Source organism: Limnofasciculus baicalensis BBK-W-15, assembly GCF_024178385.1.
Lineage (GTDB): Bacteria > Cyanobacteriota > Cyanobacteriia > Cyanobacteriales > Coleofasciculaceae > Limnofasciculus > Limnofasciculus baicalensis.
In genome coordinates, this window is record NZ_JAMZMM010000008.1 from 1 (window position 1) to 42,985 (window position 42,985).

38 protein-coding genes and 1 pseudogene are annotated in these 42,985 nt (G+C 41.1%); 20 read left to right on the forward strand and 19 right to left on the reverse strand.

The window, feature by feature from the left end; all coding sequences use genetic code 11:
* Positions 1–123: 123 nt before the first annotated feature.
* The 13 genes from NJ959_RS01545 to NJ959_RS30385 all read right to left on the reverse strand — a co-directional run bounded on the left by NJ959_RS01545 (position 124) and on the right by NJ959_RS30385 (position 19,845).
* A complete protein-coding gene (locus tag NJ959_RS01545; protein WP_254009978.1) occupies positions 124–672 on the reverse strand; it encodes a hypothetical protein in 549 nt (182 codons plus the stop codon).
* 47 nt (positions 673–719) lie between these two features.
* The gene (locus NJ959_RS01550; RefSeq protein WP_254009979.1) at positions 720–2,735 is read right to left on the reverse strand and encodes an iron uptake porin; all 2,016 of its coding nucleotides are present in this window, start codon (positions 2,733–2,735) and stop codon (positions 720–722) included.
* Between the two features lie 182 nt (positions 2,736–2,917).
* Positions 2,918–3,931: a substrate-binding domain-containing protein gene (locus NJ959_RS01555; RefSeq protein ID WP_254009980.1), complete on the reverse strand. Its 1,014-nt coding sequence runs from the start codon at positions 3,929–3,931 to the stop codon at positions 2,918–2,920.
* Positions 3,932–4,076: 145 nt separating this feature from the next.
* Positions 4,077–5,120 carry a cysteine hydrolase family protein gene (locus tag NJ959_RS01560; RefSeq protein WP_254009981.1) on the reverse strand — a complete coding sequence of 348 codons (1,044 nt, stop codon included), beginning with the start codon at positions 5,118–5,120 and terminating at the stop codon, positions 4,077–4,079.
* Positions 5,121–5,276: 156 nt separating this feature from the next.
* Positions 5,277–6,149, reverse strand: coding sequence for a hypothetical protein (locus NJ959_RS01565; RefSeq protein WP_254009982.1), 873 nt, complete (start codon positions 6,147–6,149; stop codon positions 5,277–5,279).
* A gap of 52 nt (positions 6,150–6,201) precedes the next feature.
* Positions 6,202–7,770 carry a mechanosensitive ion channel family protein gene (locus NJ959_RS01570; protein ID WP_254009983.1) on the reverse strand — a complete coding sequence of 523 codons (1,569 nt, stop codon included), beginning with the start codon at positions 7,768–7,770 and terminating at the stop codon, positions 6,202–6,204.
* Positions 7,771–7,790: 20 nt separating this feature from the next.
* Positions 7,791–9,941, reverse strand: coding sequence for an adenylate/guanylate cyclase domain-containing protein (locus NJ959_RS01575; RefSeq protein ID WP_254009984.1), 2,151 nt, complete (start codon positions 9,939–9,941; stop codon positions 7,791–7,793).
* Positions 9,942–10,116: 175 nt separating this feature from the next.
* Positions 10,117–12,297 carry an adenylate/guanylate cyclase domain-containing protein gene (locus tag NJ959_RS01580; protein WP_254009985.1) on the reverse strand — a complete coding sequence of 727 codons (2,181 nt, stop codon included), beginning with the start codon at positions 12,295–12,297 and terminating at the stop codon, positions 10,117–10,119.
* 445 nt (positions 12,298–12,742) lie between these two features.
* Positions 12,743–15,121, reverse strand: coding sequence for an adenylate/guanylate cyclase domain-containing protein (locus tag NJ959_RS01585; protein WP_254009986.1), 2,379 nt, complete (start codon positions 15,119–15,121; stop codon positions 12,743–12,745).
* A gap of 233 nt (positions 15,122–15,354) precedes the next feature.
* On the reverse strand, positions 15,355–16,044 hold the full coding sequence (locus tag NJ959_RS01590; protein WP_254009987.1) for a Uma2 family endonuclease: 690 nt from the start codon (positions 16,042–16,044) through the stop codon (positions 15,355–15,357).
* A gap of 85 nt (positions 16,045–16,129) precedes the next feature.
* Entirely contained in the window at positions 16,130–17,278 is a 1,149-nt protein-coding gene (locus tag NJ959_RS01595; protein ID WP_254009988.1) for an AAA family ATPase, read from the reverse strand.
* Between the two features lie 151 nt (positions 17,279–17,429).
* The gene (locus NJ959_RS01600; RefSeq protein WP_254009989.1) at positions 17,430–18,218 is read right to left on the reverse strand and encodes an RNA ligase family protein; all 789 of its coding nucleotides are present in this window, start codon (positions 18,216–18,218) and stop codon (positions 17,430–17,432) included.
* 193 nt (positions 18,219–18,411) lie between these two features.
* Complete coding sequence (locus tag NJ959_RS30385) at positions 18,412–19,845, reverse strand: TIGR03985 family CRISPR-associated protein (RefSeq protein WP_254009990.1); 1,434 nt, start codon at positions 19,843–19,845, stop codon at positions 18,412–18,414.
* Between the two features lie 75 nt (positions 19,846–19,920).
* Here NJ959_RS30385 and NJ959_RS01610 point away from each other — a divergent pair, with 75 nt between their 5' ends.
* From NJ959_RS01610 to NJ959_RS01665, 12 genes and pseudogenes are all read left to right on the forward strand, one after another.
* The gene (locus tag NJ959_RS01610) at positions 19,921–21,258 is read left to right on the forward strand and encodes a Card1-like endonuclease domain-containing protein (RefSeq protein WP_254009991.1); all 1,338 of its coding nucleotides are present in this window, start codon (positions 19,921–19,923) and stop codon (positions 21,256–21,258) included.
* Positions 21,255–22,922, forward strand: coding sequence for a Cas10/Cmr2 second palm domain-containing protein (locus NJ959_RS01615; RefSeq protein WP_254009992.1), 1,668 nt, complete (start codon positions 21,255–21,257; stop codon positions 22,920–22,922). Before NJ959_RS01610 ends, NJ959_RS01615 begins: the two co-directional genes overlap by 4 nt.
* Entirely contained in the window at positions 22,885–23,553 is a 669-nt protein-coding gene (locus NJ959_RS01620) for an RAMP superfamily CRISPR-associated protein (RefSeq protein WP_254009993.1), read from the forward strand. Before NJ959_RS01615 ends, NJ959_RS01620 begins: the two co-directional genes overlap by 38 nt.
* Positions 23,550–25,112 (forward strand): CRISPR-associated protein Csx10, encoded by a 1,563-nt coding sequence (locus tag NJ959_RS01625; protein ID WP_254009994.1) that lies wholly within the window; start codon positions 23,550–23,552, stop codon positions 25,110–25,112. Before NJ959_RS01620 ends, NJ959_RS01625 begins: the two co-directional genes overlap by 4 nt.
* Complete coding sequence (locus NJ959_RS01630) at positions 25,109–26,641, forward strand: RAMP superfamily CRISPR-associated protein (RefSeq protein WP_254009995.1); 1,533 nt, start codon at positions 25,109–25,111, stop codon at positions 26,639–26,641. Before NJ959_RS01625 ends, NJ959_RS01630 begins: the two co-directional genes overlap by 4 nt.
* The gene (csx19, locus tag NJ959_RS01635; protein WP_254009996.1) at positions 26,638–27,237 is read left to right on the forward strand and encodes a type III-D CRISPR-associated protein Csx19; all 600 of its coding nucleotides are present in this window, start codon (positions 26,638–26,640) and stop codon (positions 27,235–27,237) included. Before NJ959_RS01630 ends, csx19 begins: the two co-directional genes overlap by 4 nt.
* On the forward strand, positions 27,237–29,540 hold the full coding sequence (locus NJ959_RS01640; RefSeq protein ID WP_254009997.1) for a TIGR03986 family type III CRISPR-associated RAMP protein: 2,304 nt from the start codon (positions 27,237–27,239) through the stop codon (positions 29,538–29,540). The genes csx19 and NJ959_RS01640 overlap by 1 nt, the downstream gene beginning before the upstream one ends.
* A gap of 163 nt (positions 29,541–29,703) precedes the next feature.
* Positions 29,704–30,291: a Uma2 family endonuclease gene (locus NJ959_RS01645; RefSeq protein WP_254009998.1), complete on the forward strand. Its 588-nt coding sequence runs from the start codon at positions 29,704–29,706 to the stop codon at positions 30,289–30,291.
* A gap of 106 nt (positions 30,292–30,397) precedes the next feature.
* A complete protein-coding gene (locus tag NJ959_RS01650; RefSeq protein WP_254009999.1) occupies positions 30,398–31,024 on the forward strand; it encodes a hypothetical protein in 627 nt (208 codons plus the stop codon).
* Positions 31,025–31,093: 69 nt separating this feature from the next.
* Positions 31,094–31,480 carry a helix-turn-helix domain-containing protein gene (locus NJ959_RS01655; RefSeq protein ID WP_254010000.1) on the forward strand — a complete coding sequence of 129 codons (387 nt, stop codon included), beginning with the start codon at positions 31,094–31,096 and terminating at the stop codon, positions 31,478–31,480.
* Positions 31,481–31,654: 174 nt separating this feature from the next.
* Entirely contained in the window at positions 31,655–32,281 is a 627-nt protein-coding gene (locus tag NJ959_RS01660) for a hypothetical protein (protein ID WP_254010001.1), read from the forward strand.
* 69 nt (positions 32,282–32,350) lie between these two features.
* A pseudogene (locus NJ959_RS01665) lies at positions 32,351–32,605 on the forward strand (hypothetical protein); the annotation flags it as partial.
* Positions 32,606–32,898: 293 nt separating this feature from the next.
* Here NJ959_RS01665 and argJ read toward each other — a convergent pair.
* A complete protein-coding gene (argJ, locus tag NJ959_RS01670; protein WP_254010002.1) occupies positions 32,899–34,140 on the reverse strand; it encodes a bifunctional ornithine acetyltransferase/N-acetylglutamate synthase in 1,242 nt (413 codons plus the stop codon).
* Positions 34,141–34,523: 383 nt separating this feature from the next.
* The gene (locus NJ959_RS01675; RefSeq protein WP_254010003.1) at positions 34,524–35,072 is read right to left on the reverse strand and encodes an Npun_F5560 family protein; all 549 of its coding nucleotides are present in this window, start codon (positions 35,070–35,072) and stop codon (positions 34,524–34,526) included.
* Between the two features lie 543 nt (positions 35,073–35,615).
* Here NJ959_RS01675 and NJ959_RS01680 point away from each other — a divergent pair.
* The 4 genes from NJ959_RS01680 to NJ959_RS01695 all read left to right on the forward strand — a co-directional run bounded on the left by NJ959_RS01680 (position 35,616) and on the right by NJ959_RS01695 (position 37,908).
* Positions 35,616–35,795: a hypothetical protein gene (locus NJ959_RS01680; RefSeq protein WP_254010004.1), complete on the forward strand. Its 180-nt coding sequence runs from the start codon at positions 35,616–35,618 to the stop codon at positions 35,793–35,795.
* A 5-nt stretch (positions 35,796–35,800) separates the two neighbouring features.
* Complete coding sequence (locus NJ959_RS01685; RefSeq protein WP_254010005.1) at positions 35,801–37,234, forward strand: phosphoglucomutase/phosphomannomutase family protein; 1,434 nt, start codon at positions 35,801–35,803, stop codon at positions 37,232–37,234.
* Between the two features lie 256 nt (positions 37,235–37,490).
* Positions 37,491–37,649 carry a hypothetical protein gene (locus tag NJ959_RS01690; RefSeq protein WP_254010006.1) on the forward strand — a complete coding sequence of 53 codons (159 nt, stop codon included), beginning with the start codon at positions 37,491–37,493 and terminating at the stop codon, positions 37,647–37,649.
* Positions 37,650–37,659: 10 nt separating this feature from the next.
* Positions 37,660–37,908 (forward strand): LapA family protein, encoded by a 249-nt coding sequence (locus tag NJ959_RS01695; protein WP_254010007.1) that lies wholly within the window; start codon positions 37,660–37,662, stop codon positions 37,906–37,908.
* A 99-nt stretch (positions 37,909–38,007) separates the two neighbouring features.
* On the opposite strand, the gene tsaE is transcribed toward NJ959_RS01695, so the two are convergent.
* Positions 38,008–38,469, reverse strand: coding sequence for a tRNA (adenosine(37)-N6)-threonylcarbamoyltransferase complex ATPase subunit type 1 TsaE (tsaE, locus tag NJ959_RS01700; protein ID WP_254010008.1), 462 nt, complete (start codon positions 38,467–38,469; stop codon positions 38,008–38,010).
* 138 nt (positions 38,470–38,607) lie between these two features.
* Here tsaE and NJ959_RS30550 point away from each other — a divergent pair, with 138 nt between their 5' ends.
* The gene (locus NJ959_RS30550; RefSeq protein WP_373693583.1) at positions 38,608–38,973 is read left to right on the forward strand and encodes a hypothetical protein; all 366 of its coding nucleotides are present in this window, start codon (positions 38,608–38,610) and stop codon (positions 38,971–38,973) included.
* Between the two features lie 493 nt (positions 38,974–39,466).
* A complete protein-coding gene (locus NJ959_RS01710; protein WP_254010009.1) occupies positions 39,467–40,096 on the forward strand; it encodes a PEP-CTERM sorting domain-containing protein in 630 nt (209 codons plus the stop codon).
* A 123-nt stretch (positions 40,097–40,219) separates the two neighbouring features.
* Here NJ959_RS01710 and NJ959_RS01715 read toward each other — a convergent pair whose 3' ends face one another.
* Entirely contained in the window at positions 40,220–40,858 is a 639-nt protein-coding gene (locus NJ959_RS01715; RefSeq protein WP_254010010.1) for a peroxiredoxin, read from the reverse strand.
* A gap of 166 nt (positions 40,859–41,024) precedes the next feature.
* Between NJ959_RS01715 and psbU the strand changes: the two genes are divergently transcribed.
* Positions 41,025–41,462: a photosystem II complex extrinsic protein PsbU gene (psbU, locus tag NJ959_RS01720; RefSeq protein ID WP_254010011.1), complete on the forward strand. Its 438-nt coding sequence runs from the start codon at positions 41,025–41,027 to the stop codon at positions 41,460–41,462.
* Positions 41,463–41,646: 184 nt separating this feature from the next.
* Here psbU and NJ959_RS01725 read toward each other — a convergent pair whose 3' ends face one another.
* Positions 41,647–41,892, reverse strand: coding sequence for a hypothetical protein (locus tag NJ959_RS01725; protein ID WP_254010012.1), 246 nt, complete (start codon positions 41,890–41,892; stop codon positions 41,647–41,649).
* 428 nt (positions 41,893–42,320) lie between these two features.
* A complete protein-coding gene (locus NJ959_RS01730) occupies positions 42,321–42,506 on the reverse strand; it encodes a hypothetical protein (RefSeq protein ID WP_254010013.1) in 186 nt (61 codons plus the stop codon).
* A gap of 62 nt (positions 42,507–42,568) precedes the next feature.
* Between NJ959_RS01730 and NJ959_RS01735 the strand changes: the two genes are divergently transcribed.
* Positions 42,569–42,985: hypothetical protein (locus NJ959_RS01735; protein ID WP_254010014.1), on the forward strand; the 417-nt coding region annotated here is incomplete at its 3' end.

The window sequence follows — 42,985 nt, forward strand, 5'->3', positions numbered from 1 at the left end:
AGGTTTTGAGCTAGATAGGGTAAGGGTTTGAAATTATATTTTGGAGATGTCTAATGGAATGGAGTTCACAGGCAAGATGCCTGTGCTACGGATAAAAGATTTATACAAACAATTAATAACAAGTTAAAACTCAATCTCTTCTACTCCATCATCAGTAATTTCATAGCCCCACTCAGGATGTCGGATAATAGCATTTTCCATCTCTTGTCGCAGGATTGGATCTGCCATAAACTGATTAACAGTAGCAAGATCTGGTATGGTTGAGATTAAACTCAAATTGCGCCGAAGTTTAGGATGGTTTGGTTGGCGGGGACGATTGAAATTACTCTTCACCATTTGACATAATTGTCGGTAATTCTCTATTCTTTCCTCCTGATTATGTCCCGTATTAAAATCAGCAGCAGTTAATAGAGGTGAGAAGGGGGCTTCGGCATTGTTTCGGGGTTTCCATCCGTTTTTTAATGCTTTGATTAGGTACCGATCGGGTTTCTCAAGTTGTCCCTTTGCTGAATACTCGATAAATGCTTGAATCCCACTTTCTAAATTGTAGGAATAGGCGATAATAGTTTCTTTTAGGTATTCGTCATCGAGATTAACTCCTAGCTTTTCTAGTTGAGGTTGGTATTTATAAATAATTTCAATTTCACTGGAGTCAAGTTCAAATAAGTCCATAGTAAAAAAAAGAACAAACAACCAATAACAAACAACCAATAACTAAATTAGAATATGAAACTGGTGCGGAGGGATACAATCCAGATGTCGTTATTATTGTTATTGTGTTCTGGATTGGTAATCAGCAAAAGACTGGGCGTGATGAAAATGCGATCGCTATATCGGTAGCGATAAAATGCTTCGATATGATATGAGGTGTCTTGATCTTCACGACTGGAAAAGTCATTGTCCGTTGATTTAGGTGGCATCCCAAATACGAATCCTAACTGACTACCCCGTTTACCTACATCTTGGAATGCAGCAGTAATTGCCCAATTCCAACTTTCAGCTTCATCACCTTTTGTGCCAATCGCACTATTGACGCTGTAGGAAGATTCTGCTTTGGCGTGAATATATTCTACCCAAGCCCCCATACTGAAACTAGTAGCAAACCGAAATTGACTTTGCAAACTAAAAGCATTTGCTGAGGTAGGTGCATTATTACCAAATGGAGTTTGGGCGAATTGGCTGCCAGTGAACCCAGTGAGATTCGGGCTTTTAGAATAATAACGGGCATAATTCAAGGCGATACCCAAGTTAGTAGATGGGGTAAATGTGACTTGAGTAAATGCACCATATTGACCATTAAAAAGTCCACTTAATGGATTAGCAATGCTACCCGTATCTCCTCCATACTTGAATCCAGCAGCCAACTTTTCTGAGAAGCGATAGTTCATCGCTATACCACCCCCGCCAGCAAGTCCATAGATGGGGCTGCTTCCTCCAAAAGCGGATATTGAGATTACGGGATTAAGAGAGGGCATCACACTCCCCGCTGATACTCCTGATGTACCAACTTGGACTACACCTTTATCCCCTAGGGGAAAGCGATAGAATATGCCGCCTTCAAAAATATCATTGTCATTATCCAGTCCAAATGCCAGTGCAGTCATGTCAGTGCCTGTAACTGGGCTGCCAAATCCGTTAACCCCTCCTGCTGCCTTGGTAACATTCAACAAGTCTCGACCTGTAAAACTAGTGTTAAAACTGATAAAAGACAGACCAGCCAAAACGGTATTCAATTCCAAATCTTGGCTGGGACTTTGACCTGAAGGTACTGCTTTTTGATCGCCAAAACCACCGATTAAACTCATCTCAACTAATCCAGATAGAGTTGTGGTGGTGGAGAATTGATGGTTTTCCTGAAAAGCAATACGTTCTTCTAAACTATCTGTTTTAGCTTGCAGAGTACTTAGTTCAGTTGTAAACTCAGCTTGCAATTTGCGCAGGGTATCTAAATCTCCTGTATTTACGCCACTGCCTGTGCTGCCTGCAATTATTTCGCTGATGCGATTCAAACAAGCATTCAAACCTGCGGCAAATTCGTAGCGAGTCATAGCGCGGTTACCACGATAGGTTCCGTCGGGATAACCTGCAATACAACCGTAACGCTGCACTAGAGTAGCCAGTGCTTGATATGCCCAATCTGTTGGTCTAACATCAGATAATTGAGAAACAGAGGTGATTTGTTCCATTCCCGGCTCAATTAATCCATCCTCTGCATCTATTTCTTTTTCTAGAGATGAATCTAGATTTTGACTGTTAGTCTCAGTTGGTTTAACATCTGATAATTGTAATTCAGAAACAGGAGTTACCTGATTTATTGGCAGGGGAGGAGATCCATTTTCTACATCTAAAGCTATGGATGAATTCAATTCGCTAAAAGTCTCTTGAGAAGTAGAAAAAGAAGCAGTAGACGAGAGATTGCTTGTTACCAAAGCGGGGCTATGTTCAGAAGTCTCCATGCCCCATTTGCCATTCTTCTGCTTATCTCCGCTGTCTCCATTTCCCATTGCCACTTTTTCTGAAGCAACAGAAGGTGTTTGAGTCTCTTTTGCTACTTCAGTTTCGCCTTTTGTTACCAATGGCGCTGCGCCATCGTTGATTATTTCTGTAGCTGGAAATGGAATCTCGTTTGCTGGCATGTTTTGTGCGATTGCATTCCCTTGTCCTCCAGAAGCTATCGCTAAGTTCACACCCAATATTATCCAGTTCAGTGGTGATGCACAATTAATTTTTTTCACGATTCTCCTCACAAAATAGTCATTGGTTATTTGTTTTTGGTTATTTGTTTTTGGTTATTTGTTTTTGGATTATTTTCTAAAAACAAATAACTTAGCGATTTGTCATCCGTTGTTATTTTCTAAAAACAAACAACAAACAACAAACAACTAATTAACTAACAACAAATAACTAATTCATTTGGCTATGGTCTAATAGTCTTATTGGCTACTTGAATTGCTCTTTGAGTAACATCTTCGGGAATTTTGGCGTACTTAAACTCTTCGTTAAATGTCTGACCCTTCGTCAGAATCCAAGTCGTCATGTCTTTCATCCTTTGAGCTATTTCTACACTAGAGTATTGCTTATGAAGTAGTAGAAAAAGGATATTGGCTAATGGATATCCCTCTGGTGCTTCTTCGTCATTTGGGTAAAAGTTTTCGTCGAACCTCTCACTAGTTAGCCCTTTACTCACCTGAGATGATCTTGGCAAAAGGTACTCGCCTTTCTTATTTTCTATTTTGGCTATGGGCAGGCTATTCTGTCTGGCCAAAATCGCTGCGATGTAGCCAATTGCGCCATCAGTCCGCCGCACTTCTCCAGTTACCTGGCTAGATTCCGGAACACTAGCAAAAACATCGAATCCCCAATCTGGTAATGCCTTAGCTTCTATTTTCCCATTGGTAATAGACTGCAAGTAGTTAGTTAACGTATAGTTAATACCACTTCTATCGGAGCGGACAACAACTTTTATGTCAGTATTAGGCAAGTTGGGGTCAATCTGGTTCCAACTACTAACTTTTCCCGTGAAAATTTTGACGAGATTCTTGCGAGACAAACTGACTGGAGAAGATACCTGTCGCAGATTGTAAATTATTGCTACAGGTGATGCACCTGTCGGTAGCATAACTAGCCCCTGCTGCTTTTCTAGATTATCTCTCTCTTCTCTCGTTGGCCGGATGTCGCTAGCAGCGAAATCAACTGAACCTTCAATAAATCTGTTGATCCCTTCAACACGGCCAGTTGCGCTGTATTGAATCTCAGTTCCTGTTTCTTTCTGGTATTCAGTGGAGTAGCGTTGGAAAAGAGGACCAGCTAATATGGAACCTGCACCAACTATAGGATTCGCGGGTACTGCTCTCAGAGAAATCAATACGATCGCAAATGTTACAAGTGAAGCAATTATACTTCTACGCAGAGTTTTGGCTTTAAAAATCATCTTGTCTTCTCCCCTGAAATGAGGCTCAAAATGCACCGATCATTAGGATTTTGGTATAATACCACAAGAATATTGTTTATGGATGCTAATTGATCGTCGATCTTTGGTTGACTTTTGCTGGATGGATAGATTATCATTACCCTACTTACAAGTTCAGTAAATCCGCGATCGCGTCTGTCGATCTCACTACATTCATTCCGGCATTAGCAAAGCGCTGGAATGCGGCGTTGGCTTGTTCAGTGAAATCAATCTCTTGACTGATAACTACAGGAGATGTACAATCCTCCAACAAATATACTTTTTCAGCTAGGTTGGGATCGACGATCGTAATTTCCGTCAATAAATCGTCAATTGTCCAAGCTACACAATGGCTTTTCGCTTGACCTGCAATAATAACCGCATCAAAATTCAATAACCGTTCCATCAGCAAACTATTTTTCTGAGCAATAGCCTTGCCATGATTATCTTCTAATACTTCAGGACGCAATACAGAATAATTTTCAGTTAAAGGATGATCGCCTTTCAGTTGAAAATGCGTCTGACTATTTCTAGCTATAGCATGAAAAAATATTGCTTCTTCCACCGCAGAAACAAGAGCATGACCAATTCCGCCCAGCATAGAATGATAAGGCCATATAATCAGGGGAAACTTGCCAGCATCGCTTAGTTTCTTCACGTAATGGAGAGCATGTTGTTCCAGAGCTAAATTATCGCCTTCAGCAATAGTGTAAGCAACCTCTGGATTAACTTTCCATCTTCCTTCCTCCACATCTTCCAGACTGATGATAGTCGTTCCTGGAGTAGGATGTTCTCCAGCTCGATTAATCCAGAAAATAGGGTGAAAAATTTGCATAGCCCGATGAGTATCCATTGTCGGGATAATTTCGGTAATAACGTGCAAATTGCGGTAGATAAATTCACATATCCGCACGTTATCTTCCACAGCCCCTAAACCAGATTTTCCCCCAACAAATAGCTCAAATCCTGGAATACAAAAAGTATTTTGGACATCAATAAGTAGTAGGCAAATGCGATGGCAATCTGCTACTACTGACTGAATTTGATATTCTTTTGCCCACGCCTTCGCCTGAGACGCTCTTGTTTGGTAGGGGACGCGCCAAACTTCCCCTACTTTTTGGGAATCGAAAAAATTAGGAATGGGGAGTTGTGGGATAGTTTTAGTAGTCATATATAATTACCCAAGTTGCTAATTGTTAATTGCTAATTCTTAAGCTAATGCGCAGTTAAATTGAATATTTACTCTTGCTCCTCACCTCTTACCTCTTACCTCTTACCTGTCATTACTATCCAATATAGATGGACAACAGCTTGCTTAATAAAGTAGTTAAAAACCAAACAAGCCAGCTTCAGTAAATGCTCGATCTAAATCATTAGCAATATTAAGTATTTCAGCCCAATGCCATAAATAATCAAAGTCAAGTTGAGAGTCTTGTACTTTAATGATTCCCAAGACATCAGTCCATTGTTTCATTGACTGAGATTGTTGCCGCCAGAGGAGTTTTGCCAATACTACATCTTCAGGAGAAGCAATCCAAAACTGTTCTACTCCAGCCACATCTAGCGCTTCTAGTCGTCGCCGTGCCATTTTGGATCTGTCAAAGTCAGTATCGGTATTCAAGATAAGATCAGCGTTAAGCACTTTGGTGATATGAGTTACGCTTAATACCCTACTTCTGGCAACCCGAATATCTGCAACAGATCCCGGTGGACAGTAAAAATCAGCCGCTTCTAGTAACTCTACCAATCTAGATATATTTTTCCGATCTAATTCAATCACTAAATCTAAATCCCGTGTGGTTCTGGGGTCCCCATAAGCAGTTGCAGCAACGCCGCCTGTAATGTAGTAAGGGATACCCATAGTTTCCAAAATTGGGTGCAACAATCTAGCAATTTCGCTGGGATCTTGAGTCCACATAGAAGGATCGCTGGTAGGGGTTAAAATGGGCAACCACTTACTACCTAATATTGATTGGGCAAATCGCTTTGAGTATGCCAGAGGATTAGCTTTTCTCATTCCCCGTAGCGATACAATCTTTGCCCAACGAGTTAATGAAGCACCCAATTGTAACCGTTGAGAATTAGTAAGTTGGCGCAGTCGGTAAAAATCAACAGCGTCAGCTAAGGGTGTCTTGTCTTCTGACTGGGGACGATATCCAGATTTAATATCAAAGTGGGGTATGGTTTGGATCGTAGCCATCGCACTTTTAAGAGATAAATCTCAGCTTAATTTTATTTAAGAAAAGGAAGAGTTATTTAGCCACAACACCCTGCTTTGCCACACTGATAGCTTTGCGGCGGAGTTCCATAATTTGCCCAATTTCACGAGCAAGAGTCGGTTGTCTTTCGATCATCATATAGGCAACCTCAGAATAGATTAAAATCACCTCCATATCTTCCAAAGCCGTGACTGTAATACTTGCTAGTTCCCCAGTAAACAAAGCCATTTCACCAAAAAATTCACCACGAGAGAGGATGTAGACTTCTTGTTCTTTTCCTTTCTTGTCGGTAACAGTAACAGATGCTTTACCTGCGACGATAACGTGTAGAGCATTGATGCGATCCCCTTCTCTAATTATTTTTTCTCCAGCAGCAAAGTTGTGGAGCATAGATCCCTTAGCTAAATCTGCCAAGGAGTCGCCTTCCATCCGCACTAAAGCAGGTACAGATTGAATACCTTCGTTAAACTTAGTAGTTGCTTGTTCTTGATGAGTAGGTTTATCGGATTGATAGATTTCCCGCACAGGTACAGGAATTTTCAAATTGTATCGCTTGGCGGCATACCAAAGTCGGGTTCTCAACTCGTCGCGGATATCACCACGATCGCCAAATTCGCTAATCTGAATTACTAACTTATATAAAATACCAGATTCTTCATAATCTGCTGTTTGTACAATTGGTTCTGGATCAGTTAATACTCCGGGTGTAGATAGTGCTGTAGCTTTAAGAACCTGTTTGACGAAGTTAGGGGGATGTTCGTAGGAAAAGCGGAGTTCAATTTCGTCTTCGTGCTGTATTAATGGTCTACTGTAATTCCGTACTATTTCTTGGCTGACGATTGTGTGAGGAATTACAATCTCATGCTGCTCTTCTGTGAGGATGCGAATACCGCGCCAATTGATATCAACTACTTTCCCCTCAACCTCTCCTATCTGCAGCCAATCTCCCTCTTTAAAGGGACGTTCAAACAACAGAGCAATTCCCGCAAAAATGCTGCCTAATGTGTCTTGCAATGCCAAACCGAGAACAATAGAACCCACACCAAGGGCAGCAGCTAAACCCGCGAGGTCTATTTTCCATACGAATGATAGTACTAGGGCACTCCCGGCTGAGATCAAAACTGCCTGAGATAAATCGCGGAAGAGTTTAGGAACTTTCGCCCCCAATGATTTTTCACCTCTGTCAGCGAATATTATCCCATTAATTGTAGAAAGAGTTGCGTAGATGGCGCAAATCCAAAACAAAGTAGCGACTAGCTTAACCGGATTACTGTCATTTTTGAGCTGCCAAACGTACTGCATGAACAGCAGAATCGCCAAGGCAGGGAGAACTAAATTCTGAATAAATCTGAGAGTACCTGTGACGCTGCTACCCCGTCGTTTTAGATTGTGAATAACTTCGAGCAGGATAATTTGTAATAGCGGGAACCCTATTCCTAAGATTACCGCCCAGATTAATAACTCATTTTGTGCTGTCAATTGCATTTCTTTTCTCCCATTGAGGATTATCCTATTTAAAGAAAGCTGAAGGCTGAAGGCTGAAGGCTGAAGGCTGAAGTAAAAAATAATTTGACTCTTCCTCCCCTGCTCCCCTGCTCCCATGCTCCCCTGCTCCCTGATCCCTAGTCCCTAGCCCCTTTAATTATCCACAAATTTCCCCGGAAGTCGTTATCTTCAACTGGCTCAAATTGGTATAAATCTTCCAGGGATTCGTGTACATTTTGGGAAACCAGAATTGAACCGGGTATCTTCTCCGCCGCTGATAAGATAGCACTGGTGATTGAAACTGTTCTGCCCCAAACATCGTAGGTTAACTTTTTCTTCCCCACAATTCCAGCAAAGACATCTCCGGAATGGATAGCGATACAAATATCGAGATTCAATCCTCTTTCTAGATTAAATTGGCGGATAATCTTGCGCATTTCCATGGCAAAACTAATGGCGCGTTGGCTGCGATCCGGACTTGAAGTAGTAATCCCAACCGCCGCGATATAATTATCCCCAATGGTTTTAATTTTATCCACCCCATATTCTGGGAGTGCCCGATCGAATAAACCGACTAGATCGTTAATCGTACTCAATACTTCCTCAACAGTCATTGATTGATACAGCTTGCCAAATCCGATCGTATCTGCGAATAAAACTGTCACGTTGTCAATATGATCTGCGATGATTTCATCTTTATTTTTCAGGCGTTCCGTTACTGAGGAGGGAAAGACACTTAAGAGTAAGTCCTCGTTTTCTTGATTTTTCTTTTCGATTAGTTTGGTTTGGGTTTGCAGAGATTGAACCATGGTATTAAAGGATTCGGCTAACTCTCCGAATTCGTCGCGGGATGCTATGTCAACTACGGCATCAATATCCCCGCTGCCAATCTTGCGGGCACTAGCAATGATCGCCTGAATCGGTTTAATAAAGACAGAGGAAATCACCACCGCAACTATGGTGACTATTACTGCTAAAATTGCGCCCCAAAGCAGAACAAATGCACTAAATTCGTGAACAGGTTTGTAAGCTTCCTCCAGATCGATCTCCGCCACAATTGCCCAACCCAAGCCGCCAACTTCTAAGGGGGAATATGAACTGAGAACGCTCATATTGCGATTATCTGTCAGAATTTGCGTGCCTTTTTTCCCGGATAAGGCGTTAGTCGCTGCCTCTGAATCGATTTTCAAAAGCAGAATTGTTGTCTGATACCTCTCAATCGCATTAACGAGGCTTTCGTCAACGTCTGCTGATTTCAGGTTGTCCAAAAACTTTTTCTGGTCTTCGAGAAGGAAACGGGATATCGATCGCATGGTAGAATCTGCTCCTACCAGATAGGTTTGTCCGGTTTTTCCCAGCCCATCCTTTTCCCAATTTTTGTCTCCCGTCATGATCTTATTCAGATCAGCGTCTGGGATTTGAAGTACTAATACTCCGATCAATTCTGATTTATCAAAAATTGGGGCGGCGATGAAAGTTGTTGGTGCGCCAAAGGATGCGGCATATTGTTTGTAATCGACGAGTTTACTGTAGTTTTTGGCTTTTCCTTGGATCGCAGCATTTACAGCTTCTGCTAAGTTAGTATCCTTGAATTCTCCAGTGGTTAAGTCTCTGGCAAAGTCAATTTGTTTGGCATAGGTGTAGATCGTAGTATTCGTTTCCGCATCCACTAACATGATATCGACATAGTGAAATCTTTCTTGGATTTCTCTAAAGAGAGAATGGTAGCGGGAATGTACTTGAGTATACTCGCTCCCGTCCCCCGGATCCTCTAGCAAATAGTGATTGTCGTAATCATTTGCGTTGGTGACGAGGTAGTGGTATTCCAGATAGCGATTTCCGGATTGGGTAGGCGGGGCGGTTTGGATGAGGGGCTTCCCTTCAGGCGTTTTCGGCATGTTGGGGATAATCTGTTCGTTATAATATTTCTCTAGCTTCTTATCCCAATAACTCGGCATTGGTATTTTTTCAATTTTCTTGTAGGCTGCCTTAAAATCCTTCATGGCATTAATCACCATCCAGTCTTCACTGAGTGTCTCAACCTGAGTGCGCAATCCGTCAAAATAGGTGCTAACTTGTGCTGCTCTAGCGGATCGCAAACTGGTTAACTGTTCCAATATTCGTTCGCTCAAATTCTCTTTACCGCTGTTATAGCTCAATGCCATGAGGGTAAACATACAGGCTAAACTAACTGCTAGTAACATAAATACTAGCTGTGTCCGGATTCCGGTTTTGATCTTGAAGCCGGACATTAATTTAGTGACTTGTCCAATTTTCTTATATTTCATTACCATGGAGGGAAACTCCTTATAATTGTTATTTGTTGTTAGTTCTTGGTTGTTTGTTGTTTGTTATGTGAATTTTAACAATTAATAACCAATAAACAGCAACTAACAACCAACAACTAACAAGCAATAACCAATAACCAACAACTAACAACCAACAACTAACAACCAAACTAGTTTATATAGCTGATGTTGGATCGGTTTGCCGTCTCACTGTACTTTGTAATAGCCAGAGATCCAGATTCTCGTTGCCACCAACTTCTATACTACCAACGCGATCGAATTCGTATATATCTTCCACAGCATTGTAGACGGTTTGGGTGACTAAAATTGAACCAGGCATACTCAAAGGATTGTTTAAGATCCGGTTGGCGGTTGTCACGGTGTCACCCCAAACATCATAAGTAAACTTTTCAGTTCCGATGATTCCCGTCAAGACATCCCCAGAGTTAATTGCGATCGCAATATCCAGATTCAATCCCCGATCCTGACTAAATCGGCGGACAATACCGCGCATTTCTAGGGCAAAATCGATCGCTCGTTTTCCGTGATCTAGTGTTGGTCTTGCTAGTCCGCAAGCTGCCATATAGTTATCGCCAATGGTTTTAATTTTATCCACTCCATATCGATCGTTGGCTTCATCAAAGCTATTCACGAGGTCATTCAATGTAGAGACTATCTCATCAATTGTCATGGATTCATACAGCTTGCCGAAGCCGATGATATCACTGAATAATACACTGACATTAGAAATCCGTTCAGTGATACCTCGTTCTCCTTTTTTGAGGCGTTGGGCGATGGAATCTGGAAATACTTTCAGCAGAATTTCATCATTTTCTCGATTCTTTTCTTCAATCAGTTCTGTTTGGTTTTTCAGAGAGCTAACCATGTTGTTAAAAGAGTCTGCTAATTCTCCAAATTCATTTTTGGCAGGCAACTTGACCACTGTATTCATATCGCCATTGGCAATTTTTTTTGCCTTGTAAATTAACAGATTAATTGGTTTGATAAACAGATAGGATAAAACCAGCGCCACTATGGTGACGACTAATACGAGGAGAGAACCCCAGAGCAGAATAATCCGTTGAAACCCGTAAATAGGCTGATAAGCTTCAGTCAGATCGATCTCCGCCACGATTGCCCACTGTAATCCTTCCACTTCTAACGGCGCGTAGGAACTGAGAACAGCCTTCCCGCGAGCATCTCTGACAATTTTGGTTTTGCTCTTTCCCTCCAATGCTTCCTCTACTGCGGTTGACTCTACTTTTACGAGGAGAATGGTGGTGTTGAAATCCTTAATTTTTTCCAGGATATCTTCACTTACATTACTCTCTCGCAGATCTTTGAAATAATTATTGGGGTTTTCAATTAAGAAACGAGATATATTCCGCATGGTATAGTCTGGTCCGACTAAATCAGTTTTTCCAGTCTTTCCTAACCCATCTCCTTTCCAATTTTTATTCCCAGTCATAATCCGATCGATCTGACTAGCAGGAAGCTGTAAAACTAAAACCCCAATTAATTCCGATTGGTCAAAAATTGGTGCCCCCACGAAGGCAGTCGGTGCGCCAAAGGAGGGAGCGTATTGCTCGAAATCCACAAACTTAACGTAGTTTTTCGCCCTAGTTGCCAGTACTGCTCTAACTGCATCGGCTTCATTGCTTTGCTTGTATGCTCCCGTCAATATACTTCTGGCAAAGTCAACTTGTTTGGAATAGCTGTAGACAGTGATGCCCGTTTTTGCATCAATTAGGATGATATCTTCATAATGAAATCTTTGTTGCAACTCTCTCAAGAGAGGGTGGTAGCGATTGTGAACGTTACTGTAGGCGCTGCCGTCTCCCGCATCGTCTAGGAGATAGCGCTCGTTGGGAGGATTGGGGTTGTTGGCAATGTACTGGTACTGTAGATAGCGACCAGATACTGTTGCTGGTTTATAAAGTTCGAGTACGGGTTCACCATCGCTAATTTTGGCGATTCCCGGTAGATATTGTTTTTCATAGTATTCTGTTATTTTGGCTTCCATTTCACTGGGTACGGTTACCTTTGCATCCGATGGCAATTCTTTGGTCTTTTCTGTTTCTGGCTTTTTGGTAGCAACCGGGCTGCTATTTCCCTGGGCTTTAGTCACCTCGCTGGTATCCAACTTAACTGGATCGAGCTGTTTTGATAGCTGATCGTAGGCTGCGTTAAAATCTTTCATGGCATTGAGTACCATCCAGTTTTGACTCAAAGCCTGAGCCTGAGTGTGCAAGTCTTGAAAGTACCCACTAATTTGAGAGCTTCTGGCGGATCGTAAGCTGGTTAACTGATCAAAGATGCGATCGCTGAGATTCTCTTTACCGTTTTCATAACTCATATACGCGATTGTCCACATGGAACAGAAGCTCACCACTAGGACCATGATCACCAACTGTGTTCTAATACTCGCTTTCAAACTGAAGCGGGACATTAGTTTTGCCAGTGGACTGATTTTGTTATACACCATTCTCATCGGAGGAACCTCATGGAGCATTTCAATTTAGTAGTTCGACTATTAATTTCTTTGAAGCTTTTCACTTCCCTGGGATATCAGATCTGCTGATTATACCACATATATTAGGACTTACGCAGCCACATTATTAGTAGTGTGAGTGGTCCGCTCTTCAGAGCGTAACTACGGATAGAGTCTTTGCGTAAGTCCTGTATATGAAGGATGAAGTATAAAGTCTGAAGTCTGAAAAAAAATTCTACTTCATCCTAACTTAACAAATCAGTCCTTTTGACACTTCAACCTTCATACTTCAACCTTCATCCTTCAACTTTCATACTTTGACTGTCAATATTTGACTGGTTACTGTAGTTTGTAAAAGCCAAAGTCCCAATTTTTTATTATTGCTTGTTTCCAAATAGCTAACTAACTCGAATTCATAGATATCTGCCACAGATTCGTAGACATTTTGGGAAACTAAGATTGAACCGGGTATACTTGCTGGACTTCCTAAGCTACGATTGGCAATACTAACAGGTTCACCCCAAACATCATAGGTTACCTTTTCCCTGCCAATGATACCTTGCATCACTTCTCCAGAGTGAATCCCGATACAAATATCTAGGTTAAGTCCTTTTTCTAGATTAAAGCGGCGGATGATACTCCGCATTTCCAAAGCAAAATCAACAATCCGTTTACTGCGATCCAGCTTGGGATTTGAGAGTCCGCAAGCGGCAACGTAATTATCACCTAGGGTTTTAATTTTATCGATTCCATATTGTTCAGCAGCTTGATCGAAGGCATTGACAATATCATTGAGAATAGTCACCACTTCATCAATAGACATAGTTTGATATAGTTCAGAGAATCCTTCAATATCAGAAAATAAGACAGTGACGTTGGAGATGAGATCGCCAATATTTTGTTCTTTATTTTTCAGCCGTTTAATCAAGGAATCTGGAAATATTTTCAGGATAATTTCCTCGTTATCCTGACTTTTTTCATCAATTAGTTCCCTTTGACTTTGGAGAACGTCTACCATATTATTAAATGAATTGGCTAACTCACCAAATTCGTTTTTGACGTTCAATTTCGCCAGATTATCTGTGTCCCCATTGCTAATTTTACTGGCATTACCAATGAGAATATTAACAGGTTTGATAAAGATATAAGAAAGGATAATTGCTCCCCCCGTAACTATTATCACCAACAACGAACTCCAAAGGAGGATGACTCCTTGAAAACCGTAAATTGGGGCGTATGCTTCCTTAAGATCAATTTCCGCTATAATTGCCCAATTCAAGTCACGGATTTGCAAGGGGGAATATGAACTGAGAACAGTGACTTCCCGATTATCTTTGATAATCTGCGTCCCCTCTTTTCCAGCAAAAGCTTCTTTTGTCGCTGTTGTTTTTACTTCTGTGAGGAGAATTGTTGTACCATATTCCTTGATTTTGTTAATGATGCTGTTACTTACATTTGCTGCCCGGAGATTCTTTAAATAATTTTCCTTGTCTTCAATTAAGAATCGAGATATAGATCGCATTTTATAATCCGATCCTACCAACTCGGTTTTGCCAGACTTCCCTAAACCATCTTTTTCCCAATTTTGGTTATTAGTCATAATTTGCTTAATCGGATCAACTGGGATTTGCACGGCTAAAATCCCAATCAATTCTGATTTATCAAAAATTGGGGTAGCAATGAAAGCCGCAGGTGCGCCAAATGAAGGGTAATAGGATTGGAAATCAACGATTTTAGTGTAACCTTTTGCCTTAACTTGCATAATCGTCTTTGCCGCCTCTGCCAAGTTTGTCTGGTTATAGGGACCTTTTAATAGGCTAGTAGCAAAGTCTGTTTCTTTGGAAGCTGTGTAGATAATATCCCCAGTTTCCGGATCGATCAAGAATATATCATAGTAAGCAAATCGTTTGAGAATTCGTCTGAAAATCGGGTGGTAGATATCGTGAATGCGACTGTATTCGCTACCATCCTTGGCATTATCTAGTAAATCTTTCTTCCCCACAGGATTGGGATTGGCCGCAATATAGTGGTATTGTAAATAGCGAGCTGCTGGATTTCTCGGTTTATAGAGTTCTAGGATTGGCTTACCTTCTGTTATTTTGGTCAGTTTGGGCAAATATTCTTGTTCGTAGTAGGTGTTCAGTTTGGCATCTAAATCGCTGGGTATGGCGATCTTGTTCCGTAAATTACTTGGACTCGTTATATTTATGTCTGAATTACTGGGTGTTGGCGTTTTTTCGGCTAAATTACTTGAACTTATTTCCTGAGTATCTGAGTTACTCTGTCTGGTCTTTTTTTCTTGTAAATTAGTGGTATTATTTGGCTCGATCTCGGAATTAGTCGGTGTTGTCTCCTGTTCGAGATCCCGGTAAGCTGCCTTAAAATCTTTCATGGCGTTAATCACTCGCCAGTCTTGATTTAAGCTTTGAATTTGGGTAGTTAGGTTATCAAAGTAGGTGGTAATTTGGTTGCTTCTAACTGAGCGCAAGGTATTTAATTGGTCAAATATTCTTTCCCTGAGATTCGCTTTCCCGTTTTCATAACTTATATACCCAATTGCCCCCATCGAACCAATGCTAACTCCTAACACCATCAGTACTAGTTTTGTCCTAATACTGGTGTTCACCTTTAATTTAGGGATTCGTTGAGCAATATCCCCGATCTTTTTATATGTCTTATAACTGTTCATTTTCAATTTCACCGCCTGGTAGGTTTTATCTAATCTATTAGTTAATACCGATTGATATTGTCATGTCTGATATCAATTTAGTATCACTTGAATAAAAGTCAATCCCGTCTGTTAATTCTCGGTTACTCTGTATTATACTAGGAATTATGCCGCCACACTATTAGTGGCTTGGCTGGTGCGTTAGCAGAGCGTAACGCACCCTACAAATAGATTATTTGCGTAAGTACTGAAATTCATCCTTCGGAAGACAACTGCTGCACAAACTTATGATGTTCAGAAGTAGCTAATCCCTGGCGCAAACCCGCCAAAACACTAGCTAAATCTCCCGCTAATAAAGAAGATTTGTCTAACCATAATCCTGGAAATACGATTGAACAAATCATCCCATCAGGATTGGGTTCAAACTGAACATAATCCCCATCCTTTAAGTGAAACCAATCAAATTGATGTTCGTCAACTCGCCAAACTAAATATTCTTGCACCTGATTGCGACAATACACCTTCTGTTTGGAGTGCAAATCACTAGAATCACTACTTCTGGTAATTTCTACAATTAACTCTGGCGCACCTTCAACATAATCATCTTCACTAATATGGGATTTTCCTCCAACTTCAATCCTCAAAATTGCCTCTGGTTGCAATTCGTTATCCCCATCTAAACGGATTGTGGCATTATCGCTTAATTCAACTCCTAGTGTAGCCGCCTCGTATCTGCCCAACCAATCCATAATGTAAGTATGGGGTTTACCATAACTTCTGAATTTTAAAGCAGATTCGATATAAACTACTCCTTCGATTAGTTCAGCTTTTTTCACTTTGGGCATAGTATTATAGCGATGCTCAAATTCACTACGAGTAAGTCTAGCGCCATTTTCTAGAGGTAGGATAGTCAGGGGAGGAGCAAGCAAGCTTGGGTGTGTCATCGTTTTGGTGCTAATAGCTAATTGCTATTACCAAGTCCTAAATATATAACTAGCAACTTAGGCTATTATATGCTGCAATTTGGTATTAAGCATCGACAATCCAATCCACTTGATAGGCTTCAGTAATATCTGGAATGTCTAAGCGCTCGCGCATTCGCTCTATTACGGCTTCTGGTACCATTGTAGAACGAGAACGATTCCGTTGTAATAATTCTTGCCAATCTACTTCCAAATAAACAATGCGAATTCTGCCGTGGTAAGCTGAAAATAGGTTAACTAGAGAACAACGTAATTGCCGAGAAATATTGCTTGCATTCCATACAAAAGATTTTCCAGCTCTCATGTACTCCTTTGCTGTTGCTTTGGCTCTATCCACTACTGGCGCTTGATCGTCTGTAGGTGAAACTTTCATGACTTTTCGCAATTCATCTAAAGATATTACTGTCCAATTCGGTAGATTTTTCTCAATCCAATAGTCTTTGCCAGATGCGGGTAATCCTGACATCATAATAACTTCAAATTTGGTATCGTCAAATGCCAGATAATTGGGATCGCCATTCTCTTTTTGGAAATAGATAAATCGACTAAGATTCGAGGGAAACTGCCAGGGACTATTTAAGCAATTATTCTCTTGACAAAATTCAACAAAATACTCAATTCGTTCCAATAATTGTCCTCGATCTTCACATTCACGCCCGCGCACATCAGCTTCTGCGAGTATTGCCAATAAATCGCATCGGATTAATTGACTGGCTTTAATTACAGCACGTTGAGGATTAGGTTTGTCCCAAAACCAAAGGGGTAAACTGCCATATTGTACCAAGGAAACTATTGCCTCTCGGTGTTGAAATGGTACATTCATTTCCCATGAAATTTGCCGCGCCATTTTTGCCCCCTGACGCACATGCCCTTTTGAGGTAATTCTGCCATCTGTTTCGATTTCAGTGGCAGCAGGTTTGGCGATATCGTGTAATAATGCGGCAGCAAATAGTATCGATCTTTCAGTAGGAGGTAATTCTTGCCAAGCGGGTAATGAAATTAATGCTTCACAGACTAAACGGGTATGGGTTAAAACATCTCCTTCAGCATGATAAAGGGGATCTTGGGGACAATTGGCAAGGGATTGTAGCCAATAAAATTTAGATTGAAGTGATGCCCAATCTAATGTCCAATTGGGAGGAGTTGGAGAGTAGGGAAATAACCAGGGTAGGGATTGAGAAATAGAGTAAGTCATGATATTGAAAATGGAGAATGGAACAGCGGATGCCGTATCGGGCGGTGGGGAATGGAACAGCGGATGCCGTAGAAACCCGGTTTCTATCTACTTCACTAACCTAAAAAGCTTTGTCCATTTCTGTTTCTTGTTCCTAACTTATACAATAATTCTACTGAAATAAATCGACATCCGGACGAAGGAGATTAGGAATAATTGGACGATTTAGCCAATGCCCATCGGATTGTTTGATTGTAGTTAAAAAGCTGGCACGGACATATTTATAACGTTCTTTGACTATTCCCTCCTCTTCTACTTTAATATATAAACCTTCCATTAGTGAACTAGAATCAGTTTGGCTGAGACTTCGCTCTACATCTAATCCTCTTTCCTCACAAACTTGGCGGAATCTTTCTAAATGTCCGGATTGAATGTAATGAGACTGAGTGAGTAATTGAGTGAGTTGTTTGTAGGAGTTAAGCTTACCTGAGAATAGTACGGGGACAGAAAGTAGGGGCAATCCGGCTAATAACTCGTTGCGACGTTGGGTACTGAGAAACTGTTTCTGTTCCCAATCTAACAAATCGTATTCTAGAAAATAGTGGGGCAAGTAATCGTAGAATACAGTATGTTTAGCGTAGAGCCATTCTCCATATAAAATATAGCGACTACCCAAAACATCCCAAAAGGTTACGCTATGACTATATGCCCACTGTTTAAATAAATTAAAGTGCTTTTCTCTCTCTCCTCCAGTTAAATAATGACCGCGACTTTGCAAGCGCATTTGTCCATCGGTACTGAAACTAATAGCTGTGTTAGCACCATCTATTTTTTCTTCAACTACTAAATATTTAGAGGCGATATTGCTAAAGGGGATGCTTTCTAAGTCTTCATCTCCTGGCTGCAATCGGGAGCCTTGAATATGAGGGGTGCGAGGGTATTTGTAAATTTGTTCCATCATCTGTAGCCAAAGTTAAAAGTTAAAAGATTACCCCCCTCACTCCCCCCTTATTAAGGGGGGAAGTAGGAATAAGGGGGGAAGTAGGATTTTTCCGACTCCCTCCCCTTAGTAAGGGGAGGGTTGGGGAGGGGTTTTATTTCTTTCGCAAGAGGTCTATTGTTTAATATTAGCCCCATCATCATCTAATATGCCTTTAACTTCGATATGGGAATTTGTATTGATACCAAGTATTTTGACTATCTAGAGCGATTTCCTCTCGCAACTGGCAAGGTAACATAACTTCTACTTTTGCACCCAATGCTCGTAACCATCTAACTACATAATAGTCTGTAATTCGGTAATAGAGTTGGTAGTAGATATCGGTAGTGGGGCGATGGTGGAGAATTTGTAAAAGAGTATGTCGTTGTTGGGGATTAGGGGTGTATTGTTTGATTAATAGGGCGGCGCGATCGCAGTCTATAATGGTAAAGGTATGGTGGATAGCGATCCCCTCCATATAACTTTGATGAAAATCGCGATCGAATCGCAATATCATCAGCCCTATTTCTTTATAAAAATCACAGCCCCAAGCTTGTTTTAACATAGTGTTGACGACTTTGGGAGTGGGTAAGCGATTTGCTAGATATTTTTCTCTTAATAATTGGGGAACGCGAGTATCTTGCCAATCCAGAGATTCTAGACGTTTAGAAATAATACGATCCAGGCGATATTTATACCAGTTGATTTCACCTCTAGGCGTGCTGCCATAGGCACAGAGATATTTAGCATGTTCCATAAAGTAAATGCAAACGGGATAAACCACACACTCCTTAATTAGATTTTGATGAGCGCTGCGATAGGTTAGTAATAGAGGGCGAATTTCTCCGGAATCCCAAATTTCTTGCAATTCGCTTTGAATTTGATCCACCGTATCTTGGAGCGGACTAGATTCTGGGACAACATAATCCACGTACAAAAAGACGCGATTATTGTCTTCATCTAGTTCCTCTTCTGAAATTTGTTCGGCTAATACTGGAAAACTAGGATCGAGAAAACTAAACCTACCCAAGGCACTAGCTACATAAGCTTGTGCTTTAGGAGTTAAATTGGTATCAAGGCTATGGTTATTTGATTCGCTAACAATTGGCAAGATATTCGCACGGTGATACTGTTTACTCCTACCAGTCACATTGGTTAGCCGTTGCAGCCAATTGCGACTGATTAATAAATCAAAATCGCTCTGAAGCGATTTGCGAACCTGAGCAAATAGTCGTTCTTCTAAAAGCTGTTCTATGTCAGAATTAGGAATAGGAACTTGTTTTTGTAAAGAATGTTGCCACTGGGCAATATCCACTTCATAATCCGATAACCATTGCTTAGTTTTTTTATTACAAGCACAATTGGAGTCTTGATGATTTTCGATATCTTCCTGCTTTTCATCCTGATGATTTTCAGTAAAGAAAGCTTTGCGCCAATCTGTATAGGTAAAGGAATTGGGCAGAGCAAGATATCCATCATCGCTGTAAAGCCAACGTAATAATACCCAGAGTCGCACCGCACGGGTAAGATTCTGGCTTTGCTCTAGTGCGCCCTTAGCGAGTTTTTGTAGTAGCGCTGGTTTTGGAGGGGTGTGAAAGGTTATATCCACTGTCGGTTTAGGAATTTATCGTGTGGTTTCTAGGGTAGCAAGTATCGGAAGGGGGGTATTCCGATAGGTGTAATAATGGGGGAGACAGTTGAGAAGGATGGACAAACTAGCTTTATGAGTACATCTGAGTTTGATAAGTACAAAGTTGATCATCTGTTTTTGCTGATTGGCGAGAATCCTTTGCCAAATTATGTGGCGGCTAGGCTTTTGTTAAATAACGGCGGTACGCCCTATCTTGTGTATACAAGCGGTACAGACAAGTCAGCAAAACGTCTGCAAACAATATTGAAGAATGAGCCAATTGGGTTAAAGGAGGCTCAACTTGTAGCACTTAATGATTACGAATCCGATGCTTATCACATTCAAAAAGAAATTCGTGACAAGTTAAACACTATAACCAATGGAACCATTGGATTAAATTATACTGGTGGTACGAAAGCGATGGCTGTACACGCTTACAGAACAGTTTTCAGTGAGTGTCCCGACACTGTTTTTAGTTATCTCGATCCGCGTAGATTGGAGATGTGTATTGATCGAGAAAATGCCCCCCGTATTCCTATTAAAGTTAAACCTGCATTAGTGCCAGTAAAACTTGCTAAAATTTTCCAGATACATGGATGGATGTGGAAAGACAAGTCAGAGCCTATTGATAAGCCAGAATTACCTGAAGCCGCCAAAGCTTTTGCTGCGTTTCATAACAACGGTGAGTTAGTAAATTTATGGCGTGATTGGTGTAATGAAGTTTTGCGAAAAGTAGCCCGAGATGAAAAAGATAAAAACAAATGGAAAAAGGAAACTAAGCTAACAGAGCTTTCTACTTTGAGCATAGAGAAGCTGAAGTCGAAGGAAGGGATCATGAGTAACTTGATTCATTTAGGAGTTGTGGGTGAGGATTTATCACTTCAGGCTATCAAAGAGAAAGGACTCCAAAGCTTAGAAGCTGCCTGTAAATGGTTAGACGGCGAATGGTTAGAGCATTATGTTTTACAGCAAGTGCAAGAAATTCCTGAAGACTTATCTATTCACGATAGCGCTACTTCATTTTGGATTCGGAATCCAATCGATCCTAAAAATACTAAATTTCAGTTTGATGTTGCCTTCATGCGAGGATATCAACTCTTTGCGATCTCTTGTACAACTATCGCCCGCAAATCTGATTGCAAATTGAAGCTATTTGAAGCTTACATCAGAGCGCGACAACTGGGTGGAGACGAAGCGCGAGTTGCACTAGTCTGTTGTGCTAGCGAGAAAGATGTGAATGCCCTTGAAACAGAAATTGTAAATGTTTTTAATCCTGCTCCAGAAAGTGGAAAAAGAGATCGCAAAATAGCCGTATTTGGACGGGAGGATCTCATCGATTTATCGAGCAAGATTGAAGCATGGGTTAAGCAAAACGATAAGGATGCAAGATGAAAAAGTTTACTGTCACTGTACTAGACACCACTGGAATTCAACCCTACATTTTTGGAAGTAACCGTCTGCGCGAAAATATTGGTGCATCCTACCTAGTCTCTCAAGCAACGGACAACTGGGCGAGAAATGCTTTAGATACATTGAAAGCAAAGATAAAGCAAAAAATTTACGCTTTCGCTCCTGAAAAACATCAACCAGATGCCAAACCGCGCATCGAAGATGATGAATTAGCTGCTGAATTAGTTTATGCGGGTGGTGGCAATACAATCTTGCTATTTTCAGACAAGCAATATGCGGTGGAATTTACTCAAATTTTGAGCAAGCGAATCTTAGAAGAAGCACCAGGAATTAATCTTGTAGCTGTTCATCAAGAGTTTGATTGGAATACTGAATCTCTCTATAAGGTGGTTCAGAATTTGATGAAAAATGACTTGGATGCAAAAAAGCGAAGTCGGATACCCTCTGCACCATTGCTAGGTTTGGGTGTGACTGCAACTTGTCGATCGACTCAGTTAGTCGCTGTAGGTGAAAGTGAAAAATTTGAAGATGATGAACCCTATCTTATTTCAACAGAGATTGATGCAAAACTCAAAGTGGTTCGTCAAGCTAACGATCACCTGCAAAAAATGTTTGCCACTTCTTTAGGTTCGTATGAATTCCCTCTAAGAACAGATAAGATGGGTCGTTCAGAAGGGGATTCCAGCTATGTTGCTGTTATTCATGCTGATGGTAATGGTATGGGAAAACGCTTTCAAAAATTTGGCGAAAAGCTGTCTAACCGCAACTACATTATCGCCATGCGTCAACTTTCCCACAGCGTTAATCAGGCTGGTATCAATGCACTAAAAAAAGTAGTAGAGATACTGGTTAATTCCATTAAGGTAGATACCGATGGGAAAAGAAAGGTAAAGGGACATTTTGAAATCAAAGATAATTACTTACCATTCCGTCCTCTAGTTTATGGTGGTGATGATGTCACCTTTGTTTGTGATGGACGCTTGGGACTAGAACTGGCGGCTATTTATCTTGAAGAACTTGCAAAACCAATTGCAGATGGTAAGGATATTAAAGCTTGTGCGGGAATTTGTGTTGTCAAAACTCACTATCCCTTTGCACGGGCTTATCAATTGAGTGAAGACTTATGTCGAAAAGCTAAAAGCTTTGTTAAAGATGAGAAAAAATTGGGCAAAGAAGATTTTTCGGCTTTAGACTGGCATTTGGCAGCTAGTGGCTTAATTGGTTCAATTTCGGAAATTCGCGATCGCGAATTTCAAGTACCCGCAGGTAGTTTATCAATGCGACCTATCAGTTTAAAAAAAGAAATCGATAGCGATTGGCGTACTTGGCAAGGTTTTACCAAAGTAGTCAAGCACTTAAATGAAGATGAAGATTGGAAAGGTCGTCGTAATAAGGTGATTGCCTTACGAGATGTACTGCGTCAAGGAATTGAAGCAACTCAGAAGTTTCTCAAAAACTACAGAATAAAGGATGAGCAACTGCCAACTTTCCCAGAATTTAGCGGTCAAAGTAAAAGTTTAGCTGAGAAAGGTTGGTTGAATGGAGTTTGTGGTTATTTTGATGCCATTGAAGCGATGGACTTTTATATCTCATTGAGGGAAGAATCAGATGCCGATTTACAGACTGAAAATAAAACTACTGAGTGATACAACATTTGGACGGGGAGATGGAGTCGCAGGTTTAATTGACCAAGAAGTCGAACACGATCCTTTTGGTTTTCCGTACTTGCGGGGACGTACTCTCAAGGGATTGCTGAGTGAAGAATGCGATAACTTAATTGCAATCTTGACTAATCATAAACAGGATTGGGAAAGAGTTGCTTGCAAGCTATTTGGGACTTTGGGGAGTACCATAGGGACAATGGGAGCAGTTCATGTTGGTGACGCTTGTTTGCCAGAAGATTTACGTCAAGCTGTTGCTTTCCAAATTGAGGACAAAACTTTAACAAAAACAGAGGTACTTGATTCCCTAACAACTATCCGCCGTCAAACTTCTATCAACTCACAATCCGGTACATCGGATGAGGGGAGTTTGCGTTCATTTCGTGTAGTTTTGCGCGACATTTGTTTCACTGCTGACTTAATTTTTGAGAAGATACCAAGTGATGAAATGCTATCACTTGTAGCTGTGGGTTCGCTAGCACTTCGGCACTTGGGTAGCGGACGCAATCGAGGTCGCGGTCATGTTCAATGTACCCTATACGACTCGGAAGGTAATGACGTTACCCATCAATATGCTAACTATTTTGGTCAGGAAATCAAGGAGAAAGTTGGATGAAAGCAATTACTTTAACATTGGAAACTCAGCAACCAATTCTCGCTACTTCATTTCAAGGCGATCCCAATAGCGATGTATCTTACTCTTACATTCCTGGCAGCATGATTCGCGGTGCAATTATTGGGCGTTACATGAGGCAGCATCATTTCTCAGAACTTGACTTAACTAATTATAAAGTGAAGCGATTGTTCTTCGATGCCAAGAGTCCGCGCTACTTAAATGCTTATCTTTTGAGTCATGAAAAGAAACGCACTCTTCCTCTACCTTTATCTTGGTTCAAGGATAAGGATGAAGAACTTAAGGAGAATTCATCTATAACTGTCTATGATTTCAGTATTGATCGAGGAGATGAGCCAGAAACTCCTAAATCTGTGGGTGAATACTTTTGGACTAAGAAAGGTGGAGTAGTTAATTTATACAAAGACAAGCGGCGGATTAATATTCATAATTTTCGCGATCGCCAAAAAGGACGTTCTACAGATAACCAAGGTGAACTCTTCCGCTACGATGCCCTAGATGCGGGACAAACATTTCAATCAGTCATCCTCTGCGAAGATGGAGACGCGATCGCAATTCAGATGTTATTAGTAACCGAACCAAACCTCTGGTTAGGCGGTTCTCAAAGCGCCGGATACGGACATACCAAGATTATCGACTTAAAAATTATTAATGATTGGGATGAAATTGGAGATCCAGCAGAAAACCGTGAAAATGATGAAAATTTAAGCATTACACTTTTGAGTGATACACTTTTAAGGAATGAATGCGGTCAGCCTGTAGCCGATCCAATGTTAATTAAACAAGCTGTTGAGGAAGTGTTAAATATCTCATTACCTGAAACTAGCAATATTTTTGCTGGTAGCACTTTAATTGGTGGATTTAACCGTAAATGGGGATTGCCTTTACCTCAAGTGCCAGCATTAGCAGCAGGAACTACGCTCGTTTTTGAAGGTATTGAGATTAATGAATCACAAATTAAACAACTTGAAGCTTATGGAATTGGAGAGAGAAGAGAAGATGGTTTTGGACGAGTTGCTGTAAATTGGCTACAAGATGAATTTTTTTCAGCTAGCTTACCAAATTCATCTGATACATCTAGTCTGCCTACCTTGGAAGATAAAGCATCTCGTCTTTTAGCTGAGAAGATGGCACAAAGGTTGCTAGAACAAAAGCTAGAACAATATCTTCAAACAAAGGTGGGATATTTAAAATTGGATGAAGGCATCACTAACAGCCAACTGTCACGACTACAATCTGTTGCACGACAAGGGCTTCCCAATGGCGATTGTAGTTTAGTTATCTCGCTGCTAAATAACTTACCATCGAATGCTAAGAGTCAGTTCGATCGCACAAAAATCGGCGATAAATCATTCAGACTACAGCTAGATGAGTGGCTGGGAAATCCGACAGATTGGATTAATAGTATAGAAGTAAAAATTGCTGATGTAGAGCGAAAATTTGATGACAATATCGCTCGACAAGATAAGCTAGCAGAAAAGTACACGCTGCGGCTGATTATGGCGGTAGCGAAGAAGGCAACTAAGGAGAAAAAACAATGAGTAAAGAACGCCTAAACCGCAATCAGCATCCGATCGCGAAACGCATCATTGTACGGGGTATCTTAATTTTAGATACGCCGACTTGCTTGGGAAGCGGTGACGCAGATAGTCCAACGGATTTAGCATTGTTACGAGATAGTGTTAGTGACTGTGCGCTTTTAACTGGTGCATCAATTGCAGGTGCTTTGCGGAACTACTTGCGCGAGTATGAACAGGGATATGGTGTAGAGGAACAAAATAGCGATCGCGCCACAACCCTATTCGGTGGAACTCGTCGCGATCCTGATGGAGAGCAAAGTCCATTAATTATCAATGATGCGATTAGCACTAAATTACCCGTAGTTGAAATCCGCGATGGAGTGAAAATTGATGGCGCAACTGGTACAGCAGATGATGGAGCAAAGTATGACTTGGAATTACTAGAAGCTGGAACACAATTTCCTCTTTGTTTTGAACTATTGGTGGAAAAAGAGACTGATGAATCCGAATTGAAAAAAGCGCTGGCTATAGCTTTAAGAGGTTTAGAAAAAGGTGAAATCAGCCTTGGGATGAAAAAGCGGCGGGGTTTTGGTCGCTGCAAGGTAGAGAAGTGGCAAGTTTGGGAGTTTGATTTACGCAAGGATAAAGACCGAATAGAGTGGTTAAAGTTTGACCACTGGAATAGAGAATTATCAAATAAAAGAAAGTTGTTTGAATCGATTGTAGTAGCACTTGGAGGAATATCGCTTAAGCAACAGATTGATCGGCGCGATCGCCTGTTTATTCATGCCAAATTTAAACTAGCAAGTCCCTTACTTATCCGTTCTAGTCAAGACTTAACTAAAAGATCGGCGAATGATAACAACTCAAAACTATCTCTGCCTGATGTTGTACATCTGCGATCGCAAAGACAGGGAAAACCTAAGCCAATTGTTTCTGGAACAAGTCTAGCAGGTGTGTTATGGCATCGAGCAGAGCGAATTGTAAATACACTAGGCAAAGACTTAAAGATTGTTTATGACCTGTTTGGTAAAGTTGATGAACAGACTAAAGAAGCTAAAGCAAGTCGCTTAGTTATTGATGAAAGCGTAATAGAAAGTACAGACGATCTAGTCCAAAGTCGAATTGCTATTGACCGCTTCACAGGTGGCGCTTATCACGGAGTATTGTTTAGCGAACAGCCTATTTTTGGCATTGAAACAGCTGAGGAACAGAAGAAAAGTAAAAAAGGGAAAGAAAAGTCTAAACCTACTCAAAAAAATAAACATATTGAACTTAAGCTAGAACTTCGTCAACCAAAAGAATATGAAATTGGTTTGCTGCTGTTGCTACTCAAAGACTTGTGGACAGGTGACTTACCTATAGGCGGTACGAGTAGCATTGGACGAGGACGGTTCCAGGGAGTAGAAGCAACTCTAACTTGGCAACAACCAGAAAAAATAGAGCAAAAATGGATAATATCTCAAAACAATGGGAAGCTCGAATTTACTGGAGAGGATAAACAAAAACTGGAAAATTTTGTTAGCATTTTTGTGGAGAAAACAGCATGAATCAGGAATTATGTCAGACATCAGTTGAAAACCTTAGCGAAGAGTCGCTTAAGGATTGGCTCAAGCAGCAGGCGCAGAATTATCAATTACCCTATCTGTTAGCTCATGCCGAAGATGGAGTTATCTGGGGACATTTTGATATTGATAGTGGGACGTTAACAACCGCTAGAGAGATATTTATTGAATGTAATTTTCCTAAATTGTGCTTGAATACGCTGCAACAATGCCGAGTGTTTGGAGAAGCAGGTGAAGTGTTACTATGGAATAGTAATGGAGAATGGCGATCGCGCCCAGTTTTGCAAAGTAAAGTTTCAGAGTTAATTGCTCAAGACAAAATAGGTTTAATTCCAGAAACACAAATTCTCTGGGGTACGCAGGGAAAAACGAATGGTAACTTTACCTTACTGTCAGATGGTTCTCAAGGACTCAAACACGCTGTTCCGATCCCCGTAGAAGAAAGTTACTTTAGAAAAGATAAAAATGAACTGTATCGTCCAGTGCGACTAGAAGTAAACCACTATTTTTGCTACAACTCAGATGGAGTAGCAAGAATTTTTCTGAGCCGTCTAGTATCTCTCAAAAAGGAGAAAATCTAATGAATCTAAGACATTTAAAGCAAGTACCTGACGATCGAAAAGCGATCGCTCCCTATAATTTTGTCGAACTTCCTAATAAAGTTGTCCCAGCCCAAGTTGAATGTAATGGTAAACTGCGAGATAACGATCGTTATTATAGCGATCGCCACACTGGTAAAATTATCTGTACGCTCAAGACAGAATCACCTCTCTACATTCGTTGTGGTCTAAATCCTGTTGATTTCGCAACTTTTGGCGATACTTCCAATGAAGATTTGACACCAGAACAGCGTAAAAAGAAAGCTGAATTTTTCCTGCATCCTGCAAATAATCTACATCCTGTTCTTCCAGGTAGCAGTTTACGTGGAATGCTGCGAACTTTGGTAGAAATTATCAGTTTTGGTAAGATTGAGCGAGTGTCAGACCAACAAAAATTCTTCTTCCGTGCTGTTGCGGCTGAAAGTGACGATCCTCTCAGTAAACTTTACAAAGATCGACTCAAAAATGTCAAAGCTGGTTATTTAGTTGAAACTAAGGAAGGTTGGTTTATCCGTCCAGTTTCTCAAACTGTTAATGGTAAGACATTGACATTTGTTTTGGTTCAGGAAGATCGAGGTGAAAAAAGAGAACCTGGCGAACAAGATATCAAAACAATCGCCACCCATTTCGCTCCTATATTTATCACTTTTAACCAGACTGGTTATGTCCCGCAGTATCAAGAAGTTAGTTTTGAAACTACTTATACGAAAAATGGACGTATTTTTGCCAAGAATATCAGTGCCGATCGAGAACAGTTTAAATATAAGGGTGTAATTGTCACCAGCGGTAATATGAAGCATGAAGGCAATACTACTGCATCACCTCGTCAAAATCACTGCATAGTCTTGGAAGTAAAGGATACTAATTTTAGCCGAAGTTTAAACACAGACATAAAAATCGATATTGAAGCTGTCAGGTATTATCGCAACTCGCTAACTGATTTTCAAAAGCAAATACCATTTAATGAGAAAATGGGAATGTTGCATAAAGGAAGACCTGTTTTTTACTGCGAAGCAGAAGTAGACACACCAGTAACTTTATTTGGTCAGAGTCCTAACTTTCGTGTCCCATACTCTCCCAAAAATGATGGTCAAGCAGCTTCAGCGGCTGATTTTATTCCTAAAGAAGTTGGAGAATCCGATCTAATTGATTTGGCTGATGCAATTTTTGGCTTTGTCAGGGGGAAAAAAGACAAAACAGAAGCAGATACTACTGAAAATAGCAAAGAGAAGCGAGAAAAATCTCGTGCTGGACGTATCTTTGTCAGCGATGCTAAATATAAAACTGATGAGGATGGAATCTGGCTGACTGATGACACAATTACACCGCAAATTCTGGCTAGTCCTAAACCAACAACATTTCAGCACTATTTAGTGCAACCGGAAGATACTCAAGCTGCAAAAATCAAGCTCAAACACTATGGCAAGCCAATTACAGAAACAGTAATTAGAGGGCATAAACTTTACTGGCATAAAGGCAATGTTAGTCAGGAGAGAATTAAAGCAGACGCTACGGAAGCAGAGATCGAACAGAAGCAATCTCAGTACACTGAAATTAAGCCAATCAAAGCTGGTGTTGATTTCGAGTTCAAGATTCACTTTGAAAATTTAAGTGATGTAGAATTGGGCGCATTGCTATGGATATTGACTTTGGCAGGAGACGATACTGAAAAACTCAAGATGATAAACCTTGATGGTAAGGAAAAATATCGTCTTTCTCTTGGTATGGGTAAGCCTTTAGGAATGGGTGCTGTGGTAATAGAATATAAACTTGTCCTAAACGAACGCTACAAAAATGATCCTGAACAGCGATATACTAAGCTCTTTGATGGAGATAAGTGGCTCACGGGCGACAATTGTAAGGATACTACTGACAAACAAAAACACTGTTTCGATAAGTTTGAACAATATATCGTCAACAATATCAGCATCAAAGATTGTCCCCAAGGCTTTCTCAATACAGAAAACCGCGACAACCTAAATTTAAAAGATATACCGCGTATCCGAATGCTTTTAGCTATGTTGAGTTGGAACTTCCCACCATTAAGTGAAACGCGATACATGGAAATCGAACGCACCCAACAACCCCGCTTAGGAGATGATGAAAATGAATATAAAGAGCGTCGAGTTTTACCAACTCCATTTCAGCTCATGAATCGACTTAATGAGGATAATCGGCAATTGCACCACTCCCCAGCACCTTCTAATCCATCATCACAAAATCAAGGGAATGGGGGAAATCGCAATGCAGCAACTCAAAGACCTCCGAAACCACCAAAACGTTAATGCGATCGCCCTTTCCACTCCCCATCTCATCAAGGGCGATCGCCTATCTTATGCACTTGCAAAAAACCGCTACTCTTACAATAAATTAACTGATTTTTCCAATATCTGATTATAACTAACATATTCAGTTAAAATAGAAATAGATTGCATCAAGGAGCAAATTATGATTGCTAATCGTGAAGACTATCAAAAAATGACGGCTGAAGAATACTTAGAATGGGAAGCCAAGCAAGAATTTCGCCATGAATACATTGACGGCGAAATTTTGGCTATGACAGGCGGTACTCTTCCTCATAACAGTATTGCGTTAAACTTCTATACAGCACTAAGACCTCACCTACGTCAGAGAGGCTGTGCAGGTTATGTGTCAGATGCCAAAGTTCAGGCTCGTAAAAACAGTCGTTACTTCTATCCCGATCTAGTTGTCACTTGTGACGCTGATGACTTGAAAGCCCGCGACTTTATTCAACACCCTAAAATCATTGTTGAGGTTCTTTCTCCGGGTACAGAAAATTACGATCGCACAAAAAAGCTCAAATATTATCGCCAGATTCCGAGTTTACAAGAATACGTGTTAGTGGATTCAGAAGAAATAACCGTTGAAGTTTATCGTCGAGGTGAAGGTAAAATGTGGCTTTATTATGTGTATGAAGCTGGAGAGGCGATCGCTTTAGACAGTATTGGGTTTGAATCTGCGATCGACCTGCTGTATGAAGGTGTTAACTTTGAACAAAAGTTAGAGGCTCAGTAGAGATTAAGTTAATTCATTGAATTATAAGGAGATGTATAATGAATCCTAGAGAAGCGATGCTAAAATCAACTCCATAAAATACCCAACCTAAATTTACGAGTTTATTATGCCTTTCAGCGCTTATAAAACTATCGATGCCGTTGTCAAAGAATTTCAGATTACCTACACCAAATCTAACTTTATTATTGAAACAGAATTTCCTATCCCCGACTACTTTCGAGAAGATTTGGAAATCGTCATCCAGGATGGTGCAGCAGACTGTTCGGAATATGCCATTTGCGAAAATATGATTTATCCAGTTTTAAAGGAAATTTGGAAGCAATATCGTCGAAAATTTATCTTGTGGAGTCATAAATCCTTAACCTACGATCAAAATCTATCAGGATTTCCAGAGTATATATTAGCGAAAAAGTCTCCCTTGGGAAATGTTGTATTTGACAAGCCTTACTTTTTGTTAGTTGAGGCTAAACAAGATAATTTTGAAAATGGATGGGCGCAATGTTTAGCTGAAATGATTGCCGCACAGCGACTTAATGACAATCCCGAGCAAGAAGTATTTGGAATTGTATCCAATGGCGATATCTGGCAGTTGGGCAAACTCAAATCTAATGTTTTTACTCGCAATCAAATCTTTTATACAATTCAAGCATTAGATAAACTTTTTGCGGCGATCAATTACGTGTTTCAACAGTGTGAATTGCTCCTGGATGCTGAAGCCAAAAGCCAAAATTGAACAGCAGAAGTCATCCAAGCCGCGCGGAATGGACGACAAGTGTTAGTATAATTTAATATAGGTAAAAAAATGACGAAAATTGATGGCAAAGTCAGCGATTTATTGGCGGCAATCCTAGCCGAATCAGAAGCAATGGTAGATACAAATCCTCCTGAAACTCTCAATCCGACTACTGTAGAGGAATTACAACAAAAATTGGAATATTTTCTCATTTTAGATAGTTTGGGAGAACTTCTGCAAAAAATTCGCAGCGATCGCGGATTGACTGTTAGAGAAATGGCGCGTGAAGTGCAAAAAAGTCCTGGCAGGATATCTCAAATTGAAGGAACACGCGATCGCATAGAGTTGAAAACTCTGGCGCAATATGCCAATGAGTTAGGCTATGATGTCCAAATTGCTCTCGTTCCGCGAAACGATCGCGAACCAGCTCTTTTTGCTCCCATTCCACTGTCGTAAACAATAACAACGCTTAACTCGTAACTTGAATTAGAGGCGATAGCGAAGCCCGCCGCAGGCATCGCTCTTTTCCCTACAAGCGATCGCGCAGCTTACCCTTCGCGGAGCGTCTCGTAGAGAAGCGATGCTAAAATCAGCTCAATAAAATACCCAACCTAAATTTAGGAGGTTATTATGCCATTCAGGGCTTACAAAACCATCAGTTTAGTCCTCAAAGAATTTCAAATTACCTACACCGAATCTAATTTCATAGTAGAAACCGAGTTTCCTATCTCTGACTATTTCCGAGAAGATTTAGAATTTACAATGCGAGAAGGAGTGGTTGATAATTCTGAATTTGCCGTTTGCGAAAATTTGATTCATCCAATTCTCAAAGAAGTTTGGAAGCGCTACTATAGTAATTTTGTTCTATGGAGCCATCAATCTCTCACTTACGATCAATATCTTTCAGGATTTCCTGAATATATTTTGGCTAAACGTTCCTCATTAGGAAAAGTTGTTTTTGAACAACCTTATTTTTTGTTAGTTGAAGCGAAACAAGATAACTTTGAAAATGGATGGGCACAATGTTTGGCGGAAATGATTGCGGCACAGCGACTGAATGAAAATCCAGAGCAAGATGTCTTTGGGATTGTATCAAATGGGGATCGGTGGCAATTTGCCAAACTAAAATCTAATGTTTTTACTCGCAATCAAACGTTTTATACAATTCAAGAATTAGACAAACTTTTTGCGGCGATCAATTACGTGTTTCAACAGTGCGAATTGCTGCTGAATGCTGAAATTAGCGATCGCACTTAAAGACGATCGCCCTTTCCCCATCCTCAAATCATCTCAATAAAATACCTGACTTAAATTGGAGAATTTATTATGCCATTCAGCGCTTATAAAACTATCGATGCCGTTGTCAAAGAATTTCAGATTACCTACACCAAATCTAACTTTATTATTGAAACAGAATTTCCTATCCCCGACTACTTTCGAGAAGATTTGGAAATCGTCATCCAGGATGGTGCAGCAGACTGTTCGGAATATGCCATTTGCGAAAATATGATTTATCCAGTTTTAAAGGAAATTTGGAAGCAATATCGTCGAAAATTTATCTTGTGGAGTCATAAATCCTTGTAGCTGCGGTTTTAACCGCTAACGCCAAATCAACAGGATTGAAACCCGCGCAGGCGGGTTTTGTCTGTGTAGCTGCGGTTTTAACCGCCAGTTGAGAATGGTGCAAGTTATCAATTTTAACGGACTTAAGCTATTAGACAGTGCCTGATAGCCACTGGCGGTTTTTGCCACTGGTGCAAGATCTGAGTATGAAGGGGTTACATTTGGCGATGAATAAGAGTTACTGATTCTCCTAGCTGACGGGGTGACAAGCCGCCCCGTCAGGTTTAGATCCGTAACAGCTTATCGCTACCTCAAGTAGTATATTCGGCGTTAATCTTCACGTAGTCATAGCTCAAGTCACAACCCCAAGCAATGCCTTTACCATTACCATTACCAACACTTACGGAGATTAAAACTGTATCATCCTTCAGATAAGCGCCTCCTGCGGCTTGCTTCATATAAGCACTCGCGGCACTACGATCGAATGGTAAGGGTTGACCATTTTCCATCATCAGGAAATCGCCTAACTGAATCCGCAAATTGGCTTGATCGAATTGTACACCAGCACGTCCTGCTGCTCCAGCAATTCTACCCCAATTAGGATCGCGACCAAATATGGCAGATTTGACTAAAGATGAACCAACAATAGTTTTCGCAATTTGACGCGCTCCCTTATCATCAGGTGCGCCTGTAACTTGCACTTCAAGTAAACAAGTTGCCCCTTCCCCATCCCGTGCGATCGCTTTGGCTAAATGCTGGCAAACTGCTGTTAGCATTGCCTCTAACTTTTCGGCATTTGCGCCCATTTCCGTAATCGCTGAGGTGCGAGACTGACCATTAGCCAGAGCAATTAGAGTATCGTTAGTACTAGTATCGCCATCTACAGTAATTTGATTAAAACTTTTATCTGCTGCCCGACTCAACATCTCTTGCCATAAAGAAGTCGAGACAACCGCATCGCAGGTAACAAAAGATAGCATCGTTGCCATATTAGGATGAATCATCCCCGATCCCTTAGCAATACCACCCACTCGCACCGGGCGATCGTCAATAATAGTTTCCAGAGCAATAGATTTGGTAACTAAATCCGTAGTCACAATCGCTTGCGCCGCAAGATCCGAACCAGTTTCCGATGCCGATTCTACCAATTTAGGAATACCCGCCAACAAAGGCTCCATCAGAATGCGGCGACCGATTACACCAGTGGAAGCAAGTAAAATAGAGTCTGGGGAAATTTGCAATGCTTCAGCCAAAGCCTTCGCACTAGTCAAAGCATCTTGCCAACCTTGTTCGCCTGTCGCCGCATTAGCTTGCCCAGCATTCACCAGAATCGCACGGGCACTAGCTTTCTTTTGCAACCGTTCTCGGCAATAATCTACACAAGCAGCACGAACGTAACTAGTTGTAAAGACACCAGCCGCGATCGCATCCACATCTGAGACAATCAAAGCTAAATCCGGAAGTCCTGAAGGCTTCAATCCAGCGGTAATTCCTGCTGCTCGATATCCTTTAGGAGCGGTAACGCCACCTGTAATTTCCCGCCAATCTGACATTATTCCTCCCTTGACACTCCCCGGTCTCAAGACAAGGGGAGTCTTATATTATCACGGCTGCAATTCATTCTGCAACTGCCAGTGGCTCAAGCCAAGCTCCGCTAATATCCCCAGAGTAAAGTCATGGGGTTTTTAGACTATTTTGTACACCGCGCAATTAAATACCTTGTTAGATTCTCCACAGATCTACTCAATTACTGCCTGAGTATCCTTGTTTGCGTGGCTTAAAACTTCCTGGCAGCCAAACAATAAAATCACCTCCTTTAATGTCAGCTATTATACCATTGATATGGGGTTTTTAAACCTCACTGGTTTCCATCCCCCGGATGCGATCGCGGGGGCTTTCAACCTCGTCTCTTGTAAGTTCTTAACTCCTCAAAACTCTAGACATTGCCAAATGTCGGAATCACACTAATGCTAGGGCGAGCAAAACTGGGCAATTCAATGCGAGTGATATTGCGGTTTCTCACAGCAAGTCGATAGCTGACACTTTGCAACTCGGCGTGGAGTTGGCGATTTTCCCGCTGTAACATTGCCACTTTCTCGCGGACAGGTGCCATCCGTTCGGCAAATTTCTGACGGTAAATCTGAGGTAGTTCCTGGACTACTTGCTCTAACATACGGGAACGGTCAGTTAATTCCTGAACCGATTGCCGCAATTGATAAATTTCCTGATCCCGACTAGCAATCTGGTCTTGGTAAAACTTGACCTGTTGCTCAACATCTTGCAATTGTTCTCGCAAGAGTCGCATCTGAGCCTGGTGACGCTCAGAAACCTCTGGTGGAGGAGTAAAGTTGGCATTCCCCTTAACCAAGCGAAATAGTTCTTGAGAGAGCTGCTGCACGAGCTGATCTCTCAGATGCAAATCTTCTCGCAGACGGGAAACTTCAGTTTGTAGGGTTTTTAAGGTTGGGGCTTCACTCTGGCTCACGATCGCTTACAGCTCCGAATATATAGTATGTATTGGATTTCCAATGGCACAAGACGAGGGGCAGGGTTAATCTCATCACATTGCCAGGGGGTATGGATTACACTACTATATCTTCTCCTCTGGGAATCGTACTGGCAACTTTTGTCATCTGTGGCTTAATTCGATCCGACTGCTCAATTACAGATCTACATAAATTGACTTTTTTGTCAATTATCCTTATCGATCGTCAGCTAAAAATTAGTTGTTTGAAGTATAACTTGTAGTACGCCAATCTTTTGCCCCCTGCTACTTGAACCTAAGCCTAGACTGGCTTTCAATTCGGTGATTGGCAATTTTTTAAAAATGGTCATAAAAAACCAGTTTATAAATATTTTTCTAATTTGGAGATCGTACTACGTTCCTGCCACAACGTCAATACTATGGTTAGAGGTGCTTAACGTTAATTAACATTGTCAGGAAATCGAGATGTACTTGAATAATTTAAAAGCCAAACTCGGAAATACGAAATTTTACTTATATATATAGGAGGAAACTCCCATCCCGTTGGAGTGGAGTCTGGTAATGGTAGGTGAAGTGCCAGAGAAACCAGATAAACTGGAGAAACCAGGTTTCTTTGGGAAACCCAGTTTCTTTTGGGTACTCGATCGAGATGAAAACGGCTATAGCTCCTCAGTGCGATCGCGATTTCAACTAAAATTAAGGGAAATTGAGATCCAGAAATAGCCTAAATGAGTTCAGTAAAGAGTGGAACCCAGATTAAATTCGGTACAGATGGCTGGCGGGGAATTATCGCCGATGACTTTACCTTTGCCAACGTCTGTAAAGTCACCCGTGCGATCGCAAGTTACCTAGAAACCGCCTACAGCAAAGATCGCCCTGTCCTAATTGGCTACGATCCTCGCTTCCTGGCAGATCAATTTGCCCAAACTGCTGCCCAAATCCTGGCAGACTTAGGCTGGACAGTAAAAATCGTAGACCGAGATTGCCCCACCCCCGTTATCGCCTATAACGCCCGTTTGCTTAACTCAGCCGGGGCGCTGATGTTTACCGCATCTCACAATCCTGCCCCCTATTGCGGAATTAAATATATCCCCGATTACGCCGGACCTGCTACTCCAGAAATTACTGATACCATTGTCGCTAATATCGAAGGAGCCAGTAACGAACCACCAACGGGGAAAAATAAGGATAAAATTTCTACCTTTGACCCTAAACCAGAATATCTGAAATTCATTTACACCTTATTAGATGTAGAAAGGATTCGCAGTGCCCATCTAAAAGTGAAATACGATGCTCTCTATTCCACCTCTCGCGGCTATTTAGATGTAGTTCTCGATTATTGCGGTTGCCAAACGGAAACCTTTAATGCCACTCGCGATGTTCTCTTTGGTGGGGGAATGCCCGAACCCAAAGCAGAACAATTAGTAGGATTAGTTGCAGCAGTCAAAAACGATCGCGCGGATATCGGTTTAGCCACTGATGGCGATGCGGATCGTTTCGGTGTAGTAGACGAACAAGGAAATGTCCTCACTCCCAATACTATACTTCTATTACTAGCCCGTCACCTAATTAAAAATAAAGGTAAAACAGGTGCAATTGTCCGAACAGTAGCCACTACTCACTTATTAGATAACTTTGCCAATAAATACGGTTTGGAAATCTACGAAACTGCCGTCGGATTTAAGTATATCGGCGAGAAAATGCGGGAAATAGATGTCCTGATTGGCGGTGAAGAATCTGGCGGATTGAGCATTATCGGACATATTCCCGAAAAAGATGGGATTTTAGCCGATATGCTGGTGGCTGAAGCCATTGCCTACGAAGGGAAACCTTTGAGTCAATTAGTGGAAGAAGCGATCGCAGAAGCTGATGGTCCACTGTATAATCAGCGTCTGGACTTACATCTGGACGATCCTCATAAAGCTGCTGTTCTCGATTTCTGTACTAAAACTCCCCCTACTGAGGTAGCCGGAATTAAAGTCAAAGAAGTTGGTCGCAAAGATGGCATTAAACTCTATTTAGAAGAAGGTAGTTGGGTTTTACTTCGTCCATCAGGTACTGAGCCTCTGATGCGCGTATACCTGGAAACTAATTCTATTGAAAAGCAAGGAAAAATTGCGACAGCAATGGAAACAATGATTGCTAAGATGGAACCAGTTTAATTGAGATTTTGGTTGTTGGTTATTTGTTGTTGGTTGTTTGCTAGAAATAGCCAACAACAATCTTGCCATCTGCTCTATAGAAATCCTAAATAGGTTGTCATATTTTCAAGTTCAGAAGTTTTGCTGTGAAAAATGCTAACCACGGCTGGTATCCAGATATTGTTGGTCTTGGAAAACATTATCGTATCTGGACTTGTGACGAGGTTATTGATGTTGTTAGTTGTACAGAACCAATTATTGAACTTCTAAAATAGAAATGGTACAGGATAATGGAGGAAGAATAACTAAAATTTTATGTCAGTTGCCCAAGCCAGGAGACTATCAAGTTATTATGTTCAGTATAGAAGAGAAAAATAACCATCTTCGTCAGGAAAAGATTCCGATTGGTCAAATTAGATTTCATTATGGGCAGTAGCAGATTATCTATGAAAGTATTTACTAATTTATTGAGTGCAATAATTGTGGCAGGGTGGATTTCTGCGATCGCAATTCTCTCTGTACAAAACTATACCGCAGTCTCAGTAAAGTTTCTGAGCTTTGAGTCCATTGAAATGCCTGTGGGGATTGTTTTGGGGTTTGCTGTGGGGGTAGGATTGATAGGCGGTGCGATCGCTCCTTTATTATGGCAAGTTACAGGACTTGAGGGAGAGTCTTATGATGAAGAGGAGGATTAGGCTATTCTTTGTTTATTCCCTTCGTTTTCATAAACCACTAAGACACTAAGACACCAAGAAGGGGAAGAAATAGATAATCTTTTAGGCAAAGGAATGTTATTATTTTGGTAGCGCGATCGCATTTAAATCAAAATTGCCAAATGGTGTAAGCTGGGCATAACGTCCACTATCATTTGAGTGGGTGAGTTCTAGATTTAGATAGCTCGGTGGTAAATAGGGCAAACGTTCCGCCCATTCGATTGCGACTATTCCTAGTGGGGTTTCTATTCCTTCCCAGTAGGTTTCTACGTTTAATCCTTCTACTTCTCCTGATTCCAGACGATACAAGTCTAAGTGATAAAGGGGGATTCGTCCTTCTGGATACTCGTTAATTAATGTAAAGGTGGGACTAACTATTGGCTCTATGATTCCCAATCCCTCTCCAATTCCTTGTACTAGGGTGGTTTTGCCAGTACCCAAATCTCCTGAAAGTAGGATAGTGCTTCCAGGAGGAAGGAATTCTCCCAGCTTTACACCTAGGGATTTCGTTGCTTCGGCGTTGGGAAGAAAGATTTTGGTCATTACTCGAAAAGATTAAGAAAATATAAATTATAACTGATTAATAACATTCGTTAAGTATCTTGTCCAAAATGAGAAAATTAAACAGTAATGCGCTTAGAATGATCCCAAAGATAAAATTCTGCGATACAGGAGGGAGCCATGGTTTCCTACGCGGTAAATAGAAGACATCTGACGGTCAATCCAGGTGACATCATTGCCAAACAACCTCAAACTATTGAGGAAAAAGCCAAGCAGATTGCAGTAGATGCACCTGATATTACAGGCGATCGTATTAAAGTTCCAACTTATTTCGTTGTCGAATACCCAAATGGTGAAACGAAAGCTTTGCACCATGTCAGGGATGCTAAACAAATTTCCGATGTGATTCGCCAAATGCACTTTGAGGAAGAAGAAGAAGTAACTTCAGGTGCGCGAGAAATACAACATGAGTTAAACCTGACAGGTTTGATCTTCATCTTGGCATGTTTCTTAATCACAAGTATCGTACTAGTTGGGATTTTTTAGATTCCTTAGTACACCCCAGAAACCCGGTTTCTTTGAGAAACCGGGTTTCTCTGTACCTCACATACCTGAAAATTGCTGTAACTAAGTCCAGAAGAAGGGGGATTCCTGACGTTGTTACCCGCGCTGCTTCCTCCTCGCGTTGGACTAACACATAGCTCTCGAAGGGCGCGATCGCATAACGTGCCCTATCCATTCACTTTTCGGAGCAAGTACCTGACAGAGCGATGCTTCCAGAGATAAGGATATTAAATTACAACGTATCATTTAGACATACAAGCGACACGATAACTCCGTGTTATCAACAGCTATTTACCAGCTTTTATAAAGTTTCTGTGAAGTTAAACCCCTTTTCAGCCAACATTCGATGAAGATTTGATGAAGTTTATAAAAACCCCTAGACAGACTATTTATGTAGCGGTTATTGTTTACTCATGGGAATAAATTAAAGATTCAACTATCACACAGCTCCAACTATCACAAGGAATATTTCATCATGGCTCTTAAATCTACATTCGCTATTCTCGGATTAGTTGCTGGCAGCACTCTAGCTTTGTCTGCTATACCCGCTCAAGCTGCTAACTTGTTTGGCAATAGCGGTATCAAGTTTGACGAGACTACCACAGTCGATTTTTGGTTCGTGCAGTCTAAAGGTGCATTCAAATCAACCTTATCTGTCGTAGAAAAGGCAGCGCCGACGACTTCACTAGGAGTGCTGTTTAAAGAAAACGTGGCATCTTTAGGATCAGCTAATGATTTCCTCGGAACTTGCCCTGAAACAGTTACTTCTCCTACCGGAGAGTGCCACAACTGGTTCACCTTTACGGGTGGCGTAGAGTACAGCTTGCTGCTAGACTCTGGTAACAACGGAAATGTATGGTCAACAGATACTCTAAATACTCCTGTTAAGCCGCAGGCATTGTTCTCCTTCGTAGCTACCCCCGAGCCTGGCAAGTATACAATTCGGTTCGATGATAAAGGAGCAGGTGACGATGCAGACTTCAACGACTTCACAATCATGGCTCAGATTAAACCTGTACCGGAGCCAACAGCATTGGCTGGTTTAGGTGTAGTCGCTGGGGCATTAGCATTCTCTCGTCGTCGGAAGAGCGATCGCAAATCCTAAGCTCTTGAGTTAGGCTGTAAACTAGTTTAATATTTTTGTAGCAGACAATTGCCAGTAAGTATCTATCTTGACTGGCAATTTGTTTGCTTTTGTTTTAGATAAAGTATCTAAAATCAAAGTATCTTACTTATTCGGTTGCGGTGTCATCCGCAGGTAGGGTTTGATGACAGTGTACCCTTTAGGAAACCGTTCCTTCAACTCTTCTGGATCTTTAATAGTGGGGACAATTACACAGTCATCACCATCTTTCCAGTTGACGGGGGTAGCCACCTTATAGTTATCGGTTAACTGCAAAGAGTCAATTACCCGCAAAATCTCATCGAAGTTGCGACCAGTACTGGGAGGATAGGTAATGGTGAGTCGTAATTTCTTCTGAGGATCGATGACAAAGACAGTCCGTACCGTGACGCTAGCATTAGCGTTGGGATGGATCATATCATAAAGATCGGACACCTTTTTATCCGCGTCCGCCAAAATCGGGTAGTTGACTGTGGTATTCTGAGTTTCGTTAATATCGCAAATCCAGCCGCCGTGGGATTCAACACCGTCAACACTCAAGGCGATGACTTTAACATTGCGCCCATCGAATTCGGGTTTTAGCTTTGCGACTTCACCTAACTCAGTAGTGCAAACAGGAGTGTAGTCGGCGGGGTGGGAGAAGAGTACAACCCAGCTATCCCCTGCCCAGTCGTAAAAGTTGATCTCCCCTTCGCTAGATGCTTGGGTAAAGTTGGGGACTGTATCGCCTAATCTTAGAGTCATATCTAATTTTCTGTATCAGGACAGACAATGTTTAATCGGTCTTGAATTATAGCGTGCAATAAGATGAGATGATAGAAAACAAAAATTAAACAAACCAAAGAGGGGTACTTCTCTCTTGAGTTTCGTTTGTCTGTTGTTCGTTTTTCCGTTGTAAGGAGGAGAGTTTATGAAAAGCTTGGTTCGTCTAGTAGTTCTATTGGGATTGTTAGTAGGCAGCTTAGGCTGGTTCGGAATGTCTCAAAGTGCCATGGCAGCGCCGATGGATTGGACTCAGGTAACTGGCCAATCATCCCCTGTCTTGATTGCTGAGGCTGAGTATCGCAACTCTGCTGACGACAAGTTAGGGACTGAGTTTGGTAAGAAAGTCGATTTGAATAATAGTGACGTGCGAGACTTTCTTCAGTTTTCGGGCATGTATCCCACTCTAGCTGGCTTGATTATTCAGAATGCCACATACGAAACTGTAGAGGACGTTCTCAATATACCCGGACTCACCGATCATCAGAAGGAATTGCTCCAAGCTAACCTTGACAGTTTTACCGTCACTGAAATTTCTGACACTTTTACTGAGGGCGGAGACCGCTACAATGCTGGTGTCTACTAAAAACTGATTAACTGCAAGTCTGAAGACTGAGTAAGGTCAATAAATTGCTACAGAAACCCGGTTTCTTTAAGAAACCGGGTTTCTATTGTCAGTTGTCAGAAGAGATAGATACCTGACTATGTAAAAATGACTACAGACAGATGAAAGGTAACGATCGCTATTTACTTAACCTAAAAGACACGCCCTAACGGGTTCCAGCACTCCGAGATATTCTCGGTCCGCCTTTGTCAGGAGGCTGGAATGCGATCGCGTACCCATCGATTGACTCGATGGCTTTTGAAATATTTATATTTTTACCTACCAAGGATTGCTCTGATGAAGTAGTACCGGGCAGATTGATTTGGATACTGGCATCAACTAGCTTGTGTCCCAACAAGTGTAAGCCGAGCAATAAAGTAGCGATACTAGTGAGGCAAAGATAATTCTCCATACTTTCAACTCATGTCTCTGAGATTCCTTAATTTATTATATTCATCTCAGTAGATATTCGTAAGTATCTTCATCCAATCTTTGAAAGCCACAAGTCCCTTCACGCAAGCTTTATTGAGTTATTTACTAAACCTTTATATATCTATTCGTAGGGAATAAACTACATCAAAAAATTACATTTATCTCCGAGAAAATCATCAAATTAAAATATAACGGTCAAATTATTTACTTTTTTTTTATCTTTGATATGGTATAATGATGGGTTTGATGTAAAAATGACCCAATCGAGCGAAAGGCCAAAGATGTAACTTTTGAGACGATGCTCTGGGTGAAGTAGTCTTAGTCTTCCCCTGGCATCAGCGCAAGATAGCCCTAGGGGTAGCACAGCTTGCCAAGACAAAAATAGCTCTATCGTAGAATAGAGGAAATTTAGCTCGGCATCCTGCCTGTGATGAAACGAACAGGCAAGATGCCTGTTCTACGTCCTAAGATGGAACGGAGCAAAGATTCCTGTATTTCCACCAGATCCAACTTTATCATCACCCATTCAGTCCACATCTGCTGATAGTCAGGTACAGGATAATTCCCAACAACAATCTGAAATATTACAGCCATCTGAAGAGTTAGCAGAAAACGAGGAAATATCCACTGAAGCAGAAAATATTCAGAGAGATGATTTGGGAGAAGGAGTTTCTGACGATGAAGAGAAAGAATCCGATTCGGAGCAACTGACAGAATTAGAATCGACAGATAATCCTGAAACTCAATCCCAAGAAAAACTAGATTTACAGGCTAAATTTTCCAAGTTAGAGCAATTTGGTTACAATGGGGCAAAGATTCCTGTATTTCCACCTAATCCAGATTCAAAAGCAGCAATTCAGCCCAAGTCTGGTGTTAGTCAGGTAGAGAATAATTATCAAGAGAAACCTCAAGGATTACAGTCAGATGAGGTAGAAAAGGAGAATGATAAAATATCGACTGAAGGGGAAAAGATTCAGTTTGGTGGAGGGGTTTCTGGTGATGAGGATAATCATAAACTAATTCAGCCTCAAGTAGTGGCTGGGGAATCATTAGCTCAGGCTCAAGTAGCTGAA

What these genes read in the sequence shown, in the direction of transcription:
- NJ959_RS01625 (WP_254009994.1), top strand. Translation starts at nt 23,550, where the DNA reads ATGAAAGCAATTACTTTAACATTGGAAACTCAGCAACCAATTCTCGCT.
- NJ959_RS01710 (WP_254010009.1), top strand. Translation starts at nt 39,467, where the DNA reads ATGGCTCTTAAATCTACATTCGCTATTCTCGGATTAGTTGCTGGCAGC.
- NJ959_RS01610 (WP_254009991.1), top strand. Translation starts at nt 19,921, where the DNA reads ATGGGGGAGACAGTTGAGAAGGATGGACAAACTAGCTTTATGAGTACA.
- NJ959_RS01690 (WP_254010006.1), top strand. Translation starts at nt 37,491, where the DNA reads ATGGTACAGGATAATGGAGGAAGAATAACTAAAATTTTATGTCAGTTG.
- NJ959_RS01645 (WP_254009998.1), top strand. Translation starts at nt 29,704, where the DNA reads ATGATTGCTAATCGTGAAGACTATCAAAAAATGACGGCTGAAGAATAC.
- csx19 (WP_254009996.1), top strand. Translation starts at nt 26,638, where the DNA reads ATGAATCAGGAATTATGTCAGACATCAGTTGAAAACCTTAGCGAAGAG.
- NJ959_RS01585 (WP_254009986.1), bottom strand. Translation starts at nt 15,121, where the DNA reads ATGAACAGTTATAAGACATATAAAAAGATCGGGGATATTGCTCAACGA.
- NJ959_RS01725 (WP_254010012.1), bottom strand. Translation starts at nt 41,892, where the DNA reads ATGGAGAATTATCTTTGCCTCACTAGTATCGCTACTTTATTGCTCGGC.
- argJ (WP_254010002.1), bottom strand. Translation starts at nt 34,140, where the DNA reads ATGTCAGATTGGCGGGAAATTACAGGTGGCGTTACCGCTCCTAAAGGA.
- NJ959_RS01575 (WP_254009984.1), bottom strand. Translation starts at nt 9,941, where the DNA reads ATGAAATATAAGAAAATTGGACAAGTCACTAAATTAATGTCCGGCTTC.
- NJ959_RS01630 (WP_254009995.1), top strand. Translation starts at nt 25,109, where the DNA reads ATGAGTAAAGAACGCCTAAACCGCAATCAGCATCCGATCGCGAAACGC.
- NJ959_RS01545 (WP_254009978.1), bottom strand. Translation starts at nt 672, where the DNA reads ATGGACTTATTTGAACTTGACTCCAGTGAAATTGAAATTATTTATAAA.
- NJ959_RS01660 (WP_254010001.1), top strand. Translation starts at nt 31,655, where the DNA reads ATGCCATTCAGGGCTTACAAAACCATCAGTTTAGTCCTCAAAGAATTT.
- tsaE (WP_254010008.1), bottom strand. Translation starts at nt 38,469, where the DNA reads ATGACCAAAATCTTTCTTCCCAACGCCGAAGCAACGAAATCCCTAGGT.
- NJ959_RS01565 (WP_254009982.1), bottom strand. Translation starts at nt 6,149, where the DNA reads ATGGCTACGATCCAAACCATACCCCACTTTGATATTAAATCTGGATAT.
- NJ959_RS01570 (WP_254009983.1), bottom strand. Translation starts at nt 7,770, where the DNA reads ATGGGAGCAGGGGAGCAGGGGAGGAAGAGTCAAATTATTTTTTACTTC.
- NJ959_RS01655 (WP_254010000.1), top strand. Translation starts at nt 31,094, where the DNA reads ATGACGAAAATTGATGGCAAAGTCAGCGATTTATTGGCGGCAATCCTA.
- NJ959_RS01560 (WP_254009981.1), bottom strand. Translation starts at nt 5,120, where the DNA reads ATGACTACTAAAACTATCCCACAACTCCCCATTCCTAATTTTTTCGAT.
- NJ959_RS01650 (WP_254009999.1), top strand. Translation starts at nt 30,398, where the DNA reads ATGCCTTTCAGCGCTTATAAAACTATCGATGCCGTTGTCAAAGAATTT.
- psbU (WP_254010011.1), top strand. Translation starts at nt 41,025, where the DNA reads ATGAAAAGCTTGGTTCGTCTAGTAGTTCTATTGGGATTGTTAGTAGGC.
- NJ959_RS01695 (WP_254010007.1), top strand. Translation starts at nt 37,660, where the DNA reads ATGAAAGTATTTACTAATTTATTGAGTGCAATAATTGTGGCAGGGTGG.
- NJ959_RS01600 (WP_254009989.1), bottom strand. Translation starts at nt 18,218, where the DNA reads ATGATGGAACAAATTTACAAATACCCTCGCACCCCTCATATTCAAGGC.
- NJ959_RS01730 (WP_254010013.1), bottom strand. Translation starts at nt 42,506, where the DNA reads ATGGCTGTAATATTTCAGATTGTTGTTGGGAATTATCCTGTACCTGAC.
- NJ959_RS01620 (WP_254009993.1), top strand. Translation starts at nt 22,885, where the DNA reads ATGCCGATTTACAGACTGAAAATAAAACTACTGAGTGATACAACATTT.
- NJ959_RS01555 (WP_254009980.1), bottom strand. Translation starts at nt 3,931, where the DNA reads ATGATTTTTAAAGCCAAAACTCTGCGTAGAAGTATAATTGCTTCACTT.
- NJ959_RS30550 (WP_373693583.1), top strand. Translation starts at nt 38,608, where the DNA reads ATGGTTTCCTACGCGGTAAATAGAAGACATCTGACGGTCAATCCAGGT.
- NJ959_RS01615 (WP_254009992.1), top strand. Translation starts at nt 21,255, where the DNA reads ATGAAAAAGTTTACTGTCACTGTACTAGACACCACTGGAATTCAACCC.
- NJ959_RS01590 (WP_254009987.1), bottom strand. Translation starts at nt 16,044, where the DNA reads ATGACACACCCAAGCTTGCTTGCTCCTCCCCTGACTATCCTACCTCTA.
- NJ959_RS01685 (WP_254010005.1), top strand. Translation starts at nt 35,801, where the DNA reads ATGAGTTCAGTAAAGAGTGGAACCCAGATTAAATTCGGTACAGATGGC.
- NJ959_RS01715 (WP_254010010.1), bottom strand. Translation starts at nt 40,858, where the DNA reads ATGACTCTAAGATTAGGCGATACAGTCCCCAACTTTACCCAAGCATCT.
- NJ959_RS01640 (WP_254009997.1), top strand. Translation starts at nt 27,237, where the DNA reads ATGAATCTAAGACATTTAAAGCAAGTACCTGACGATCGAAAAGCGATC.
- NJ959_RS01595 (WP_254009988.1), bottom strand. Translation starts at nt 17,278, where the DNA reads ATGACTTACTCTATTTCTCAATCCCTACCCTGGTTATTTCCCTACTCT.
- NJ959_RS01580 (WP_254009985.1), bottom strand. Translation starts at nt 12,297, where the DNA reads ATGAGTTATGAAAACGGTAAAGAGAATCTCAGCGATCGCATCTTTGAT.